Source organism: Streptomyces sp. HD, from assembly GCF_028369295.1.
Lineage (GTDB): Bacteria > Actinomycetota > Actinomycetes > Streptomycetales > Streptomycetaceae > Streptomyces.
Map to the genome: position 1 here is coordinate 57,517 of NZ_JAQMYP010000008.1, position 57,187 is coordinate 114,703.

The following is a 57,187-nucleotide window of genomic DNA, read 5'->3' on the forward strand; positions in this document are numbered from 1 at the left end:
TTCGGATAGACGCCCAGGAAGATCAGCAGTGCGACCAGCGGGGCGACGACCACGAGTTCACGCACCCTGAGGTCGGGCATCGCGGAGACCTCCGGCTTCACCGGGCCCGTCATCGTGCGCTGGTAGAGGACGAGGACGTAGAGCGCGGCGAGCACGATGCCGAAGGTGGCGATGATGCCGATCACCGGGTAGCGCGTGAACGTGCCGACCAGGACCAGGAACTCACTGACGAAGGGTGCCAGTCCCGGCAGCGACAGGGTCGCCAGACCGCCGATCAGAAAGGTGCCGGCGAGCACCGGAGCGACCTTCTGCACACCGCCGTAGTCGGCGATGAGCCGCGAGCCGCGCCGCGAGATCAGGAAACCGACCACCAGCATCAACGCGGCCGTCGAGATGCCGTGGTTGACCATGTACAGCGTCGCGCCGGACTGGCCCTGGCTGGTCATCGCGAAGATACCCATGATGATGAAGCCGAAGTGCGAGATCGACGCGTACGCGATCAGGCGCTTCATGTCCCGCTGGCCGACCGCGAGCAGCGCCCCGTAGACGATGCTGATCAACGCCAGGACGAGGATCGCGGGCGTCGCCCACTTGCTGGCCTCGGGGAACAGCTGGAGGCAGAAGCGGAGCATCGCGAAGGTGCCCACCTTGTCGACGACCGCGGTGATGAGGACGGCGACCGGTGCGGTGGCCTCCCCCATCGCGTTGGGCAGCCAGGTGTGCAGCGGCCACAGCGGCGCCTTCACCGCGAAGGCGAAGAAGAAGCCGAGGAACAGCCAGCGTTCGGTGTTGGTCGCCATGTCGAGCGAGCCGTTGGCGCGGGCCTCGGCGATCTCCTGGAGGCTGAAGTTCCCGGCGACCACATAGAGGCCGATCACCGCGGCCAGCATGATCAGACCGCCGACCAGGTTGTAGAGCAGGAACTTCACGGCGGCGTACGACCGTTGCGTGGACGCCGCCTTCTCGCCGTGCTCATGGGCACGGTCCCCGAAGCCGCCGATGAGGAAGTACATCGGGATGAGCATGGCTTCGAAGAAGATGTAGAAGAGGAAGACGTCGGTGGCCTCGAAGGAGATGATCACCATCGCCTCGACGGCCAGGATCAGGGCGAAGAAGCCCTGCGTCGGCCGCCAGCGCCTGCTTCCGGTCTCCAGCGGGTCGGCGTCGTTCCAGCCCGCGAGGACGATGAACGGGATCAGCAGCGCCGTCAGTGCGATCAGCGCGACCGCGATGCCGTCCACACCGAGTTCGTAGCGGACCCCGAAGTCCTTGATCCAGGAGTGGGATTCGGTGAGCTGGTAGCGGTCGCCGTCCGGGTCGAAGCGGACCAGGACGGTGATCGCGAGGGCGAGTGTGCCGAGCGAGAAGAGCAGCGCCAGCCATTTGGCGGCGGTGCGCTGCGCGGCCGGTACGGCGGCCGTGGCGATCGCCCCGATCGCCGGGAGCACCGCCGTGGCTGTCAGCAGAGGAAAGGACATCGGTATCAGACCGCCCTCATCAGCAGGGTCGCGGCGATGAGGATCGCCACACCGCCGAACATCGAGACCGCGTACGACCGCGCGAAGCCGTTCTGCAGCCTGCGCATCCGTCCGGACAGACCGCCCACCGAGGCCGCCGTACCGTTGACGACGCCGTCGACCAGGGTGTGGTCGACGTACACCAGGGAGCGCGTGAGGTGTTCGCCGCCGCGCACCAGGACGACGTGGTTGAAGTCGTCCTGGAGCAGATCGCGCCGGGCGGCCCGGGTGAGCAGCGACCCGCGCGGGGCGACGACCGGGACCGGGCGGCGGCCGTACTGGCCGTAGGCGATGGCGACACCGATGACCATGCAGGCGACGGTCGCGCCGGTGATCGCTCCCGCGCTGATGGGCGGGTGGCCGTGCGCGTGCCCGGTGATGGGCTCCAGCCAGTGGATGAAGCGGTCGCCGATGCTGAAGAACGCACCGGCGGCCACCGAGCCGACGGCCAGCACGATCATCGGGATCGTCATCACCTTGGGCGACTCGTGCGGGTGCGGCTCGTTGCCGTTCTCGTCGGGCTGCCAGCGCTTCTCGCCGAAGAACGTCATCAGCATCACGCGCGTCATGTAGAACGCCGTGATGGCCGCGCCCAGCAGCGCGCAGCCGCCGAGGATCCAGCCCTCGGTGCCGCCCTTGGCGAACGCCGCCTCGATGATCTTGTCCTTGGAGAAGAAGCCGGACAGACCGGGGAAGCCGATGATGGCGAGGTATCCGAGGCCGAACGTCACGAAGGTGACCGGCATGTACTTGCGCAGGCCGCCGTACTTGCGCATGTCGACCTCGTCGTTCATGCCGTGCATGACCGAACCGGCGCCGAGGAACAGCCCGGCCTTGAAGAAGCCGTGCGTCACCAGGTGCATGATCGCGAAGACGTAGCCGATGGGGCCGAGGCCGGCGGCGAGGACCATGTAGCCGATCTGCGACATGGTCGAGCCGGCCAGCGCCTTCTTGATGTCGTCCTTCGCGCAACCGACGATCGCACCGAAGAGGAGCGTGACGGCACCGACGATGGTGACGACCAGCTGGGCGTCGGGCGCCGCGTTGAAGATGGCGCCGGAGCGGACGATCAGGTAGACGCCCGCGGTCACCATCGTCGCGGCGTGGATGAGGGCCGAGACCGGGGTCGGGCCCTCCATCGCGTCCCCGAGCCAGGACTGCAGCGGCACCTGGGCGGACTTGCCGCAGGCGGCGAGCAGCAGCATCAGGCCGATCGCGGTGAGCTTGCCCTCGCTCGCGTCCCCGACCAGGCCGGGCTCCCCCTCGCCGCCGAGCAGCGGCCCGAAGGCGAAGGTGCCGAACCAGAAGAACATCAGCATGATCGCGATCGAGAGGCCCATGTCGCCGACGCGGTTGACCAGGAAGGCCTTCTTCGCGGCGGTGGCGGCGCTGGGCTTGTGCTGCCAGAAGCCGATGAGCAGGTACGACGCGAGACCGACGCCCTCCCAGCCGACGTACAGCAGCAGGTAGTTGTCGGCGAGGACGAGCAGCAGCATCGCCGCGAGGAACAGGTTCAGATAGCCGAAGAAGCGGCGGCGCCGCTCGTCGTGCTCCATGTACCCGACCGAGTACAGGTGGATCAGCGAGCCGACGCCGGTGATCAGCAGCACGAACGTCATCGACAGCTGGTCCAGGCGGAAGGCGACGTCCGCCTGGAAGCTCTCGACCTGGATCCAGCTGAACAGGTGCTGGGTGAGGGTCCGCTGTTCGGGGTCCTTGCCCAGCAGGTCGGCGAAGAGGACCACGCCGAAGGCGAAGGAGACGAACGACAGGAGCGTGCCGATCCACTGGCCGACGGCGTCCAGGCGCCGGCCGCCGCACAGCAGTAGGGCCGCTCCGAGCAATGGCGCCGCGATCAGCAGCGCAATCAGGTTCTCCACGATTCTTCCGACCCCTTAGAGCTTCATCAGGCTGGCGTCGTCGACCGAGGCCGAGTGGCGGGAACGGAACAGCGACACGATGATCGCCAGCCCGACGACGACCTCCGCGGCGGCGACGACCATCGTGAAGAAGGCGATGATCTGGCCGTCGAGATTGCCGTGCATCCGGGAGAAGGCGACGAGCGTCAGGTTGCAGGCGTTGAGCATGAGCTCGATGCACATGAACACGACGATCGCGTTACGCCTGATCAGCACGCCGGTGGCGCCGATCGTGAACAACAGGGCGGCGAGGTAGAGGTAGTTGACCGGGTTCACTTCGACGCCTCCTCGGGCCGCTTGAAGGTCGACGGCTCGATCTCGGTCCGCCCCAGCCGTTCCTCCGCGCGCTGCTCCAGGGCCCGCAGGTCGTTGAGCGCCTCGGTGGACACGTCACGGATCTGGCCGCGCTCGCGCAGCGTCTTGCTGACCGTGAGGTCGGACGGGGTGCCGTCGGGCAGCAGGCCCGCGATGTCCACGGCGTTGTGCCGGGCGTAGACGCCGGGGGCCGGCAGCGGCGGGACGTGCTTGCCTTCGCGGATGCGCTCCTCGGACAGCTCGCGCTGCGTCTTGGGGCGCTCGGTGCGCTCGCGGTGGGTGAGCACCATGGCGCCGACGGCGGCCGTGATCAGCAGGGCGCCGGTGATCTCGAAGGCGAAGACGTACTTGGTGAAGATGAGGGTGGCGAGGCCCTCCACATTGCCGTTCGCGTTCGCCTGGGTGAGGCCGTTGAACTCGGCCAGGGACGCGTTCCCGATGCCCCCGACGAGCAGGATGCCGAAGCCGAGCCCACACAGGAGGGCCAGCCATCGCTGGCCCTTGATGGTCTCCTTCAGGGAGTCGGCGGCCGTGACGCCGACGAGCATCACCACGAACAGGAACAGCATCATGATCGCGCCGGTGTAGACGACGATCTGCACGATCCCGAGGAAGTAGGCGCCGTTGGCGAGGTAGAAGATCGCCAGGATGATCATGGTCCCGGCGAGACAGAGCGCGCTGTGCACCGCCTTCTTCATGAATACGGTGCACAGGGCGCCGATCACCGCGACGGTGCCGAGGATCCAGAACTGGAAGGCCTCGCCCGTGGAGGTGGAGTAGGCGGCGAGCTGCGCGCTCATACGTCCGCCTCCTCTTCCTCGGCCGCGCCCGAAGGGCCTGCCAATTGATGCTGTTCGCCCTTGGACACGGCCACTTGGGGCTCGGTGCCCGGCGCGGCCTCCGTGACCAGCCCCCGGTAGTAGTCCTGCTCGTCGGTTCCCGGGTAGATGGCGTGGGGCGTGTCGACCATGCCGTCCTCAAGACCGGCGAGCAGCTGCTCCTTGGTGTAGATGAGGTTGGCGCGGCTGGAGTCGGCGAGCTCGAACTCGTTGGTCATCGTGAGCGCGCGCGTGGGGCACGCCTCGATGCACAGGCCGCACAGGATGCAGCGGGCGTAGTTGATCTGGTAGACGCGGCCGTAGCGCTCGCCCGGCGAGTAGCGCTCCTCGTCGGTGTTGTCGGCGCCCTCCACATAGATGGCGTCGGCGGGGCAGGCCCAGGCGCACAGCTCGCAGCCGACGCATTTCTCCAGGCCGTCCGGATGGCGGTTGAGCTGGTGCCGTCCGTGGAAGCGCGGAGCGGTGGTCTTCTGCTGCTCCGGGTACTGCTCGGTCAGCCGCTTCTTGAACATGGCCTTGAAGGTCACGCCGAAGCCGGCCACGGGGTTCAGGAAACCGGGCTTGGTCTCCTTGGGCTCCTCAGCCATCGGACGCCTCCTTTCCATCCAGAGATCCGTCACTCTGAGTATCGGACCCACCACTGACAATCAACTCCCGGTCGCGGCGCGGGCTGCGCCGCGGCACCGCCGGAAGCTCCTGTCCGGGCAGGGGCGGTACGGGGAATCCGCCCGCCATCGCGTCGAAGCCGGCGGGTTCCTCGGCGGGCCGCTCGGCCGCCTTCGACCGGTCGCGGAACATGTCCGCGACGAAGGAGAGGAGCAGCAGGGCGAGGACACCACCGCCGACGTAGAGGGCGATGTCGGCGAAGTCGTAGTTCTCGTTGCGAAGAGTCCGCACGGTCGCGACGAGCATCAGCCAGACGACGGAGACCGGGATCAGGACCTTCCAGCCGAGCTTCATCAGCTGGTCGTAGCGGACGCGGGGCAGCGTGCCGCGCAGCCAGATGAAGAAGAAGAGCAGCAGCTGAACCTTGATCACGAACCAGAGCAGCGGCCACCAGCCGTGGTTCGCGCCCTCCCAGAAGGCGCTGATCGGATACGGGGCCCGCCAGCCGCCCAGGAAGAGCGTCACCGACACGGCCGAGACCGTCACCATGTTCACGTACTCGGCGAGCATGAACATCGCGAACTTGATCGACGAGTACTCGGTGTTGAATCCGCCGACCAGGTCGCCCTCGGACTCCGGCATGTCGAAGGGGGCGCGGTTGGTCTCGCCGACCATCGTCACGATGTAGATCACGAACGAGACCGGCAGCAGCACGACGTACCAGCGGTCCTGCTGCGCCTCCACGATCGCCGAGGTCGACATCGAACCGGAGTAGAGGAACACCGAGGCGAAGGCGGCGCCCATCGCGATCTCGTACGAGATCATCTGCGCGCAGGAACGCAGGCCACCGAGCAGCGGGTAAGTGGATCCGGAACTCCAACCCGCGAGGACGATGCCGTAGATGCCGACCGAGGCGACCGCGAGGATGTAGAGCATCGCGATCGGCAGGTCGGTGAGCTGCATCGTGGTGCGCTGGCCGAAGATCGAGATCTCGTTGCCGGCCGGACCGAAGGGGATCACCGCGATCGCCATGAAGGCCGGGATGGCCGCGACGATCGGCGCGAGGACGTAGACCACCTTGTCCGCGCGTTTGACGATGACGTCTTCCTTCAGCATCAGCTTGATGCCGTCGGCGAGCGACTGGAGCATGCCCCAGGGACCGTGCCGGTTGGGGCCGATGCGCAGCTGCATCCAGGCGACGACCTTGCGCTCCCAGACGATGGAGAACAGCACGGTCACCATCAGGAAGGCGAAGCAGAACACCGCCTTGATGACGACCAGCCACCAGGGGTCGCGGCCGAACATCGAGAGGTCTTCAGCGGCGAGGTACGGGCTCATGCCTCCACCTCCTTGGGGGCCTCGCCGGCGGGCGTCGCCGGGCCGATGCGGACGAGTGAGCCGGGCAGCGCCCCGGTGTCGGAGGCGACGCCACCGCCGGTGGAGTTCAGCGGGAGCCACACCACCCGGTCGGGCATCTTCGTGACCTGCAGCGGGAGTTCGACGGTCCCGGAGGGGCCGGTCACGGCCAGGACGTCGCCGCCCTTGATGCCGGCCTCGGCAGCGGTGGCGGCCGACACGCGCGCGTAGGCGGCGTGCCGGGTGCCGGCGAGCGCCTCGTCGCCCTCCTGGAGGAGTCCCTGGTCGAGCAGCATCCGGTGCCCGGCCAGAACCGCCTGCCCGGCGGCCGGCCGAGGCAACGGGTCGGCGGTGGCCAGGGGTTCGGCGGCCCGCGGTCCGTCCCAGGGCCCGAGCCGGTCGATCTCCGCACGCGTGGTGCGCAGATCCGGCAGCCCCAGATGTACGTCCATGGCGTCGGCCAGCATCTGCAGCACGCGCGCGTCGGTCGGGGCGAGGCGGCGGGTCATCTGGTCGGGCTTGAGCGCGGCCTCGAAGAACCGCACCCGGCCCTCCCAGTTGAGGAAGGTGCCGGCCTTCTCGGCGACCGCGGCGACGGGCAGCACGACGTCGGCGAGCTCGGTCACTTCACCGGGGCGCAGCTCCAGCGACACCACGAAACCGACCTCGGCGAGCGCCTCACGCGCGCGTGCCGGGTCGGGCAGATCGGCGACCTCGACGCCCGCGACCAGCAGGGCCTGGAGTTCGCCCGTCGCTGCGGCCTCCACGATCTGGCCGGTGTCGCGGCCGTAACGGAGCGGGAGTTCGGCCAGCCCCCAGACGGCGGCGACCTCGTCACGCGCGCGTGGATCGGTCGCGGGACGCCCGCCCGGCAGCAGCGTCGGCAGCGCACCGGCCTCGACCGCGCCGCGCTCGCCCGCCCGGCGCGGAATCCACACCAGCTGGGCGCCGATCGCGGTCGCGGCCCGTACGGCGGCGGTGAGTCCGCCCGCCACGGCGGCCAGCCGCTCGCCGACGATGATCACCGAGCCCTCCGCGCGCAGCACTTCGGCGGCCTTCGCACCGGCCTCGTCCAGGCCGACCCCGCTCGCGAGCGCGTCCAGCCACTCGGTCTCGGTGCCGGGAGCGGCCGGAAGCAGCGTGCCGCCGGCCTTCTCCAGGCCGCGCGTCGCGTGCGTGGCGAGCGAGAAGACCCGCTGGCCGTGCTTGCGCCAGGCCTTGCGCAGCCGCAGGAAGATCCCGGGCGCCTCCTCCTCGGCCTCGAAGCCGGCCAGCAGAACGGCCGGTGCCTTCTCCAGGAGGTCGTACGTGACGCCCGTACCGTCGAGGTCACGGCCGTGACCGGCGACCCGGGCCGCCAGGAAGTCGGCCTCCTCGCCGCTGTGCACGCGCGCGCGGAAGTCGATGTCGTTGGTGTCGAGCGCCACGCGCGCGAACTTGCTGTACGCGTAGGCGTCCTCGACGGTGAGCCGGCCACCGGTCAGCACGCCGGTGCGGCCGCGTGAGGCGAGCAGTCCCTGGGCCGCGATCTGCAGCGCCTCCGGCCAGGAGGCCGGTTCCAGGTCGCCCTCGGCGTTGCGCACCAGCGGTGTCTGAAGCCGGTCGCGCTGGTGGGCGTACCGGAACCCGAAGCGTCCCTTGTCGCAGATCCACTCCTCGTTGACCTCGGGGTCGTTGGCCGCGAGACGCCGCATGACCTTGCCGCGCCGGTGGTCGGTGCGCGTGGCGCAGCCGCCGGAGCAGTGCTCGCACACCGACGGCGAGGAGACCAGGTCGAAGGGGCGGGAGCGGAACCGGTACGCCGCCGAGGTGAGCGCGCCGACCGGGCAGATCTGGATGGTGTTGCCGGAGAAGTACGACTCGAACGGGTCGCCCTCGCCGGTGCCGACCTGCTGGAGCGCGCCCCGCTCAAGCAGCTCGATCATCGGGTCGCCCGCGACCTGGTTGGAGAACCGGGTACAGCGGGCGCACAGCACGCACCGCTCACGGTCGAGCAGCACCTGCGTGGAGATCGGGACGGGCTTCTCGTACGTCCGCTTCCGTCCCTCGAAGCGGGACTCGGCGTGTCCGTGCGACATGGCCTGGTTCTGCAGCGGGCACTCGCCGCCCTTGTCGCAGACCGGGCAGTCCAGCGGGTGGTTGATGAGCAGGAGCTCCATCACACCCTTCTGGGCCTTCTCGGCGACCGGCGAGGTGAGGTGCGTCTTCACGACCATGCCGTCGGTGCAGGTGATCGTGCAGGACGCCATCGGCTTGCGCTGGCCCTCGACCTCGACGATGCACTGGCGGCAGGCGCCGGCCGGGTCGAGAAGGGGGTGGTCGCAGAAGCGGGGGATCTCGATGCCGAGCTGCTCGGCGGCCCGGATGACCAGGGTGCCCTTGGGCACGCTGATCTCGACGCCGTCGATCGTCAGCGAGACGAGATCTTCCGGCGGGACCGCCGCCCCTCCCCCTCCCGAGGGAGCATTGGTGGTCACGGTCATGCGTTCACCTCCGTGCGGTGATCGGCCCAGGCCGTCGACTTGGCCGGGTCGAAGGGGCAGCCGCGGCCCGTGATGTGCTGCTCGTACTCCTCGCGGAAGTACTTCAGCGAGGAGAAGATCGGCGAGGCGGCACCGTCGCCGAGGGCGCAGAAGGACTTGCCGTTGATGTTGTCGGCGATGTCGTTGAGCTTGTCGAGGTCACTCATCACGCCCTTGCCGGCCTCGATGTCACGCAGCAACTGCACGAGCCAGTACGTGCCTTCGCGGCAGGGCGTGCACTTGCCGCAGGACTCGTGGGCGTAGAACTCGGTCCAGCGGGTGACGGCGCGCACGACGCAGGTCGTCTCGTCGAAGCACTGCAGGGCCTTCGTGCCGAGCATGGAACCGGCGGCGCCCACCCCTTCGTAGTCAAGGGGGACGTCGAGGTGCTCGTCGGTGAACATCGGCGTCGAGGAACCGCCCGGCGTCCAGAACTTCAGGCGATGGCCGGGGCGCATGCCGCCGCTCATCTCCAGGAGCTGGCGGAGCGTGATGCCGAGCGGTGCCTCGTACTGGCCGGGGCTGGCGACATGGCCGCTGAGCGAGTAGAGCGTGAAGCCCGGGGACTTCTCGCTGCCCATCGAGCGGAACCAGTCCTTGCCCCGCTGGAGAATCGCGGGAACCGACGCGATCGACTCGACGTTGTTCACAACAGTCGGGCAGGCGTAGAGACCTGCCACCGCAGGGAAGGGGGGACGGAGCCGCGGTTGACCACGACGGCCTTCGAGCGAGTCGAGCAGTGCGGTCTCCTCACCACAGATGTACGCGCCCGCGCCCGCGTGCACGGTGAGTTCGAGGTCGAGGCCACTGCCGAGGATGTTCTCGCCGAGGTAGCCGGCCGCATAGGCCTCGCTCACGGCCGAGTGCAACCGCCGCAGCACAGGGACGACTTCACCACGCAGATAGATGAAGGCATGCGAAGACCTGATGGCATAACACGCGATGACAATGCCCTCGATGAGGCTATGCGGGTTCGCGAAGAGGAGCGGAATGTCCTTGCAGGTTCCGGGCTCCGATTCGTCGGCGTTGACAACTAGATAGTGCGGTTTTCCATCACCCTGGGGAATGAACTGCCATTTCATTCCCGTCGGGAATCCCGCGCCACCGCGTCCGCGCAGACCGGAGTCCTTGACGTACGCGATCAGGTCGTCCGGCGACATGGCGAGCGCCTTGCGGAGCCCCTCGTATCCTTCGTGCCTTCGGTAGACGTCCAGCGTCCAGGACCTGTCGTCGTCCCAGAAGGCCGACAGCACGGGTGCGAGCAGCTTCTCGGGGCTGGTGTCCTTCAGCTCGGGTGCCAACGTCATCACTCCCCCTCCTCGGCCGTAGGCCCTGCCGGGTGGGCGGGGTCGGATGCCGATGTGTCCTGCGGCGCGTCATGCGAACTGAGGTGTTCGGTCGGCGACGGCTCGTGCACCGCACTGTCCTGCGGCTCCTCGTGCGGGCCGCCCTCCCGCGGATGGACCACGCGCGCGGGTGCGGTCTCTCCCCTGGCCAGGCGGAGGCCCACCAGCGACGCCGGTCCCGCACTGCCGCCTGCCTCGACGGCCCCGGGCCGCTCGTCGGGGAAGCCGGCCAGAATCCGCGCGGTCTCCTTGAAGGTGCACATCCGGGCCCCGCGCGTCGGATCGACGGGCCGCCCCGCACGCAGGTCGTCGACGAGACGCTTGGCGCTCGCCGGGGTCTGGTTGTCGAAGAACTCCCAGTTGACCATCACGACCGGCGCGTAGTCGCAGGCGGCGTTGCACTCGATGTGCTCCAGGGTGACCTTGCCGTCGTCGGTGGTCTCGCCGTTGCCGACGCCCAGGTGGTCCTGGAGCTCCTCGAAGATCGCGTCACCGCCCATCACCGCGCACAGGGTGTTGGTGCAGACGCCCACCTGGTAGTCACCGCTCGGCTTGCGCCGGTACATGGTGTAGAAGGTGGCGACCGCGGTGACCTCGGCCGTGGTCAGGTCGAGCATGTCCGCGCAGAACCGCATCCCGGTGCGCGTGACATGGCCCTCCTCCGACTGCACGAGATGCAGCAACGGCAGGAGGGCGGACCGTGAGTCCGGGTAGCGGGCGATGACGTCGCGCGCGTCCCTCTCAAGCCGCTCACGAACGTCGTCCGGGTAGCCGGGCGCGGGCAGTTCGGGCATGCCCAGGCTGACGCCCCGCTCGGAAGAAGAGGTGGTCACCGGTCGACGCCTCCCATCACGGGGTCGATGGACGCGACGGCGACGATGACGTCGGCGACCTGGCCGCCCTCGCACATCGCCGCCATGGCCTGCAGGTTGGTGAAGGACGGGTCGCGGAAGTGGACCCGGAAGGGGCGGGTGCCGCCGTCGGACACGGCGTGCACCCCGAGCTCGCCCTTGGGCGACTCGACGGCCGCGTACGCCTGTCCCGGCGGGACGCGGAAGCCCTCGGTGACCAGCTTGAAGTGGTGGATCAGGGCCTCCATGGAGGTGCCCATGATCTTCTTGATGTGGTCGAGGGAGTTGCCGAGCCCGTCGGGTCCCAGGGCGAGCTGGGCGGGCCAGGCGATCTTCTTGTCGGCGACCATGACCGGGCCGGGCTGGAGCCGGTCCAGGCACTGCTCGACGATCCCGAGCGACTGGCGCATCTCCTCCAGGCGGATCAGGAAGCGCCCGTAGGAGTCGCAGGTGTCGGCGGTCGGGATCTCGAAGTCGTACGTCTCGTAGTCGCAGTACGGCTGCGCCTTGCGCAGATCGTGCGGCAGGCCGGTGGAGCGCAGGATCGGGCCGGTGGCGCCGAGGGCCATGCAGCCGGACAGGTCGAGGTAGCCGACGTCCTGCATACGGGCCTTGAAGATCGGGTTCCCGGTGGCGAGCTTGTCGTACTCCGGGAGGTTCTTCTTCATCTTCTTCACGAACTCGCGGATCTGGTCCACCGCGCCGGGCGGCAGGTCCTGGGCGAGTCCGCCGGGCCGGATGTACGCGTGGTTCATGCGCAGGCCCGTGACCAGCTCGTAGATGTCGAGAATCATTTCACGATCACGGAATCCGTAGATCATGATCGTGGTGGCGCCGAGTTCCATGCCGCCGGTGGCGATGCACACCAGGTGGGAGGAGAGCCGGTTCAGCTCCATCAGGAGCACCCGGATGATCTTGGCGCGCTCGGTGATCTGGTCCTCGATACCGAGGAGTTTCTCGACGGCGAGACAGTAGGCGGTCTCGTTGAAGAAGGACGTCAGGTAGTCCATGCGCGTCACGAACGTGGTGCCCTGCGTCCACGTCCGGTATTCGAGGTTCTTCTCGATGCCGGTGTGGAGATAGCCGATGCCGCAGCGGGCCTCGGTGACTGTCTCGCCGTCGATCTCCAGGATCAGGCGGAGCACTCCGTGGGTGGAGGGGTGCTGGGGGCCCATGTTGAGGACGATGCGCTCGTCGTCGGCGCGGGCCGCGGCCTGGACGACCTCGTCCCAGTCGCCACCGGTGACCGTATATACGGTGCCCTCGGTGGTCTCACGGGCGGATGCTGACTGCGTGCTCACGAGTACGACCTCCGCTGGTCCGGAGCCGGGATCTGGGCGCCCTTGTACTCGACGGGGATGCCGCCGAGGGGGTAGTCCTTGCGCTGCGGGTGGCCCTGCCAGTCGTCCGGCATCATGATCCGCGTCAGGGCGGGGTGACCGTCGAAGACGATTCCGAAGAAGTCGTACGTCTCGCGCTCGTGCCAGTCGTTGGTCGGATACACGGAGACGAGCGACGGGATGTGCGGGTCGCTGTCGGGGGCGCTGACTTCGAGGCGGATCAGCCGGTTGTGGGTGATCGAGCGCAGGTGGTAGACGGCGTGCAGCTCGCGGCCCTTGTCGCTGAGGTAGTGGACGCCGCTGACGCCGGTGCACAGTTCGAAGCGCAGGGCCGGGTCGTCGCGCAGGGTGCGGGCGACGCGGAGCAGGTGCTCGCGTTCGATGTGGAAGGTGAGTTCGTCGCGGTCGACGACCGTCTTCTCGATGGCGTTCTCGGGGAGGAGGCCCTGTTCCTCCAGCGCGCCCTCAAGTTCGTCGGCGACCTCGTCGAACCAGCCTCCGTAGGGGCGGCTCGCCGGGCCCGGGAGCCGGACCGAGCGGACCAGGCCGCCGTAGCCGGAGGTGTCGCCGCCGTTGGTGGCGCCGAACATGCCGCGCTGGACGCGGATCTCCTCGCCACCCTGGCCGCGCTGGCCGGGGAGGTTGGAGGCGGAGAGGTCCTTCTCGGGGTTGACCCCGTTCGACCCGTTCGCCCCGTTGGTGCCGTTCGCGTCGCTCACCGCAGCAGCCCCTTCATCTCGATCGTGGGCAGGGCCTTGAGCGCCGCTTCCTCCGCCTCGCGGGCCGCTTCCTCGGCGTTCACGCCGAGCTTGGAGGTCTGGATCTTCTGGTGCAGCTTGAGGATGGCGTCCAACAGCATCTCGGGCCGTGGCGGGCAGCCCGGGAGATAGATGTCGACCGGGACGATGTGGTCGACGCCCTGGACGATCGCGTAGTTGTTGAACATGCCGCCCGAGGAGGCGCAGACCCCCATGGAGATCACCCACTTGGGGTTCGGCATCTGGTCGTAGACCTGCCTGAGCACCGGCGCCATCTTCTGGCTCACCCGGCCGGCGACGATCATCAGGTCGGCCTGGCGCGGGGATCCGCGGAAGACCTCCATGCCGAAGCGCGCCAGGTCGTAGCGGCCGGCGCCGGTGGTCATCATCTCGATGGCGCAGCAGGCGAGGCCGAAGGTGGCCGGGAAGACAGACGCCTTGCGCACCCAGCCCGCGGCCTGCTCGACGGTGGTCAGCAGGAATCCGCTCGGCAGCTTTTCTTCGAGTCCCATGTCGTTAAAAGCCCCTCAGTCCCATTCCAGGCCGCCGCGCCGCCATACGTACGCGTACGCGACGAAGACGGTGAGCACGAAGAGCAGCATCTCCACGAGCCCGAAAATCCCCAGGGCGTCGAAGGTGACGGCCCAGGGATAGAGGAAGACGATCTCGATGTCGAAGACGATGAAGAGCATCGCCGTCAGGTAGTACTTGATGGGGAAGCGCCCGCCGCCGGCCGGCGTGGGGGTCGGCTCGATACCGCACTCGTAGGCTTCGAGCTTGGCCCGGTTGTATCGCTTCGGACCGATCAGCGTGGCCATGACCACGGAGAAGATCGCAAAGCCTGCCCCGAGGGCTCCCAGTACGAGGATGGGCGCATACGCGTTCACCGCTCCTCGCTCCTCTCAGTCGGCACTGACTGCTGGCGGTTGCACTGAGCCCACAACCGCCTCACCAGTTCCACGAGCCCCGCTCGTCCCGGCGAAGATCGAGAACATGTGAAGCAGGTCACAAGCCCAACTGCCTCGCATCTTATGCCCGCCGCTCTGTGATCTGCGACACGGGGTATTGCACAAGCTTTGTGATCTCCACCACCTGACGAAGGATCATGAAGCCGGATGAGCGGCGATCTTCATACGAGAAGCGTCCGAGTGATCACCAGAGGTGACATTTCCGCTCGCCGCCGCAGCTCAGAGGGGGCGTCTCAATATCAAGAGAGTTCTCTTGCATGCAAATTGGTGCTGGACGGGTCAGCTTGATAGAGGAGCGCGTTCACACATCAGGGGGAGCCCCGAAGCGGGATGTGGACGCGTGCATGCGTTCACGAGCGGCGCGGGGCGGGATTCAGGCACAGGACGCGCACGGCGCCGTAATCGTTGCGTGACCTCCGCCACACCGATGAGAGATCCATGAGAACCGGGCTTGGCCACCTGTCCCAACAAGTGGTAGGCGGCGGGCAATCCGGACTTAATGATGAAAGGCCGTGATCACGGGCGGGATGGGCAGCGTCCGCAATGTCCGTTACGGCGTCAATAAAGGGTGGTGTGCAGGGGAATTGGGGCAGCGATTGAACAACTGTGGCGCAGCACACGTTTCTTGAAGGTATGGAGGAGCCCCTGATACCGGTTGTTCTCATGTCCCACACCGCTCACATACGCAGCCACCGGAAGCCCCGCCGCAGCGCGTCCACGTCGATCGCGATGCGTGCCGGAGTTGCCGGTGGCGTCCTCAGCATGGCAGGCGCGGGTGCTGCCGCCACGGCGAACGCCGCCGAGCCGGTGACGCAGACCATCGAACTGCCCACCCTCACGGGTGACCTGGCCGACCAGCTCTCCCAGTCCGCGGACGCCACTCAGCTGGCGGCGGCGAACTACGAGCTCGACGCCGAGCGTGACGCGGCGGCCGCCGCAGCGGCCAAGGAGGCCAAGAAGGACCTCGCCGAGGCCAAGAAGAAGGCCGAAGCGAAGAAGAAGGCCGAGGAGGCCCGCAGGGCCGCTGCCGAGGAAGCCGTCTCGCGCAGCGCCGAGCGCACCACTCTGTCCGCCTCGGCGAGCACCGACGTGTCCGCTCCGGCCAGCGGCAGCGTCGGGACCGTCATCTCCTTCCTCAAGGCGCAGCTGGGCGACGCGTACGTCATGGGTGCCACCGGCCCCAGCGCGTGGGACTGCTCCAGCCTGGTCCAGGCCGCGTTCAAGCAGGTCGGCGTCGACCTGCCGCGGGTCTCGCAGGACCAGTCCATGCAGGGCACCGACATCCCGCTCTCGCAGATCCAGGAAGGCGACATCCTGTACTGGGGCGGCAAGGGCTCCGCGTACCACGTGGGTGTCTACATCGGTAACGGCCAGTACCTGGACGCGGCCAACCCGTCCAAGGGCGTCGTCATCCAGGACCTCTCCGGGTACCCGGCTTCCGGCGCGGTGCGCGTCCTCTGAGTCGCAGGGATCACCGTAAGGGCCGCAGCCGCTCGGGGGCAGCGGCCCTTACGTCTCGGCCCAGTAGCCTCAGCCGAGGTCGAAGGTGTTGGGCAGGCCCAGCCGGTAGCGCACCTCGTCGATCCGCTTGAGGGGCTCCATCTCCGGAGGCCGGTAGAGCTCCTGGATCTCACATCGCTCGGCGCCCGAATTGTCCGCGTCCAGGAGTGCGTTGACCGCGAGGCGGGCCGACTCGTTGGCGCCCTCCATCGTCGCCAGGTCCACGTCGGTGCGGACATAGTCGCCCGCGAGGTAGAGGTTCGGGACCCTTGTGCGGGCCGTGGGGCGGTTGTAGAGGGTGCCCGTGGGGTGGATGAGGAGTTGCTCGCGGTTGCGCGGGGCGGGGCCGCCGAGGCCCGTCACCGCCGGGTCCATGAACCAGCCGAGGCGGTCCTCGTCCCGGAGCGTGGTCTTGCCGGCGTCGTTCAGGCCGTCCTTCAGCTGGGCCCAGAGTTCGGCGACGACCTCCTCCTTGGTGCACGCCTTGGCCGTCTTGCCGTACAGGATGCCCGGCTTGTCCCACTCCGAGATGATGGCGGAGAGGCAGTCGTGGGCGCGGCCGTCGCCGTAGTCGCGGGAGAAGTCCCGTCCGGCCCAGAACTGGGCCTGGCCGACGGCGGTCACCGACCAGGGTGAGTCGAGGCAGTTGATGTGGCCGTGCACGACCGGGGTGGGCGTGCGCAGGTAGAACATCACGCCGGTCATCCAGTCGGTCCGCAGGGCGTCGCAGCGCGCGAGCTGCGGATCTGCCGCGCGCAGTCCCGGGCCCCACGTCAGCCGCGCGTGCTCGACCGGGAGCGCGGAGATGTAGTGGTCGGCGGTGACGGTACGTTCGTCGCCGCCGTCGCGGGCCGAGACGCGGACCCCGGTAACGCGGCCGGCGTCGTGGAGGACCTCGTGGACCTGGGTGCCGAGGGCGAACTCGACCCCGAGGGAGCGCAGGTGGGTCTCCCAGGGGTCGATCCAGGCCTCGCTGGTGGGGGCGTTGAGGACGCGGTCGACGTCGGCGTCGCCGTCCATGCCGCGGCCGAGCAGGCCCCACAGGAGCAGGGCCTCGATGATGACGCGGCCGACGGTCCTGGTCGACGCCACCTCCGCGCGCGTGGCGACCAGATTGCGGGTCTGGCCGATGCCGAGGAGGGTCTGGTACTCCGCGCTCATCTCCTCGGCGCGTATGAAGTCCCACCAGGCGACCTTCTCCCAGTGCTCCTCGCGGCGGGCGTCGCAGCTGGTGAGGTGGACCAGGAGGCGGTCGGCGAAGTAGGCGGCCTCGTGGGCGGGGAGGCGGGTGCCGAGGTCCAGGGCCGAGAGGATCTGGTCGCGGATCCAGCCGGGGGTGAGGTCGCCGGGGCGCGGCGGGGTGGTGGCGCGGCGGAGCGGGAAGTGCAGGTCGGGGCGGCCGCCGGCGCGGGCGAACAGGGCCTCGGTGCCGCTGACGAGGTTGTCGTGGACGCCGTTCGCGTTGCCGGGGACGGGTATGCGGCGCATGGTGTCCGGCAGGTTCCGGTAGAAGCCGGGGAAGAAGCGGAAGCCGTGCTCGGCGGGGAGGTCGGCGCGGCCGTCGGCGGCGGTTCCGGGGACGGGCATCGAGCGGGCCTTGCCGCCGAGAGTGTCGTAGTACTCGTAGACGGTGACGGCGTAGCCGCGTTCGGCGAGTTCATGGGCGGCGCTCAGGCCGGAGACTCCTCCCCCGAGGACGGCGACGCGTTTGCCTGCGGCGGCCTTCGCCGTGCCGGCGGGCCATAAGGCAACGGCACCTGCGACTCCCCCGGCACCGGCCAGAAAGCGTCTGCGGGTGTGGCCGGTTTGCGCGTGACCAGCGGTCTCCTGGGGCTCGTGCGTGTGTTCTGTTGTCATGAGTCCCGGAGGGTAGGGAGGGGCCGCACGGGCCGGAAGTCTGTTTCGCGTCCGGCCACAGCATCCTCACAACCCGAGGCAGGAGGTGCCCAACAGCTGGGGCCGCCCCGGGATTTCCGTCAGGATCCTCCGCTCTTCATGAGCGCGATGAAGGCGATGAGCAGGCCGACGATCGCGGCCAGTTCGGCGGCCACGGTGAGCATTGGCCGCCGTGACCCGGCGGGCTCGGGGCGGGACGGCCGGCCCGCCCTCGGCGGGGCGGCGCCCGTCCGACCGGTGCCCAGCGCCCTGAAGGAACGGACCAGGGCCCAGATCGCCACTCCGATCAGAAGGGCGAAACGGGCAGCGCCACCCCTACGTCCATCGGTCCCCCTGAGTACCACGCGCTCCCGCGCACTCACCCTTCGTGAGCGCGTGAATCGACTATGGCACCGGGGGGAGATCGTTCGTCACGCCTTGGGCGCCACCTTGCTCAGGCCGTTGATGATGCGGTCCATCGCGTCGCCGCCCGTCGGGTCGGTGAGGTTCGCGAGGAGCTTGAGGGTGAACTTCATCAGGAGCGGGTGGGTCAGGCCGCGCTGGGCCGCGATCTTCATGACCTTCGGGTTGCCGATGAGCTTCACGAAGGCGCGGCCCAGCGTGTAGTAGCCGCCGTAGGTGTCCTTCAGGACACGCGGGTAGCGCTGGAGGGCCAGTTCGCGCCCCGCGGGGGTCGAGCGGGCGTGGGCCTGGACGATGACGTCGGCGGCGATCTGCCCGGACTCCATGGCGTAGGCGATGCCCTCGCCGTTGAAGGGGTTCACCAGGCCGCCGGCGTCGCCGACCAGGAGCAGGCCCTTGGTGTAGTGCGGTTGGCGGTTGAAGGCCATCGGCAGGGCGGCGCCGCGGATCGGGCCCGTCATGTTGTCCGGCGTGTAGCCCCAGTCCTCCGGCATCGACGCGCACCAGGCCTTCAGGACCTCGCGCCAGTCCAGTTCCTTGAAGGAGTCGGAGGTGTTGAGGACACCCAGGCCGACGTTCGAGGTGCCGTCGCCCATGCCGAAGATCCAGCCGTAGCCGGGGAGCAGGCGGTCCTCGCCCGGCCCGCGGCGGTCCCACAGCTCCAGCCAGGACTCCAGGTAGTCGTCCTCGTGGCGGGGCGAGGTGAAGTACGTCCGTACGGCCACGCCCATCGGGCGGTCCTCGCGGCGGTGCAGGCCCATCGCCAGGGAGAGGCGGGTCGAGTTGCCGTCTGCGGCGACGACCAGCGGCGCGTGGAAGGTGACTTCGCGCTTCTCCTCGCCGAGCTTGGCGTGGACGCCGGTGATCCGGCCGGTGCGGTCGTCGATGATCGGGGCACCGACGTTGCAGCGCTCGTAGAGGCGGGCGCCGGCCTTCTGGGCCTGGCGGGCGAGTTGCTCGTCGAAGTCGTCGCGCTTGCGGACGAGGCCGTAGTCGGGGAAGGAGGCGAGATCCGGCCAGTCCAGCTGGAGGCGTACGCCGCCGCCGATGATCCTGAGGCCCTTGTTGCGCAGCCAGCCGGCTTCCTCGGAGATGTCGATGCCCATCGCGACCAGCTGTTTGACCGCGCGCGGAGTCAGACCGTCACCGCAGACCTTCTCCCTCGGGAACTCGGTCTTCTCCAGCAGGAGTACGCCGAGGCCGGACTTGGCCAGGTGGTACGCCGTCGTGGAGCCGGCCGGCCCCGCGCCCACGACGATCACATCGGCGGTGTTCTCCGAGAGGGGCGAGGAGAGAGGTGAGGAGAGTGGCTCGGTCACGTCGGTCACGGCGGGATCTCCCCAAGTTCGAAATCTGTGTGCCGACCGGCACTGGACATGGGCAGTCTATTCAGCAGCATTGATCAACCGTCTGAAGGGCTGCCTCCGTGAACCGAGCTCTCCCTGTCGTACAGCTCCGTGTCCCCACCGACGAGGACGCTGTCGCGTGGCACCGGGTCTTCGCCCACCCGGACGTCATGGAGTTCCAGGGCGGCAAGGCCGCCGAGCTGTCCGTCTACGACGAGCTCACCGCCCGCCAGCGCCGGCACGACGCCGAGCGGGGGTTCTGCCTGTGGACCATGCTCGACGAGGACGGGCAGGTCATCGGCTTCACCGGTGCCCAGCCCTGGGAGCGGGACTGGGGTCCCAGGGGCGAGATCGAGATCGGCTGGCGGCTCGGACGGGAATACTGGGGCAAGGGGTACGTTACGGCGGCCGCGCAGCTGACGCTGGAGCGGGTGCGGGCGGCCGGGGTGCCGAGTGTGGTGGCGATGGTCGACGCCCGTAACGCCCGCTCGATCGCGGTGACGCGACGGCTGGGGATGCGACTCGCCGAGGTGTTCACGTCACCGGGCGCACGGCGGGAGGGGCACTGCTACCGGCTCGATCTGTGACGCCGAGTCCGCGGCCCCCATCCGTGCCTCCGAATCATCCATTCCGGTTACATCACTCCGAGTAACCGACTGCTACAGAAAGGTACTTGCTGCTTCCGGACGGTACCCCCGGGCGGTTACCCTGCCAGTACCGCTGGGGGTGACATCTGTGCGCATAACACCCAAAACGCCCGAGGTGCGAGTACCCAAACTTGTCGGACTGATGGCCATGGACGCGCGCGAGGCAGCGAAGTCGCACGGCCTGCTCCTCAACGCACCGGACCGACCGGACTTCCATCTCACCGTCGTCGACTACGTCGTACGCCAATATCCCCAGCCCGGTGCCGAGGTGCCGCGGGACTCGATGGTCTACGTCTGGTTCGACTTCGATGAGGGCGAGGGCGGCGGAGGCGTACGCGAGCCGCGCATCCCGCGGCCGCCGTCGGGCGGACTGGAACGGGAGCTGGACGAGCCCGGGGACCCGTACCCCGCCGTCAGCTCTGCCTGAACCCGGCGCTCAGCTCTGCCTGAACCCGGCGCTCAGCTCTGCTTGAACCCGCGGTGCAGGGCCACGACCCCGCCCGTCAGGTTCCGCCAGGCCACCTTCGACCAGCCCGCCCCGCGCAGGCGCTCCGCCAGGGCCGGCTGGTCGGGCCAGGCACGGATGGACTCGGCGAGATAGACGTACGCGTCGGGGTTGGAGGACACCGCGCGGGCGACCGGGGGCAGGGCGCGCATCAGGTACTCGGTGTAGACCGTGCGGAAGGGCGCCCAGGTCGGGTGCGAGAACTCGCAGATCACGACCCGGCCGCCGGGCCGCGTCACCCGGTACATCTCGCGCAGCGCGGCGTCGAAGTCCTGGACGTTGCGCAGCCCGAAGGAGATGGTGACCGCGTCGAAGGTGTCGTCCCGGAACGGCAGCTTCGTCGCGTCGCCCGCCGTGAGCGGCAGCCACGGGTGCTTCGCCTTGCCGACCTGGAGCATGCCGAGCGAGAAGTCGCAGGGGACGACGTACGCGCCGGTCTGCGCGAAGGGCAGGGACGAGGTGGCCGTGCCGGCCGCCAGGTCGAGGACCTTCTGCGCGGGGCGGGCGTCGACCGCCTTCGCCACCTCCTTGCGCCACACACGGTCCTGCCCGAGCGACAGCACGTCGTTGGTCAGGTCGTACCGTTCCGCCACGTCGTCGAACATCGAGGCGACTTCGTGCGGCTGCTTGTTCAGGGAAGCGCGGGTCACGTGCTCATTCTTGCAGCACGCCGTCACGGAACGAGCTTGGGCTTCTTCTTCGCGGCCACGTCCTCCACCCACCCGCACAGCAGCACGAACACCGCGATCAGGATCCAGCCGATGCCGAACATGAACCACTGACTCTCCAGCGGCAGGTACTTCTCGAACGCGGGCACGTTCCAGAACTGGTCGATCAGCGGGACGGCGAGGATCAGGGCGATCTCGTGCCAGAGGTAGATCGTCACCGCGCGGGCGTTGAAGATCGTGACGAGGCGGTCGGTGCGGCGGAAGCGGGTCAGCCAGGCGAAGTCGATCCGGAAGTACTCCTTCGCGTACATCAGCAGCGTCACGAAGCCCGCCGACCAGAACGCCTGGGCGAGCGGGATGTCGTCCAGGTCGTACGAGCCGGTCTCGGCCTGGTGCGTGAAGGCGTACCAGCCGCCGAAGGCGATCGCCGCGAGCGAGAGGACCGTGACGGCGAGCGGCTTGAGCCGGCTCAGGACGCCCTCGCGGTGCGCGAAGCCGAGCATCCAGCAGAACAGGAACGTGGCGAGGTCGGTGAGCGCGGTGCCCAAGCGGTTGTCCGGGGGCTCCCACGCGAAGTGGAAGGCCAGGATCGGGGACAGGGACAGCAGCAGCACGGGGATCGGGGCCGGCCGGAACACCCTCAGTAGCAGCGGGGAGAGCAGGACGAACCACAGGTAGGTGCGCAGGTACCAGAGGATCTCGCAGGCCTGCTCGCCCCATGCGTTGCCGGGCGGGTCGCCCAGCGGCACGACCCAGTAGACGATCTGCCGGCCCGGCATCCAGTCGTGGATCAGCATCGCCACGACCACGAAGAAGCCCCAGAACCAGAAGGGGGGAAGCAGACGTCGCAGTCGGCCGCGGATCACCTTCAGCGGGGGTCGCTCCAGGGACTTCGCCATCAGCGTGCCGGCCAGCGCGAACATGATCCCCATCGAGGGGAAGACCATGCCCGCCCACGCCCAGCCGAAGGTGTGGTGGGTGACGACGCGGATGAGGGCGACCGCCCGAAGGGTGTCGAAACAGCGGTCGCGGCCGGGCGGCCGTACCTGCGGAAGCGGTGCGGTGTCCGCCGCCGGGCCCGGCAGCACACTCCCCTTGCTCGGCGGCACTGCCCCGTTGCCCGGCCGCACGGCCCCCTTGCTGTGCGCCCCCATCAGCTCGCCCCCGCCGGTGTCCCGACCTCGCCGGTCCGCTTCAGCTTCTGCCAGCGCAGACGGCCGCCCGTCAGCGCCGTGATGCAGGAGTGGATGAGGACGAGGTACATCATCTGGCGGTAGGCGAGCTGCTGGAGCGGCATCATCAGCAGGTAGCGGTACTGCTCGCGGTCCAGCCGGAAGGCGTACGCCGCGCAGAACAGCTGCACCGCGAGCACCGCCAGCCACGCAAGCAGCGCCGCCTTGAAGTCGATGAAGATCATCGAGTAGACGGTGAACACGTCGATGAGCGGGGCGAAGACCGGCGTGACGATGTGGAAGATGACGACCAGCGGCATTCCGACGCGGCCGAAGCGGCCCGAAGGGCCCTTGTCCGTCAGGGACTTGCGGTGCTTCCACAGCGCCCGCATGGTGCCGTACGACCACCGGCACCGCTGCGACCACAGCTGCTTGAGCGAGCCCGGCGCCTCGGTCCACGCGCGTGCGTGCTCCTGGTAGACGACCCGCCGGCCCGCGCGGTGCATGGCGATGGTGATGTCGGTGTCCTCGGCGAGGGTGTCCTCGCTCATGCCGCCGACCTGCAGCACCGCCTCACGGCGGAACGCGCCGATCGACCAACTGCAGCGGGGTCACGCAGGAAGACGGGGCGTTTGCAGAGGCGTTTTCGGGTTGAGCTCGATCGCTTCTGTTGTACGCGGGCTGCGGGTCGTTGGTGGTCGCTCGCGCAGTTCCCCGCGCCCCTCAGGCGCTCAACTCACCTTCGGCGGTAGACCAACCGGCCGTCGGCCACCGTCGCCACGCACGTCCCCGCACCGCGCTCGGCCAGTTCCGTCTCGTCCCGTACGTCGAACACCGCGAACCGGGCTGCGGAGTGACGCTCCCTCGGCTCCGCGAACATCACCGGCCACTCGGCATCGTACGGATCGAGCGAAGGGGTGCCGCCGGGGCGGCCGAGTCGGCCCATGACCGCCAGGCCGGAGCGGTGCACGGCGTCGCGCACCGCGCGGTTGGTCAGTGACCCGCAGGCCGCCCGGACCGTGCCGTGTGCCAGCATCCGCTGTACCGCCCGCCGTGCGCTCGCGCCCCAGCGGGCGTCGTCCATGGCGAGCGCGGCCAGCGCATCACCGACCAGCGGCTCGGTGCCCAGCTCGTCGGCCTCGCGTGGATCGGGGTGGTACGCCTCCTCCAGCAGCTCGTTGCCATGGATGTTGATCAGGCCGGGCGTCAGGATGCCCGGCCACTTCCGCACCCGCGCCCGCGGATGCGCGGCGACCAGGTCCGTCAACTGCCCCGCGTCCGCGATCCACGCACCCTTGACGACGAGCGCGTTGCCCCTGGAGTCGGCGTGAATCGTCAGCATGGGATCAGCGCGGGCGGATCAGTTGGAGGCGAGGATCTTCAGCTCGGGGTGCGCCGTGCCGCCCTCGATCGCCGTGGACGAGATGTGGGACATGACCCGCTCGTCGACGGGGTCGTTCGCCGGGTCGTCGTGCACCACCAGGTGCTCGTAGGTCGTCGCCCGCTGCGCCGGAACCCGGCCCGCCTTGCGGATCAGGTCGATGATCTCCATGCGGTTGGAGCGGTGCTTGGCACCGGCCGAGGAGACGACGTTCTCCTCCAGCATGATCGAGCCCAGGTCGTCGGCGCCGTAGTGCAGCGACAGCTGGCCGATCTCCTTGCCGGTGGTCAGCCAGGAGCCCTGGATGTGGGCGATGTTGTCCATGAACAGCCGCCCGATGGCGATCATCCGCAGGTACTCGAAGATCGTGGCCTGCGTACGGCCCTTCAGGTGGTTGTTCTCGGGCTGGTAGGTGTACGGGATGAAGGCCCGGAAGCCGCCCGTGCGGTCCTGGACGTCACGGATCATCCGCAGGTGCTCGATGCGCTCGGCGTTGGTCTCGCCCGTGCCCATCAGCATGGTCGACGTCGACTCCACGCCCAGCCGGTGCGCGATCTCCATGATCTCCAGCCAGCGCTCACCGCTCTCCTTCAGCGGGGCGATGGCCTTGCGCGGCCGCGCCGGCAGCAGCTCGGCGCCGGCGCCCGCGAAGGAGTCCAGCCCGGCCTCGTGGATCCGGGTGATGGCCTCCTCGACCGACACCCCGGAGATCCGCGCCATGTGCTCGACCTCGCTCGCCCCCAGGCTGTGGATGACGAGCTGCGGGAACTCCTTCTTGATGGCCGCGAAGTGCTTCTCGTAGTACTCGACGCCGAAGTCCGGGTGGTGTCCGCCCTGGAACATGATCTGGGTGCCGCCCAGCTCCACGGTCTCGGCGCAGCGCCGCAGGATGTCGTCCAGGTCACGGGTCCAGCCCTTGGCCGTGTCCTTGGGGGCGGCGTAGAAGGCGCAGAACTTGCACGCCGTGACGCACACGTTCGTGTAGTTGATGTTGCGCTCGATGATGTACGTCGCGATGTGCTCGGTGCCCGCGTACCTGCGGCGGCGTACGGCGTCGGCGGCGGCGCCCAGCGCGTGCAGCGGGGCGTCGCGGTAGAGGTCGAGCGCTTCCTCTGGGGTGATGCGTCCGCCCGCTGCGGCACGGTCGAGGACGGACTGAAGGTCGGCCTTCTCGGTCACCGGAGCGTCCCTTTCGTCAAGGAAATCAAAGGGTGTGCGCGAAGCGCTCAGAACAAGGGTGGTGGTGGGAGACGGGTGGGCGGACTGATCCAGCCTACGCCAGGCGTTTCACACGACGGACGTCAGGCCAGGGCGGCGCCCCGTGAGTTCTCCTGGACCGGTGTCAGGCCGCGTACGCCCCGATCAGCAGTCCCACGAACGCCCCGCCGAGCAGGAACGGCCCGAACGGGATCGCCGAATTGCGCCCGGCCCGCCGTGCGAGGACGAGCCCCCAGCCGTACAGCGCCCCGAACAGGAACCCGGCGAAGGTGCCGAGCATCACCGTCGCCCAGCCGTACCAGCCCAGCACCGCCCCCGCCCCGAGGGCCAGCTTCACATCGCCGAAGCCCATGCCGCCGGGGTTGATGAGCCAGAGCACGAGGTAACCGGCGCCGAGCGCGAGCGCGGCCCACAGGGCGGTCGGCCAGTCACCGGCGTGCTCGGGGACGAGCGAGACCAGGCCGAGCAGCGCGAGCGCGGCGCCGGCGAGCGGGAGGGTGAGCGGGTCGGGCAGCCGCCGCACCCGGAGGTCGACCGCCGCGAGCAGCACACCGACCGGCGCCAGCAGCAGCCAGACGCCCACCTCGGGCCGGGTTCCGGTGGCCGCGGCGAGGGCGGCGCAGACGACGGCGGTGACGATGACGATCATCGGGGCGCCGGAGCCATACGGCGGCGTACCGGCTTCACACTGCCGGCACCGGCCCCGCCCGAGCCACGCCCCGAACCGTCCGGCGATCGCATGCCCGCCCGGGCACCGCTCCCGCCACCCCTCGTCCTGCGGAACGGAGAACCGATAGGCGGCCTTCGGCAGCAACGCTCCCGCCGCCGCACCCCAGAGCGCGGCGGTGAGGGCCAACAGGGCGGTGCTCATCCCGCCGTACCACTCGCTGTGCTCATGATCGTGGCACCGTATCAGCTGCATATATTGGGTCGGCCTCGCTCAGTAGAGTGCCGGGGTACGGCAGTTCGGCGTGACACGGGGGAACGCAGCAGTGCACACAGGCAAGACGTCCGGCATACGCGGAATCCGACGCGTCCGTCTCCTACTCGGCACCCTGTTCTGCACCGTGACCGCCCTGACCGCCCTGCTCGCGGCCGCCGCCACCCCGGCCCGAGCGGCCACCGGCACCGACAGCTCCGCCCAGGTCACCTACCTCGCCGAGCGCCTGCGCGCGAACCCGGTCTACGTCACCGACCAACTCCCGCGCGAGGTACCGCAGTCCACGGCCCCCGCCTTCGCCGAGGTGGCGAAGCGCACCGGCGTTCCGACGTACGTCATCGTCCTCCCGAGCCAGAGCGCCGCGGACCCGAGCCTGCTCACCAAGGTCCACAAGCGGCTCGGGCGGGACGGACTGTACGTGCTCATGGACGAGTCGTTCGTGGCGGAGGCCGAGGCGCACGGAGTCGGCGCCCCGGCGGAGGACGCCTGGACGATCGCCCTCTACGAGGTCCCTTACGACGCCGGCCCGTTGCGTCGCTTCGAGCGCTTCGCCGAGGTCGTCGCGCAGGGCGGGGAGAAGGCCGCTGCGCGGGCGAAGGCGGCCCGTGCCAAGTACGGCGACGGCGACGAGGAGCCCGCCCCCCTGTACATCGGGCCGTCCGACCGCAGCGACCAGTCGTTCCTCACCGGGACCCTGCTCACCGGCGTACCGCTGCTGATTCTGCTGCTGGTTCCGTACGTACGACGCTGGTGGCTCCGCCGCCCGAGGGCCGCCGGGGCCGGCGGGGCGACCGGGGCGGCCTGGCGCAAGGAGGTCAAGGCGAGCCGTGCCCTGCGCCGGACCCTTCCGGTGCTGGCCCTCGCCTGCGCCGTCGCGGTCGCGGTGACCGCCCCCGTCGTCTTCGACCAGACCAGGTCGAGCTGGTCTCCCAGGCCCAGGGCGATCGACCTCAACGCCCGCCTCGACCGGGTCGCGGAGGGCCTGGCGCAGGACCCGGTGTACGCGGACCCGGAGAGCCCGCGGGTCCTGGACTCCGCGCAGTCGGCCCGCCTGCACGAGCGCATCCGAGCGTTCTCGCGCTCGGCGGGCGGCGGCCCGGTCTTCGTCTCGCTCGTCCCGCAGCTGACGGAGGACGAGTCCGGCGGTGACGAGGAGGCGTTCGCCGCGGCCGTCCACGACAAGCTGGGCGAGGACGGGGTGTACATCGTCGCCGATCCGGCGAGCGGCTACATCGACGCCTTCAACCACGGCCTGCGGCTGGACGGTTACAGCCTCCTGTTCGACCTGCCGGAATCCATCACCTACGGCGACGACAAGGCGGACGAGGCAGGCGACCACTTCCTCGGCGAACGCCTGGGCGCCCTGATGACGATCCTCGACAAGACCCCGCGCACGGACGAACCCAACTCCCCCGGCGACCCGTACCCGGTGACCGACCCGGTCACCGAGGACGACCTGCCCCCGCTCTTCGGCAGCGACTTCTGGCCGGCCCTGTTCATGGGCGTGCTGGCGGCCGGGCTGGTCTTCGGGCTGGTGGCGGGCCTGCTAGGGATCGCCCGCAGGGTGCTCCGCCGCCGGCGTCCGGAGCCGCTGGAGGCATAGGCGTCACGACTCGACCTTGGACAACCGCGCCTCGGGACTGCCCTCCGCGCTGCTCTCCGAGCGGTACAGGAGGCCGTCGCCGGCCGGGGTGATCCGGACGGGGTGCGGGGTCGGGTTGCAGCCCTTGTGGTTGGTCTTCCGGCCCACGGACGTCACGACGAGCTCCTTCGCCGTCGCCTTCTTCAGGGTCAGTACGTCGTTGCAGACACCGCCGAGCAGGTCGGTCTGCCGGAGCGTGCCCACCTCGTCGCCCACCTGGGCCTTGCGCACGGTGAGCCGGAAGGTGCCGGCCGGCAGCGCGCCGTCCAGCACGCTGGCCTTGCCCTCCCAGGTACCGAGGTAACGGGCGGGCACGGCGTCGGCGGGCTGCTGCTGGTCCGGCGCCTTGGACGCGGCGGACCCGGAATCCCCACCGGCGGCGTCCCGGTCCCCGCCCGGCAGCACGTCGAACAGGAACACCGACCCCACCGTCACCGCGGCCAACGCCCCCGCCACCGCGAGCGCCACCGTGCAGCTCAACCGCCGCCCACGTCCCCCCTCCCCAGGCCCGGACGCCGCCGCGACGGAGAGCGAGAGCTTCCCGGGACGCTCCCCGGACGCCGGCGCGGTGTCCTGCGGAGGCACGGCATCACGGGGTTCGGGCACGACGACGGGGACCTCGGAGGCAGGAGCAGCCGCGGCCCCGGACTGGGAAGCGCCCCCCGGCCGAGAAGGGGTCCAAGGCCGGGAATCGGCCCCGGTCGCCGCCCCCGGCATCACCGGCGGCGGTCCGAACTCCCCCGCGGTCGCCTGTCGACTGAAGGGCAACGGTCCCGACGGGGCGTCGTCCCCAGCCTCCAGGTTCAACAGCTGCACGGCACCGCGGCTGACCTGCTCGACCAGTGCCCCCGGCAGCCACCCGCCCGCCACCGACCGGGCCGCGCCGTCCGGAGCCAGTCGCCGCGCCACCTCCCCCGGTGTGGGCCGCGCACCCGGCTCCTTGGCCAGGCAGTCCGCCACGAGTTCGCGCAACTCGCCTTCAAGCGGGCCGAGTTCGGGCTCCTCGTGCACGACCTTGTACAGCAGCGCCGCCGACGTGTCCCCGGAGAACGGCGGCTCCCCGTTCGCCGCGTACGCCAGCACCGCGCCCAGCGAGAAGACGTCGGCCGCCCCGGTGATCCCCTTGCCCAGGATCTGTTCCGGCGACATGTAGCCGGGCGAGCCGATCGAGACGCCGGTCGACGTCAGGGACGCCGTGCCGTCCATGGCGCGGGCGATGCCGAAGTCGATGAGCAGGGGGCCGTCCAGGGTGAGCAGCACGTTCGACGGCTTCACGTCCCGGTGCACAAGGCCCAGCTCGTGGACCGCCGCCAGCGCCTCGGCCAGCCCCGCCCCCAGCACTCGTACGGTATGGGCCGGCAGCGGACCGTCCGAGTCGGCGACCGCCGCCGTCAGTGACGGACCCGCCGCGTACGCCGTGGCCACCCAGGGCACCGGGGCCTCCGGATCCGCGTCCAGCACGGGCGCGGTCCAGGCGCCGCCCACCCGCCGTGCCGCCTCCACCTCCCGGCGGAAGCGGGCGCGGAACTCCTCGTCCAGCGCGAAGTGCGGGTGCACGATCTTGACGGCGACGGTACGACCGCCCGTGCTGCGCCCCAGGTACACCCGCCCCATCCCGCCGGAGCCGAGCCGCCCGAGCAGCCGGTACGGCCCGACGGCGGTCGGCTCGTCAACTCCGAGCGGCTGCATCGGCGTCCACCCTCCCCCGTAGGACTCTCCGGTCCTCCCCGTAATCCCCGTAGGGCTCCCAGCAGGTTAGGGCCTGCAGCACCCGCCCTTCACGGCTGGAGCAGATCCACCTTCACATCCGCCGGAAATCCCGTCGTCGGCCCCACGCGCCGCGCGAACTCCGCGACCGCCGCCAGCTGCGGGCCGCCGAAGCGGAAGTCGAGGGTGGTGAAGTACCGCTCCAGGATCCGCTCGTCGAAGGCCTCCCAGCGGGCCGCCTGCTCGGCGACCTTGCCGACCTCCTCCAGGGAGAGGTTGCGGGAGGCGAGGAAGGCCTCGTGGACCTTGCGGGTGATGACCGGCTCGCGCTCCAGGTAGTCACGACGCGCCGCCCACACCGCGAACACGAAGGGCAGGCCGGTCCACTGCTTCCAGAGCGAGCCGAGGTCGTGCACCTCAAGGCCGTAGCGCGGTCCGTCGAGGAGGTTCGCCCGCAGCGCCGCGTCCCCGATGAGTACGGCCGCCTCCGCCTCCTGCATCATCAGGCTGAGGTCGGGCGGGCAGGTGTAGTAGTCGGGGCGTACGCCGTAGCGCTCGGCCAGCAGCAGCTGGGCCAGGCGGACGGACGTACGGGATGTCGAGCCGAGGGCGACCCGGGCGCCGTCAAGCCGGTCCAGCGGGGCCTGCGAGACGATCACGCAGGACATCACCGGGCCGTCGCAGCCGACCGCGATGTCGGGGAAGGCGACCAGGTCGTCGGCATTGCGCAGGAACTCGACAAGGGTGATCGGCCCGATGTCGAGGTCACCCTGCACCAGCTGCTCGCTGAGCTTCTCGGGGGTGTCCTTGGTCAGCTCGAAATCGAGGAGCGTGCCCGTTCTGGCAAGCCCCCAGTACAGGGGCAGGCAGTTCAGGAACTGGATGTGGCCTACGCGCGGCCGGTTGCGAGGATTGTCCACATCGCGAGGCTAGACCCTATGAGGTAGCGTGCAGCCTTCAGGGTGGCGACTCTCCGGTTACACCCAGGTCACCACCGCAACGTCAATCCCGACACGGGACATCAAACGTCCGAGTGACGTGATCTTGACCTCTATTGCTTTCGGCTGCCCGCGTGCTAGGCTCGCCGCAAGTTGCAGTTTGGTTTCCCTTGCAGTACAGAGCCTGCGGAGCATGTAACCGCGGGCTCTAGTCGTTTTCAGACGTATGCAGTAGTGCGGGACTTGTTTTCACACTTGCAGGGTTCTGGAGCAGGGCAACCCTTTGGGCCCAAGGAGGGCTTATGGCTACCGGAACCGTGAAGTGGTTCAACGCCGAAAAGGGCTTTGGCTTCATCGCCCAAGAAGGCGGCGGCCCCGACGTCTTCGTTCACTACTCCGCGATCAACGCGAGCGGCTTCCGCTCGCTGGAGGAGAACCAGCAGGTCTCCTTCGACGTGACCCAGGGCCCGAAGGGCCCGCAGGCGGAGAACGTCACCCCCGTCTGATCATTCGGTCTCGGAGCCTGGTGCTTTGATCCGGAACAGATAGCAGTACCCAAGGAGCCCCACGCCGAAAGGCGACGGGGCTCCTGCCTTTTTGCCCGGCGGACCGAATGCCGGGCTAGATGTGCTGCATGACCAGTACGAACGTCGTCCCGGGCGCCAGCGCCTCGTACGAGTGCGGCACATCCCCGCGATACGACATGTAGTCGCCCGGCCCCAGTTCGACCTCCTCGCCCCGGGGTCCCGCCTTGACCCGCCCCGTGCTGACGATCAGATGCTCCACGCTCCCCGGAATGTGCGGCTCCGACTCCCGGGCCGGGCCGGGTTCCGCGCGCAGGTGGTAGAGGTCGCGGCGGGCGCCGGGCGGGCTGGCGGAGAGCAGGGTCGCCGCGTAGTCCGCCCGCTCGGAGGCGACGGCGGGCCCCTCGCCCGCCCGGATCACCTGCACGGCCGGCGTCGGCGGCTCCACCAGCACGCTGAACGGCACACCGAGGGCGACCCCCAGCGCCCACAGCGTCTCCACGCTGGGATTCCCGCCGCCCGCCTCCAGCTGGGACAGCGTGGACTTGGCGATCCCGGCCCGTTTGGCCAGCTCGGACAGGGACAGTCCGGCCCGGGTGCGCTCGCGCCGCAGCGCGGCGGCGATCCAGGTGAGGGGCTCGCTCATGGGTCCACTTCCTGCCGTTCGCTCTACGAGTACGTTCGTTCGCCTTGACGAACGCACCCTCGGCTGTTCATTCTGGAAAACATGCGTTCGCTTCTCCGAACACCGATGATGGCACCTCTGGTGCGCGACAGTGCACTCGTCTGGCTGGCGAGCGGTGTCGTCGGCGTCTCCTTCGGCGCGATCGCCGTGGCCGGCGGGCTGCCGGTGTGGGTGCCGGTGGTGATGTCACTGGTGGTGTACGCGGGCTCGGCCCAATTCAGCGCGGTCGGGGTGCTGCTGGCCGGGGGCGGGCCGTTCGCGGCGGCGACCACCGGGCTGCTGCTCAACACACGCACGGCGGCGTTCAGCCTGGCCGTGGCGGACGTCATCGGCCGGGGCCGCCTCACTCGTCTCCTCGGCGCCCACCTCGTCACCGACGAGACGGTGGCCTTCGCTCTCGCCCAGCCGGACCCGGCACGACGCCGAGCCGCCTTCTGGATCTCCGGCCTCGGTCTGTTCGCCGTGTGGAATCTCGGCGTCCTCGCCGGGGCGCTGGCCGGCGACGCGCTCGGCGACACCGCCGCCTACGGCCTGGACACCGCCTTCCCCGCCGTCCTCGTCGCCCTGGTACTGCCCGCCCTGCGCGAAGACCCTGCCGTACGGCGGTCCGCGCTGCTCGGCGCCGTTCTGGCACTGGCGGTGACACCGGGCGTCCCGGCGGGGGTCCCGGTGCTGGTGGCGCTGACGGGGCTCACCGTGTACGGACGCGGTGCCGAGAGGCCTACGGCATGAGCGCGACGGTGGCCATGATGCTGGCGCTGGCGGTCGGGACGTACGCCTTCCGGCTGGTCGGGCCGGTGCTCCACGGGCGCGTGGAACTCCCGCCCCGGGTCCAGGAGCTCCTGTCCGCGGGCGCGATCGTCCTGCTGGCGGCCCTGCTGGCCACGGGCGCGCTGACCGAGGACGCAGGCTTCGCGGGGTGGGCACGGCCGGCCGGGGTGCTGGCGGCGGGCGTACTGGCGTGGCGCAGGCTGCCGTTCCCGGTGGTGGTGCTGGGGGCGGCGGGGGTCACCGCGGTGCTGCGGGCGGTGGGGGTGGCTTGAGGCAGGCACCTGGGAGAATCGCCGGATGACCAGCAGCGATGAGAAGAGCCACGGGGAAGACGGCGGGACTGCTGCCGACAACAAAATGGCGATGAGCCTGGCTTTGGGGATGGGCCTGGGCACGATCATCGGCGTCGCGCTCGGGCTGACCGTCTTCGACAACATCGGGATCGGGGTGGCCATGGGCATAGGGATAGGCAGCTCCCTCGGCGTCACACTCGGCCTTCACGGAAAGCAGCCGGCAGGACAGGAAACCGGCAGCGAGTAGTCACGGGCGTCGCTAAGGTCTCCGACCATGACCGAAGCCGACTTCCTCGCCACCACCCGCACCTTCTACGACGCCATCGCCGAGGACTACGCGGACCTCTTCAAGGAGGAGCTGGCGAACAGACCCCTGGAGCGGGCGGTGCTGGGGGTGTTCGCCGAGCTGGTCGAGGGGGACGGACCGGTGGCCGACCTGGGCTGCGGGCCCGGTCGGACGACCGCGCGGCTCGCCGCGCTGGGGCTGCCCGTGTTCGGGGTCGATCTGTCGGAGTCGATGCTCGCGATCGCCCGCCGCGAGAACCCGGGGCTGCGTTTCGAGCAGGGCTCGATGCTGGAGCTGGATCTTCCGGACGGCGCGCTGGCGGGCGCCCTGTCCTTCTACTCCTCCATCCACACTCCCGTGGATCAACTCCCGTCCCTCTTCGCCGAGTTCCACCGTGTGCTGGCCCCCGGCGCGCCCCTGCTGGTGGCCTTCCAGGCCGGCGAGGAACACCGGCACCACGACCGCCCCTTCGGCCACCCCGTCTCGCTCACCTTCCAGCGCCGCCGCCCGGAGGACATGGCCGACCTGCTGACGGCGGCCGGCTTCGCCCTGGTCTCCCGGACCGTCCGCGAACCGGACCCGGCGCTGGACGAGACGTCCCAGCAGGCGTTCCTGATCGCCAGGAAGCCCGGGTGACCGGCTACGGAAGGTTCCCGGCGATGTCCCGCGCCGCGATGTAGCCGAACGTCATCGCCGGGCCGATCGTCGAGCCCGCCCCCGCGTAGCTGTGCCCCATCACGGCGGCGCTCGCGTTCCCGGCGGCGTACAGACCGGGGATCACCGAGCTGTCCTCGCGCAGCACCCGCGCCCGCGCGTCCGTGAGCAGGCCGCCCTTGGTGCCGAGGTCGCCCGGGACGATCCGGAAGGCGTGGTACGGGGGCAGCCAGAGCGGGGCCAGGCAGGAGTCGGGCAGGACGGACGGGTCCGTGTAGTAGTGGTCGTAGGCGCTGTCACCCCGGTGGAAGTCGGGGTCGTCCCCCTTCAGGGCCTGGGAGTTGAAGCGGTCCACGGTCGTGCGGAGGGCTGCTGCCGGGACGCCGATGGAGGTGGCGAGGGCGTCCAGGGTCCAGGCCTTGTGCGCGACGCCCGAGTCGTACCAGGCGGCGGGGAACGGCAGGGTCGGCAGGACGTCCTTGAAGAGGTAGCGGTTCCGGTAGTGCTGGTCGACGATCAGCCAGGACGGGATGGCCGGGTCGGTGGCGTTCACGTCGTACATAGTGTGGACGACGTCGCTGTAGGGGGCGGCCTCGTTGACGAAGCGGGCTCCGGCGCCGTTGATCAGCAGGCCGCCGGGGAGGGTGCGTTCGGCGAGGCAGAAGTACGGCCGGCCGGGGAGCGGGATCGCCGGGCCCCACCAGGCGTCGTCCATGAGACCGAGGGCGGCGCCGATCCGGTGCCCGGCCTGGATGCCGTCGCCGGTGTTCTCCTTCGCGCCGACCGTCCAGTCCGTGCCGATCGGTTGACGCTGGTAGCGCTCGCGCATCGCCGCGTTGTGCTCGAAGCCGCCCGAGCCGACGATCACGCCCCGGCGGGCGCGGACCAGGCCGGGGCCGCCGTCCCGGGTGACGACCGCTCCGGTCACGGCGCCGCCCTCGACGTACAGGTCGGTGAGCGGTGTGCCGAGCCACACGGGAACCCCGGCTGACCGCAGCCCCGCCCGCAGGCCGGCGGCCAGCGACTGCCCCATGGTCAGCGGCTTCTCGCCCCGCAGGGCGGCCGCCGTACCGCGCGCGAGGCACTCCGCGGCGACCGCGGCCCCCTTGGCGTTCACCGCGGCCAGGGCCAGCCACTTGTAGTCGGCGCTGAAGACGACCATGCCGGCCGGCACGTCCATGTACGGCGGGTTCAACCGGGCCAGTTCGGGGCCGAGGAGGTTGCCGTCGAGCTGGGCGGGCTCTACTGAGCGGCCGTTCGGGAGACCGCCGGGCAGCTCGGGGTAGTAGTCGCTGTAGCCCTCCATCCAGCGGAACCGGAGCGGGCTGTTGGCCATGACGAAGGAGAGCATCGCCGGGCCGTGGGCGAGGAAGGCCCGCTGCCGGTCGGCGGGAACGTCCGGGCCGACGACGGCGGCGAGATAGGCGGCGGCCTTCGCGGGCGTGTCCGGAACGCCGGCCGCGAGGATCACCGAGTTGTTGGGGATCCAGATCCCGGCACCGGACCGGGCGGCGGATCCGCCGAAGGTGGCCGCCTTCTCCAGCACGACACAGCTCAGGCCCTGCTTGGCCGCGGTCAGGGCGGCGGTCATGCCGGCGGCTCCGGAGCCGATGACGACGACGTCGTAGGTGCCGAGGAGGGGCAGGTCGGCGGCCAGGGCGGTCTGCCGGGCCGTTCCGACGAGTCCGAGTGCGGCGGTGGCCGAGCCCGCGGCACCGGCGGCGAGGACGTGTCTTCGGGACGGGCTCGCGCTGGTGGAGCCGGAGTTGGTGGGCATGAAGGCCGCTCCCTACGGACGACGACGCCGCGCTCCTGAGGGTGTGTCAGAAACGTGAATGTGACGCGGCCACCTCGTGAAGTCAAGGCCTGTGCGGGGTCGTTGGAGTCGAGATCATGTCATCACGTCAGTGATCCCTGTTCACCGGCCTGCACCGTCAAGGGCCAGACAGTCCGCCCAGGCCGCCCCGCTGAGCAGCGGCCGGAAACGGGTGAACAGGGCGAACAGGTCGGGGCCGTAGCGTTCGCGGAACGCGGGATCGTGGTCGGCGAGATCGAGTTCGTTGGCGGCGGTCAGCTCGGCGAAGTCGCGACGACGGGGCGTGTCCGGGGTGTGCGACCGGCCGGTGAAGCGGTCGCGGAAGGGTGCACCAGGGTCCGCGAGGGCCGGATACCCGGCCGCGCGGTCGCAGGAGCCGTAGAAGTACACGATCGCCTCCGCCTCCGCGCCGATCACCTCCACCAGTTCGCCGCGGCGGGCGAGGGGCAGCAGAGCCGTCGGGAAGCCGTCGGTGCCGTAGAACGCATGGCAGAGACCGGCGAGTTGGAGAGCAGGACGGGCGTTCCAGACGGCGAGCCGGGCCCGTACGCGGCGCAGATGGACGAGAAGGGTGCCGCCGGGGTGCGGGACGGTCTCGGCGCCCAGGTCCTTGAGCAGGGACTCTGCCCGATCGATGGGGCTCGACATGTGCCGTCCTTCCTGTCGCTCGTCCACTGTTTGGGTCGGCACCCGCTCCCTCCCCCCGCACCGTCCGGACTCGTCGGGGGGTGTGGAGCGGGTTGCCGCCCGGGCCCGTTCAGGATCGTCGTACAGCGGGCAAGGGCCAGTCAATCCTTGGGATTTGTCGCTATACCCAAGGGATGGCTTGGAGCTTAACTTGGAGCTCATGACCCTTGATGATCTACGTGTGTTCGTGGCCGTGTGCCGCGCCGGGAGTCTGAGTTCGGTGGCCCGGGAGCTGGGGTGCACGCAGTCGGCGGTGAGTCAGCATGTGAAGCGGCTGGAGCGGGAGACCGGGGTCGCGCTGCTGGAGCGACAGCCGCGGGGCGTCGTACCGACCCAGGCCGGACGAGTGCTGGAGGCGGCCGCCGCCGAGGGGATCTCCGGGCTGGATCTGGCGATACGGCAGCTGCGGGATCTGGTCGACGGCGAGAGCGGGTACGTCCGCGTGGCCACCGGCGCGACGACCGTACGGCACTTCATGTCGGAGGCCGTCGTCGCGTACCGGCGTCGGCATCCCCGGGTCAACCTGGAGTTCCGCACGGTGAGTTCGGGCCGGGGCAGCTTCGACGCGCTGGCCGACGGCACCCTCGACCTGGCCTGGATCACCCTCGGCCCACCGGTACGCGGCATCGAGCAGCGCCCGGTCGTGGAGCTGCCCTGGGTGCTGGCGGTACGGTCCGACGATCCCCTGGCCGAGCGGCCGTACGTCGAGGCCGACGCCGACCTGCGTGACGTACGGCTGATCCGGTTGCCGCCGAACTCCGCCTCGGCCGCGCATCTGGACGCCGCCTGCGCCGAGTCGGGCGTCCGGTTCGCGCACGACACGAGCGTGGCCGACTGGGACACGGCACTGCTGCTGGCCGAGCTGGGGGTGGGCCGGGCGGTGGTGCCGGCGCTTCCGGGACTGCGGGTCCCCGGCGACGGCACCCTGCGCCTGATCCCCGTACCCGCCCTGCGGCCCCTCCCGGTGGGCTGGGCGGTCCGCCGCTGGGACGCACTCAGCCCGCCGGCGAGGGCCTTCGCGGACCTGGTGGAGGGGTACCGCCGACAGCGGGGCTCCTCTGCTACTTGAGTCCGATCGCCGCGCAGGCCGCCGCGTACTCGGCGGTGCAGATGTCCTTGACGGTGTAGACGCCGTCCCGGACCACCGTGCTCTTGACGTTGTTCTTGGTGACGGGCACCACCGACACCAGCTGCGCCGGAATGTTCTTCTCCGACCCGCTGTCGACCGAGTCCTGCGTCAGCGCGTCGAACTCGATGTCCCGCCCCTGGACCTTGTACACGGCCATCTTCGCGGCGTCGGTCGCCTCCAGTGCGAACGGCTTGTACACCGTCATGAACTGCTCGCCCGCGACGATCCGCTGCACCGCGTCCAGGTTGGCGTCCTGCCCGGTCACCGGCGGCATCTTGCTGACACCGGCGTCCTTGAGCGCCTCGATGACGGCGCCCGCCATGCCGTCGTTGGCCGAGTAGACGGCGGCGATGTTGTTCACGCCGATGGAGGCGATCGCCGTCTGCATGTTCTTCTTGGCGACCTCGGGCGACCATTTGTCGGTGTCGTACCGCTTGACGATGTCGACCGCGCCCTCCAGTTCGCCGACCGCGCCCTTCTTGAACCGGCCCGTGTTCGGGTCGGCCGGGTCGCCGTTCATCATGACGACCTTGCTGGACGCCGCCTTCGAGCCGAGTTCCTCGACGAGCGAGCGTGCCTGGACCTCGCCGACGAGCTCGTTGTCGTGGGAGACGTACGCCGTGACCGGCCCCTCCGCGAGCCGGTCGTAGGCGATGACCGGAATGCCCGCGTCCTTGGCCTTCTGCACGTCCGACGCGATCGCCTTGGCGTCCAGCGCGTCGACCAGGATGACGTCCACCTGGTCGTCGATCATCTGCTGGAACTGCTGACTCTGCTTCTTCGGGCTCGCCTCGGCGTTGGCGTAGACGACCTTGCCCTTGTCGTTGGTGAGGGCGCCGACTTCCTTCTTGATGAGGGGATAGTCGAACTTCTCGAAGCGCGCCGTGTCCTTGTCGGGCAGGAGCAGCCCCACCGTGATGTCGTCACCCTTCTCCGGCGCCTGAGAGCTGTCACCGCCCCCGATACCGTCGACGACCCCGCACGCCGTGAGCGTGAGGGCCGCGGCGGAAGCGGCGAGGGCTATGCCTGTACGGCGTACGGCGGAGGTGTGGGGGGTACGAGCATTCACGAGTGGTGCCTTCTGACTGGAGGAGCGGCGTTGCGACCCGGGTTGGCGGTAGCCAACGCGCACTGGGCATGTCACGTCAAGGTGTTGTCGTAACGAGAAGGCAACCGTTTACTACTCACGAGTACCGCTCCTTCAGGCGGAGTTCCGCCCAGACGGTCTTCCCGACGCCCCGCTCCGAAACTCCCCAGGTCAGAGCGAGGAGCTGAACAAGGATCAGCCCTCGGCCGCCCTCACCACCCGATTCCGCTTCCGTGACGAACCGCAGTTGCCGGTCGCCGCGCGCGTCGCTCACCTCGATGCGCAGGGTGCCCTCCGGGAGGAGAGTGAGCCGCAGTTCGAAGTCGCGCCCGGGAACGCGACCGTGGGTGACGGCGTTCGCGGCGAGCTCGGCGACGAGTTGCTGGGCGGTGTGGTTCGCGTCGCTGTCGTACGGGTGCCCCCAGGCGGCGAGTTGATGCGCGGCGAGACGTCTGGCCAGGCGGGCGCCTCGGGGGGTGGGGCTGAGGCGTTGGGCGAAGGTGACGGTGGGGGTGGGGGTGCTCGTGGGAGTGGCGATTTCTGCGTTCACGTCACTGAGCGTGGTCGGTTGTATCTAGTCTGACCAGGGGCGATTGCGCGACTCTGGGTAGCAGTACGGCTGCGGGGTGTGCCGGTGTCGGGCGGTCGGCCGTGACCACGACGACGTGAGGGCGGTGACGCACGTGACGGACGAGCGGGAGCGGAGGCCGGAGACCCCGGCCGAGGCCGACGGAACCATCGAACTGTTCAGCACGCTGGGCAAGATGCTGCGGCGACTGCGTGAGCGAACGGGGATGACGCAGAAGGAACTCGGGCAGCAGGTCGGGTACGGGCCCGATCAGATCTCGGCGATGGAACGGGGAGTACGGGTGCCCCGGCCCGAGTTCCTGGAAAAGGCGGACGAACTGCTCAACGCCGGTGGGTTGTTGACGGACGCCATGGAGGACGTCGAGCAGGCGATGTCGAAGCGACGGACTCGGCATCCGGAGTGGTATCGGAGTTATGCGGCGTTGGAGGCGGAGGCGGTTGAGCTGCACTTCTATGCCATCCACGGCATGCCGGGGCTGCTACAGACCCCGGACTACGCGCACGCCGTGTTCGTCAAACGGCGCCCGCTCCTCAGCGAGGAGGCCATCGAGAAGCGGGTGTCGGACCGGCTGTCCCGGCAGCAGGTCTTCGACCGCGCCCCGTTGCCGGTCATCAGCTACGTGCTCGAAGAGGTCATCCTGGACCGGCCGATCGGCGGGAAAGCGGTCTTCGCGGAGCAGTTGGAGCGCCTGCTGCGGATCAGCCGCCTGCGGGCCGTCGAGCTCCAGATCATGCCGACCAACGTCGAGGAACACCCCAACCTGGACAGCGCGTTCAACCTTCTGACGCCCCAGAAGCATGCTCAAGTGGGCTACACAGAAGCGCAGGGCTATCCGAGGCTTATCACCGACGCGGAGGAAGTACGGAAGCTCGCCGAGCGCTATGGGATCATGCGGGCGCTGGCCCTCAATCCCTTGGAGTCCCGCGCCTTGATCGAGAAGAAGTTGGGGGAGCTGTGAACACCGACAGACTCGACTGGTTCAAGTCCAGCTACAGCAGCGGCGAGGGCGGTGAATGCCTCGAAGTCGCCTACAGCTGGCGCAAGTCGACGTACAGCGGCGGCGAGGGCGGCGAATGCGTAGAGGTCGCCACCTGCCCCCACACCATCCACATCCGCGACTCCAAGAACCCCACCGGCCCTCGGCTCACCCTCTCCCCTGCCACCTGGTCGGCGTTCCTGTCAGGGGAGTTGGTCGGCGAGCGGGGCTAGCGCCTCGGCCGCTGCGATCGTGTCGGCGTCGGCGTGCTCGCGCAGGAACGGCAGGGTTGCCGGGTGCGCGGGCCAGCCGTAGGCGAGGGATTGCAGTGCGGCAGTCCGGTCCTCTGAATAGGGGCTGCCGACAGCGTGGCCCCGCAGGAACTCGACTGCGCTCTCGTCCGGCGCGCAGACGGCGTACCAGCGCACGGCGTCGGCGCGGACCGAGGGAGCGGCATTGGAAGTGGCCAAGTCCTTGATCAGCGCATGGGTCAACGCGTCGTCACCCCGGCCCATGGCCAGCAGCGCCAGTGCCTGAAGCCTGATCGCGAAGGCGCTGCCGGTGTTCACACAGCCGCGGATCGTCTCCCACTTGACCGTCTCATCGCCCTGGTAGTGCCTCAGGGACAGCAGTGTCTGCCACTGAACCTGGGTTCCCGGATCGTTCTTCAGCCGGTCGAAGACCAACGCCCATGTGGAGGCGTCATCGCCTCTACGCCCGCACAAGTACGCCACAGCGTCGGCGCGCAGCTCCTGTTCGGGGTCGCCGACAGCCAACGCGCGCACCAGTTCCCAGGTTTCGGCCTCGTTCCCCCTTAGCCGTACGAGTCCGTAGAGAGCGGCCCGCCGGGCGCTCGCGCTGGACTCCGCGGCAACTCGGTCACGGAGGAACTCCCAGGTGTCGGTCTGGTCTCCCACCAGCTTCCACAGCATGGAGCAGGCTGCGGCACGGACCTGCTTGCTCGGGTCCTCAACGGCTCGGAGACGCGCCAGATGCCAGGTTTCGGGGTCGTCGCTGCGCAGGTCTCCCAGACTGAACAGGGCTTGCGATCGGACAAACCCGTCCTCGTCCTCGACGGCAAGTCTGCGTGCAATTTCCCAGTCCCCGCAGCACTGGGTGAGGTAATTGAGGGCCATGTGCCGCGCCGTGGGGTGTGGGTCCTCAATCGCCCGGCTGCGCATCAGTGCCGCCACGCGCTCGTCGTCGAGTACGTCGCCCAGACCGCGCAGTGCCTCCGCACGCACCTGCCCCTCGGGGGCCTCGACAGCTTGGCGGGCCAGCAACGCCCTGACTTCGCGACTCTTGCTCCGGTACAGAGCCAGCGCGGACAACGCCGCTACGCGGCGGGACTCACTGTCCGCGGATACGGTGAGGTCGGCCAGGGGCGCCCACAGATCATGGGGTTCGGTGTCGCCGCGAAGGGCCAGCGCCAGGGCACGGACTTGCAGCGAGGGATCCGTCATCGAGCGATCCGCCATCAGATCCTTGATGCCGGATTCAAGCGCTCCGAGTTCAGGCAGAAGGGCCAAAGCCGTTCCACGGACGCTCGGGTCACCATCTGCGACCGCACTGATCCGGATCAGCTCACGGACATCTCGCTCGGTTCCCCAACGCTCCGCCAGCTCCTTGAGCAAAGCCGCCCGAGCATGGCGGTTCGGGGAATGGACGGCCATGACCTGCTGGATCGCCGGCCTTTGGTAGAGCCTGGCCGCGCACTCTCCCGTCGTGGCGGTGCCCACAAACTGGCCGCGCAGGTGAAACCAGCGCAGATACCGGGAACGCCCGCTCCAGTGAGGCGGAAACATCGCCAGCGCCTGCTCGATGCCCTCAGTCTGAATCGCGATGTGATGCAGGTGCGTCTCCTCCGCGAGCGCAATCATCGCGTCCACGACCGCTCTGCTCTGCGCAGCCAGCGCACCGATTCGGCGGACCTCGGCCAGCGCCCGCAGAGCCAACACCAGCAAAGGTGCTTCCCAACTCCGGTCGACACGTCGCCGATGCATCTCCAACAACCGATCGACAGCCGCCCCCGCCTCCCGCTCCCCGATCTGCCCGACCACCAGCAGCAACACCTCATGCCACGCCGGATCCTCCGCCCGCCGAGCGAAGACCTCCTCGATGAACTCCTCCGGCGTCCACTCCCGCTCTCGGGTGTACCGCCGGTCGATGTCCACGGCAGCCAGGTACTCCAGGAAGGCCCGGTGAGCGAAGCCGTACACCCCGCCCCCGTAATGGCTGAGGATGAAGTTCCGCTCCCGGAACTGCCGCACCATCGTCCGCGCCGCCGAGACCGCCTGCGAGACCGGCAGTTCGTACTGCTCCCGCAGGTACTCCTTGAACGTGTCCAGCAGTTCGTCCTGGTGGATGTGGTTCCCGGCGATCCCCCCGTCCCCGTCCTGCATCCGCCGAGCGACGAGGCGCAGCAGCTCATGCCGGTCCTCGTCGCCCAGGTACGACAGGGCTTCGACGTCGGTGGGAGCGCGCAGGTTCTTGGCGTGCTCGTCCCAGTGGGCGACGAGGACCGCGACCGCGTGGCGGTAGACGCCCTGCCGGTCCCGAGGCAGTTCCCGACGTCGGCCGATGATCGCCAGGATCGTCAACAGCAGTGGATTCCCGGCGAGTTCACCCACCGGCCGCGAATACCCCACCGCCTCCGTAAGCCGTCGGCACAGACGGTCGGCGCGCTCCGTGTCGTTCGGATATGCGGTGCCGTACCACTGCCCGGCGAACCGCCGGATCTGCTCCTTGCTCAGGTCCTGGATCATGTAGTGCGCGAACCCGGCGCTGTCCAGCACCCCCCGCCGATACCCGATGACCCGCGATGTCACCACGACACGCACCCCGGCATCCCCGTACCGCCCGGCGAAGTCCGCGATCCGATGGCCGACCTGTTCCCGCGCGGCAGGGTCGAAGAGTTCGTCCAGCCCGTCGAAGACGACGACAGCACGCCCCTCGGCCAGCAGTCGCTCGACCACCGGCACCGGCGGCGCCATCCCCTTCGTGCCGTGCAGATGCCTGAGGAATTCCTCGAAGGTCCGCTCCCGCCACTCCCCCGCCGCGTACTCCCGCAGCTCCACGACGAGCGGCATCCGGCCGGCCAACGGCTCCAGCGGGGCGCCCGCCGGCATCTCCTGCGTCAGCGCGAGCGCCAGATGCCGGGCCAGCGTCGACTTTCCGGCCCCCGGGTCGCCGAGCAGCACGATGCGGTGCTCGCCCGGATCGGCCAGCACCTCCAGAACGTCCCGCGCCGGTCGGTCCGCATACGCCCGCCGAGCCCGCTCCAGCGCCTCCCGCTCCAGCCCGGGCGGCAGGCTCGACGGCCACTCCCCGGCGTCGACCAACCGCTGCCGGATGTCGCGCGGCAACTCCACCGGCGGCGGATCCGCCCGCACCGTCGGCGCCACGAACACCTCGTCCAGGCCGACGGGAGGGTGCTCGCCCTCCTCGGTGGGGATGAGGACGTCCAGGTCCAGGCGACCGTAGGTCTCGCGGATACGGATGGAGTAGCGACGTAGCGCCTCGTCCTTCTTCTCCGGCGACAGCTCGGCCGCTTCCCGGACCGGCGGCTGTAAATACTGGTTCTCGATGTGCGTGTACGTCGCGCTGCTGTTGTCGCCGGTCGCCGCGGCCTTGACGTCACCCGCCGCCCCGACCGACCGCTCCCCGGCCGCCGTCCCGACCCGCTTCGGCTTCCACACCATGGCAGGACGCTAGCCGCCAACCCCCCGTTCCAGCAGCAATCCCCGCTATTCCAGCAGCCGTTGCCGGATCAGCTCCATCACTTCCGCGCGGCTGCGTTTGCCGTTGTCGGCGGCGTTGAGGTGGTTGCCGATGCGCACGGAGACGGCGAGCAGGCAGCGGACCTCGACCTCGTCCTCGTCGGGGCAGAAGGAGGAGAACAGGGAACGCAGGTAGTCCATACGGCGGTTGTCGACGCGGCGCAGACGTTCGGCGACGGCCGGGTCGCGGCGGGCCCAGTCGCGGATCGCCATGTCGGCGGTGACGCCGCGCACCGGACCGTCGGTGGCGGCGGCGACCAGGGTGAACAGCCGCTCCAGCCTGGTCCGGGCGTCTCCGCCGCCGCTCTCCACCTGTTCGATCACGCTCTCGGTGACCTCGTGCTCCCAGGTGTCGAGCATCTCGGTGAGCAGTGCTCCACGGTTGCGGAAGTACCCGTAGAAGCCGCCCTTGCTGACACCCAGGGACTGCGCCAGCACCTCGATCCGGACGGCCTCGGGGCCGCCCGCGACGAGTGCCCGCAGGCCTTCCTCGATCCACTTGCCCCGTGGCGTGCGGGTCGCGCCCATGGTGTGTGCCTCCTCACGTCCGCACCCGCCGAGTATACGGTGGCGTATAGATGGGTCTACGCTCGATCTATACGCCACCGTATAGATCGCCGTATAGATCGCCGTAGGGATATAGGGATAGGGGCCTCTCATGCGACTTCCCCGGACCGCCCACACAGACCGCCCCTGGCGGATCCATGAGATCGCCGGCGACTTCACGGTCGAGGACGTGTGGGCCCTGCCCACCCCCGGCGGCCCCGACGACCTGGTGTGGCTCGTGCGCCAGTTCGCCGACGGAATGGGCGGCGGGGTGAAGGGGGACGGCCTCGTCTCCCGAGCGCTCTTCACGGTCCGCTGGAAGCTCGGCGCACTGCTCGGCTGGGACAAGCCCGGCAGCGGCGTCGGAACCCGCCTGCCCTCCCTCCGCGACCGGCTGCCGGCGGACCTTCGCGACGGCCCCCGGGGTCCCGACCTCGGCTCGTCCCCGTTCACCTCCCTCTACCAGCGGGACGACGAATGGGCCGCCGAGATGGGCAACAAGACCGTGCACGCGGTGATGCACATCGGCTGGGTCCCGGACGCGTCCGGCGGCCACCGAGGCCAGATGGCCGTACTGGTGAAGCCGAACGGCCTGTTCGGGGCGCTCTACATGGCCGCCATCAAGCCCTTCCGGTACATCGGGGTGTACCCGGCCCTCATGCGCTCCATCGGCCGCGAGTGGGAGGCGAACGCCGCCCGGCGGAGGGCCCCGATGTAGCATCAACTCCCTGTCGGAAGCGACGAGTTCGCACCCCGGGGACGGTGTCCGTGAAGGTTTTGCTGGTGGCCGCGAATCCGCTGGACACCGGACGGCTGGCCCTCGACGAGGAGATGCGGCTGATCCAGGAGCGGACGGCGCAGAGCCCCTACGCCGCCGAGATCGAGTTCGTGCCGGTCTGGGCCGCGCGTGCCGACGATCTGCTGCGGGAGATCAACCGGCACGCCCCGACCGTGCTGCACTTCTCCGGACACAGTTCGCTGAACGCCATCGACCTGGTCGGCAACGACAGGCGGGCGAAGCCGGTGTCACGGGAGGCCGTTCTGCGGCTGCTCGGGCTCGATGCCGCGCGCTCGGTCAGGGTCGTGCTGCTGAACTCCTGCTACTCGGCCGAGATGGCCAAGGACATCGCACGCCGCGGACGGTGCGCCGTCGGCACGATCGAACGCTGGGGGGACGAGCAGGCCGCCCTGTTCTCAGCCTCCTTCTACCGGGCGCTCGGGTTCGGCGCGACCCTGAAGGAGGCCGTTGAGCAGGGATGCACTTCCGTCCTGCTGGAGGGCTACACCGGCGCGGACGACATACGGCTGCATGGCGACGAGGCGGACGACCCAGGCGGCTCTGGCGATGACGTCTCGGCCATGCGGTTGGCCGGTCCGCTGGCCCGTGCGCGGCACAGTACTCATGACGGCGCTGCCCATGACGATCGAACGGCAGAGCCGATCCCCCTCTTCAACGAGAGCGAGTGCGCCGACTTCGTGACGAGATTCCTGGCGGGCGCGCGGTCGGCGGCGTTGACCTACCTGGACGTCGACGGGCTGCTGGGCATCAACGACGTCTACGGCGAGCACGTCGGCGACCTGGTGATTCGCCGGTGCAGTGAAATGGTCGCCGCACACAGCGCCGAGTCCGCCGCCCTGTGCCGCCTCAGAGGTGATCAGTACGTCGTCGTGGAGCGGGACGTCGACGCCCCGTCGGCCGAGAAACGGGCCGGGAAGCTGGTCGCGAGGATACGGCGGCACAAGTGGTCGCACCTCTCCAGGGATCTCCACGTGAGCGCCACCGGCTCCATCGCGCACTGGCACGGCGTGGCGGAGGACGCCCCAAGCCTGATCCTGCGTGCCGTGCTGGGCGTCAAGGAGGCCAAGGTCCGGCACCGCGCCTCGCTCGCGGCGGCGCCCCTCGCACTGCCCGAGCTCGGCGGCGACTTCGAGCGGGAGAGGGACAAGCTCCTGCACCTCTCCTCGTATCTGTCGTCCGACGAGAGGCGAAGCATGAGACGGGACACAGAAGCCCAGCTGGAGCAGAGACGGGCGCGGCCCCGCTTCTGACGACCGCGCCCTCTTCCGCGCCGTCCACGACCAGTACCACACGGCCGTGTGGGTCGCGGGCCCGTTCGGCCTGGGCCGCACGCGTCAGCACTGTCTCGAATCCCTCAGGGGTGCAGCGCCGTTCCGGGAGCAAGTTATTGGGGGCCAGGTCCCACAGTTCGTAGTGTTTGATCAACTGTGCGGCCAGATTCTGCAGTCCGACCCGGACGGTTTCCCCCGGGAGTAGCGGACGAAATGATGGAACCAGCCGCGCTCGCGTACCAGAAACGCGGCGAGCGCGGACTTGCCCATACCCGCTTCTGCCTCGATCCACAGATATCCGGAATTCCGTGCGCGGAGGAATTCCTCGATCTGCCTGATCATCCATTCGGGACCGCGGCCACACCTCCCACGTACTGCTTCTCGATGTACGTGGCATGGCTGCCATCCCCGAGAGCGGCCGCCTTCACGTCTCCCCCGGCCGCCGGCGAGCGTTCCCCGCTCGCCTCCACTCACTTCTCGTCTCGCCCCAGGCCAGGACGGTAACTGCACCTCTGGTGCAGGAGTACTACTTCCCGTACATCTCCTCGACCTCCCCCGCGAAGTCCCGCAACACCGCATCCCGGCGCAGTTTCATCGACGGTGTCAGGTGGCCGTCCATCTCCGTGAAGTCGGTCGGGAGGATCGCGAAGCGGCGGATGGATTCCGGGCGGGAGACGAGTTTGTTGGCCTCGTCCACGGCGCGTTGCAGGATGGCTCGCAACTCGTCGTCGGTGACGAGGAGTTCGGCGGGGACCGAGTGTTTGCCGTTCATGCGGCGCCAGTGGGAGACGCCGTCCATGTCCAGGGTGATCAGCGCGGAGACGTAAGGGCGGCGGTCGCCCAGGACGATGCACTGGGAGATGAGGGGGTGCGAGCGGAGCCAGTTCTCCAGAGGCGCGGGGGCCACGCTCTTGCCGCCGGCCGTGATCAGCATCTCCTTCTTGCGGCCGGTGATCGTCAGGTAGCCCTCGTCGTCGAGTTCGCCGATGTCGCCGGTCGGCAGCCAGCCGTCCGCCGCCGCGGGGACGACGCCGCCCGCCGCCGGGTCCCAGTAGCCGCGCAGCACCTGCTCGCCGCCGATCAGGATCTCGCCGTCCGCGGCGATCCGGATCCTGGTGCCGGGCAGCGGCCAGCCGACGGTGCCCAGGCGGGGCTTGAGCGGGGGCGTCACGGTCGCCGCGCCCGTCGTCTCCGTGAGGCCGTAGCCCTCGTAGATCTCGATGCCCGCACCGGCGTAGAACGCGGCCAGGCGACGGCCAAGCGGTGAGCCGCCGCAGATCGCGTACTTCACCCTGCCGCCCATGGCGTTGCGGATACGGCGGTAGACGAGCGGGTCGTAGAAGGCGCGGGCCGTCTTCAGTGCCGTGCCGGGGCCGCCACCCGCCCCCGCCGTCCGGGCCTCCAGTGCCTCGCCGTAGCGCTCGGCGACCGATGCCGCACGGTCGAAGGACGTCACCCGGCCGCCCGTCTCGGCCTTGGCGCGGGCGGAGTTGAAGACCTTCTCCAGCATGTAGGGGATGGTGAGGAGGCAGGTGGGACGGAAGGCCGCCAGATCGGGGAGCAGGTCCTCCGCCTTGAGGCTCGGCGCGTGGCCCAGGCGGACCCGGGCCCGGATACAGGCCACCGCCACCATGCGGCCGAAGACGTGCGACATGGGGAGGAAGAGCAGCACCGACGCCTCTTCACTCGTTCGCGTCTTGAAGATCGGGTAGAGCAGCTCGATGGCGTTGTCCACCTCGGCGAAGAAATTGCCGTGCGTCAGCGCGCAGCCCTTGGGGCGGCCCGTCGTGCCGGAGGTGTAGATGAGCGTCGCCAGCGTGTCCGGCGCCAGCATTCCGCGCCGTACGCCCACCTCCCCCTCCGGCTGCTGGGCGCCGAACTCCGCCAGCCGCTCCACATGGCCCTTCTCCATCACCCACATGTGGCGCAGATCGGGCACCCGGTGCAGTTCGGGGCCGAGGGCGGCCGCCTGGGCCGCGGTCTCCGTGACCAGGGCGACCGCGCCCGAGTCCTGGAGGATCCAGCGGGTCTGGAAGACGGACGAGGTGGGGTAGACGGGCACCGTGACGAGGCCGGCCGCCCACGCCCCGAAGTCGAGGAGCGTCCACTCGTAGCGCGTGCGGGCCATGACGGCGATCCGGTCCCCCGGCATCAGCCCCTCGGCGATCAGCCCCTTCGCCACCGCCTGCACCTGATCGGCGAACTGAGTCGCCGTCACGTCCGACCACTGCCCGTCCTCGCCCTTACGGCTGAGCACCACCGCACCCGGAACCGCGCTCGCGTTGTCGAACGGCAGGTCCGCGAGCGACCCATGGGTCACCGGGGGCGCGAACGGCGGTACGAACGCCTCCCGTACCGCCCCGTCCAGCCGTCGCGTCTCGGGCTGGACCAGGGTCGGCCCGGGAGCGTCGTCGAAGGCGGCCGAGGGGGCGAAGGAAGGAAGCGGGGTGGACACGGGCGGCTCCTGCGGCGGGCGTGCAGCGAAGAAACTGCTTGCTGCATGACGTACGTGCCTCGCGCACCGTGGCGTTCATCTGCGGAGGCCTGCGGAACAGTGTTACCGCTGGTTAGGCAGGTGATCGTACGGCTCCGGCGTGTGGGCCTTGTGCGCGTTCGGCGGTGGTCCGGGGCCGGGTATGTGCAACGTCGGGGGTTATGTGAGGGCCACTCAGCTTCGCCTCACCATCCCCTTACCTTCGCTCCGGACAGCCGTCACGTCCACCCCACGACGACCGTCAGGTCCGTTCCAGGACAGCTCTCCCATCCGTCCCAGGACAGCCGTCCCATCCACTCCAGCACAGCCGTCACGCCCGCTCCAGCACAGCCGTCACGCCCTGCCCTCCCGCCGCACAGACCGAGATCAGCCCGCGGCCCGAACCGCCCTTCTCCGCCAGCAGCTTGGCCAGCGTCGCCACGATCCGTGCCCCCGTCGCCGCGAAGGGATGACCGGTGGCCAGGGACGATCCGGCCACGTTCAGCCGGGCGCGGTCCACGGGCGCGAGCCCCCGCTTCTCCCACGCCGCCAGCGTGGCCAGCACCTGGGACGCGAAGGCCTCGTGGATCTCGACGAAGTCGAAGTCGGAGAGGGCGAGTTCGGACCGCTCCAGCATGCGCGGGACGGCATACGCCGGCGCCATCAGCAGCCCGTCCTCACCGTCCGCCACATCACCGCGCACGAAGTCCACGGCCGCCGTCTCGTAGGCGGTGAGGTAGGCGAGCGGCTCCAGCCCTCTGCTCGCCGCCCACTCCTCGCTCGCCAGCAGCACGACCGCCGCCCCGTCCGTCAGCGGCGTCGAGTTGCCCGCCGTCATGGTGGGGCCCGGCCGGTCGAGGCCGAACACCGGCTTCAGCGCGGCCAGTTTCTCCGGCGTCGAACCGGGGCGGAGATTCTGGTCGCGCTCCAGGCCGCGGAAGGGCACGACCAGATCCTGGAGGAAGCCGCGCTCGTACGCCGCCGCCAGCCGCTGGTGACTCGTCGCCGCCAGCTCGTCCTGGGCCTCTCGGGTGATGCCCCAGGCGTGGGCGGTGACGGCGGCGTGCTCACCCATGGAGAGCTTGGTGCGGGGCTCGGCGTTGCGGGGGATGTCGGGGACGAGGTGGCCGGGCCGGACGCGGGCCAGCGCCTTGACCCGGCCGCCCAGGGACTTCGCCCGCCGTGCCTCCAGCAGGATCCGGCGCAGCTCGTCGTTGACGCCGAGGGGTGCGTCGCTCGCCGTGTCCGCGCCGCCCGCGATCGCCGACTCGGTCTGGCCCAGTGCGATCTTGTTGGCGGCGGCGATGACGGCCTGGAGACCGGTGCCGCAGGCCTGCTGGATGTCGTACGCGGGCGTGCGCGCGTCCAGCTTCGAGCCGAGGACCGTCTCGCGGGCGAGATTGAAGTCCCGGCTGTGCTTGAGCACGGCCCCGGCGACCAGTTCCCCGACCGCGCCCGCATCGCCGAGCCCGTACCGCTCGACCAGGCCGTCGACCACCGCGGTGAGCATGTCCTGGTTGGACGCGGTGGCGTACGGACCGTCGGAGCGGGCGAACGGGATACGCGTGCCGCCGATGATCGCGACGCGCCGTACCGCCGGGGCCAACAGCGTGCTCATCTCCACCCACTCCTCACGTCACGATGCCCTTACCTCCGGTAACCTTACTCCGGAGTCAGTTCTGCAGCGCACTGGGAGTCGCACATGGCCGACCGCTATCTGAGCTTCACCGGCACCACACCCGGCCGCTTCCTCACCCGCCGTCTCGGATTGCCCCAGCCCTCGCCACTGAAACGCTGGTCGGCCGAGCGACCCTCGCTGCCGGGCGACCGGCTGCTGCTCACGGCCGGCAAGTCGGACCTGGACCTGACGTCGGCGAACCTCGACCTGACGGCGTCCTCCGAGAAGCCCGCCGCCGTCGTCCTGGACGCCACCGGAGTCCGGGACGTCGACACGCTCGCCGAAGTCCACGCCGCCCTCCGCCCCGTCGTACGGTCCGTCGCCGAGAGCGGCCGGATCGTCGTGCTCGGCGCGCCCCTCGACCCCGCCGACCATCACCAGGCTGCCGTCCAGCAGGCCCTGGAGGGCTTCACCCGCTCCCTCGGCAAGGAGGTCGGCCGGGGCAGGACCGTGAATCTCGTCCGGCTGACGGACGCACACGCCGCCGAGTCGACCCTCCGCTTCCTCCTCTCCCCCAAGTCGGCTTACGTCAGTGGGCAGGTCATCGAGGTGGGTGCGGCCGAGGTGGGCGGCTCGGCCGAGGTGGGTCCGGTCGAGACGGGCTCGGCCGAGGTGGGTCCGGTCGAGACGGGCTCGGCCGAGGGGGAGGCCTCCGAGACGGGCTCGGCTCAGTCCGCAGACGCCGCGTCCGGCGCCCCCGCTCGCTCCCTGACCAGCCCCGGCCCCTCCCCCTACGACCCCGATCGCCCCCTGGCCGGCCGCACGGCCCTGGTCACCGGCGCCGCGCGCGGCATCGGGGAGGCCGTCGCCGAGACGCTGGCCAGGGACGGGGCCCGGGTCGTCGTACTCGACGTGCCGCAGGCCGAGCAGGACGCCCGGCGCGTGGCCGACCGGCTCGGCGGCACCGCCCTCGCGCTCGACATCACCGCACCCGACGCCGGTGAACGCATCGCGGCCGCGCTGCCCGACGGGATCGACGTCCTGGTCCACAACGCCGGGATCACCCGCGACCGACGGCTGGTCAACATGCCCGCCGAGCGCTGGAGTTCGGTGCTGGACGTCAACCTCGCGAGCGTGCTGCGCACGACGGACACGCTGCTGGCGCGCGGGACGCTGCGGCGCGGCGGCCGGATCGTGGCGACGGCGTCGATCGCGGGGCTGGCCGGGAACGCCGGGCAGACCAACTACGGTGCGAGCAAGGCGGGCGTCGCCGGCCTGGTCCGCTCCCTCGCGCCGCGCGCGCTCGCCGAGCACGGGGTGACGGTCAACGCGGTCGCGCCGGGCTTCATCGAGACCAGGATGACCGCCGCGGTTCCGCTGTTCATCCGGGAGGCGGGGCGCCGGATGAACTCCCTCGCGCAGGGCGGAGTGCCGGTCGATGTCGCCGAGACGATCGCGTGGTTGGCGGATCCGGGCTCCGGTGCCGTCAACGGGCAGGTCGTACGGGTATGCGGCCAGAGCCTGCTGGGGGCCTGATGTCTCTCGTCCTCACGACTCCTCCTTCCCTTCCGCCCCTGCTCGCCCGGGGCGCCCTGCTCTCACTCTTCAAACGTCCCGCACCGGACGCGGAGTTCCCGCGTACCCGACTCGTGCTGGGCAATCTGCGCGTCGACCTCGCGCGCCTCGCCGCGTACGAGAGGGTGTGCGGGTTCCCCACCGGGGAGGACGCCCTGCCGGTGACGTATCCGCATGTGCTCGGCTTCCCGCTGGCGATGCGGCTGATGAGCGGCCGGGACTTCCCACTCCCCCTGCTCGGCCTCGTCCACACGTCGATCACGATCACCCAGCACCGGGCGGTCACCGCCACCGGAGAGTACGAACTCTCCGTGCACATCGACGGGTTGGCGCCGCATCGGCGCGGTACCGAGGCGGCCGTGATCACCGAGATGCGGGTCGATGACGAGGTCGTGTGGGCGTCGCGCAGCACATATCTGGCGCGGCACCGCACCCGGCAGCAGGCCACCGAGCCTGCCAGGAGTGCCGGGAGTGCCGAGCCTGCCGAGGCCGTGGCGGGAGCGAAGGAGGTCGCCGAGAAGGCACCCACGCCGCTGCCCGAGGTCGCCGAATGGCGTATCGCCGGGGATGTCGGCCGTCGCTACGGTGCCGCTTCCGGCGACCGCAACCCCATCCATCTCCACCCCCTCACCGCCCGCCTCTTCGGCTTCCCGCGTGCCATCGCGCACGGCATGTGGACGGTGGCCCGCTGCCTCGCCGCGCACGGGGTGCCCGCGCGGGCCCGGGTGGAGGCGCAGTTCAGGGCGCCGGTGCTGTTGCCGGGGACGGTGACGTACGCGGCCGACGGCGGGCGGTTCGAGCTGCGGGGCGGGTCGGCGCAGCGCCTGCACATGGCCGGGCGCGTTCATCCGCTCGTCTGAGCCGCGGCCTCCGGCGGTGTCCATGGCCGGCCGGCCATGAGGTTGCCCAGGCCCGACCACGCAAAGTTCATCAGGGTGGCCGCCGCCTCGGTCTCCGTCACGCCCGGCGTGGCGTTGGCCCAGGCGGCGAGCGACTCGGCGGCGCCGACCAGCGCCTCGGCGAGACCGGCGATCTCGCGCTCGGGCAGGTCGGGGTCGCGATGGGCCTCCCGGGCCGCCGCGAGGATCAGCTCGGTCACGAACGCCACGATCTCCGCGCGCATCACCGCGACCTCGGAGGCGAAGGGCTCCCCGTGGGTGCGGGCCTGCAGATGCAGGACGGACCAGCCGTCCGGGTTCTGCGCGGTGTGCGTGAAGAACGACCGCAGCCCGTCCCAGAGTTGCCGGTCCGCGGGCAGCTCGGGGTGGACGCCCGCCCGCACGGCCGCGGTGAGCGCGGCTGCCTCGCGGCGGATGCAGGCCGTGAACAGGTCTTCCTTCGAATTCAGGTACAGGTACACCAACGGCTTGGACACGCCCGCCAGTTCGGCGATCTCGTCCATCGACGCGGCCATGTACCCCCGCTGACCGAAGGTCCGCACGGCGGCGTCCAGCATCTGCTGCTCACGGACGGCACGCGGCATCCGCTTGGTCTTCACAGCACCCATGCCGATTAGCGTACGGGCCGGGAGGGGTGTTCCCACCCGGCCCGCTGCAACCTGCTCCTCTACTCCTCGCCGCTCACGTCGTCCACGAGCCGCGCGAGCCGCTCCGTCCGGTCCACCCACGGCTGCCCGTCGCCGGACGGCAGGGCCGTCAGCCGGGGCAGCAGCTGGGCGGTGAGCAGGGTGGACAGGGCGGAGGTGTCGGCGCCCGTGCCGTCGGTCCGGACGACCACCGGCTGCGGGGCCCTCCCGGCGAGCTTCGCGCCCACCTCCAGGCGGCGCCTGGCCAGTTCGTACTGCAGCACGGCGCGGTTGTCGCGGTAGGCCTTGGCGAGGGCGCGCTGGGCGCGGGCCTCGTTCTCGGCGGCGATCAGACCGCTGCGGCCCCGCGTCTCGATCTCGAACCGGACGCGCTGGGCGTTGGTCTCCTGCTGCTCAAGCAGCTGGGCGACCTCCTCGCGGGCCCGGTTCAGCGCGGCCTTGACCTCGACGATCCGGGCGTCCCGCACCTTCTTGGCACGCTCGATGTCCATGCCCAGCTGGTCGATCCGGCGCTTGCGGATCAGCCCCCACTCCTGGTCGTACGCGGTGCGCTCCTTGGCGATGCGCTCCCGGGTGGCCAGGTGCTGCTGGTACTGCGCCGGCAGCTGCACATCCGGGATGTTGCAGCCGGTGATGCGCACGCCGTAGCCGGAGAGCTGGCGGTTGAGGAGCTCCTGCATGTCGGCCACGTCCGAGCCGCGCAGGTCGTACGCCCGCTCGGTGCGCATCAGACGCGCCCGCTGCCGGATCGCGTCCTGTACGGCGCTGGAGAGCACCAGGTCGAAGTTGCCCGCGCCGATGGTGCGGACGAACAGCACGGCATCGGTGATGCGGAACTTCAGGAAGAACTCGATCGAGCGCAGCGGGACGTTCTCCTGCGTGGGGCAGGCCATCACCGGGGCCGAGTAGGGGATCTCGGTGGCGGTGTCGACGACGAAGTCGACGCGGGACCACGGGTGCCACAGGTAGTGGCGGCCGGCGTCCAGGGTGCGGGTGACGGCGCCGTAGCGGGTCAGCACGCCGTTGGTGCCCTGCTCGATCTCGACGATCGAGGAGCGCCACCACCACAGCGCGCCGATCAGCAGCAGGACGACACCGCCGACGTAGCAGAGGGTGGCGAGGGCGCCGTAGGCGAGGTCTCCGGCGGTCGACTCGGCGTCCGCCCCGTGCAGGGACAGCATCACGCCCATGAGCAGGGCGTACACGCCGAGCCACAGCGGCAGCATCCACCACAGACGGCGCCGGTGGCGGGGGATGATCACCGGGATCAGGGTGTCGGCCTCGCCGCCGCGCAGCAGCCGCGCGATCTCGCTCCAGGGAGCGACGGCCTCGGAGACGACCGACCTGCGGTGGGAACGGGCGGTGCTCACTGGGCGGCCTCCTCGGCGGGCTCGGTCAGGTCGGTCGGTTCGGCGCCGTCGGGTGCCTCGGCCGGGCCGGGCATCTCCGGCACGGTGGGCCGGTCGGCGGCCAGCAGCGCGCCGATCTCCGTCTCACGCGCGGCGATCCGCTCGGACACCTCGGTGAGCCGCGACCGCACGGCGGCCATGTCCTCGTCGCTGAACAGCTCCGTGCCGCGCTCGCCGACCAGTTCGCGGGCCAGCTCCAGGAAGTCGATCCCGGCGGCACCGCCGCCGTCCGATGCGCCGCCGATGCGCACCAGGCGCGGCAGATGGTCGGCGACCTGCTCCAGGGTGTCCAGCACCTGCTGCTGGTAGCGGTACTCCAGGATCTCCGGCGCCTCCGCGGCCGTCACCGCGCGGATGTCGAGGGCCTGTGCCTCCAGGAGGGCCGCGTTGGCCTTCGCCTCCGACTCGGCCTGGACGTAGCGCTGGCGGGCGAGGGCCTCGGCGCGGTTGGTCTCGCGCTCCACGGCCGTGTCCATCTGGGCCTGGTACTGGGCGATGTCGGCCTGGATCGCGGAGAGCGTCTCCAGGCTGGAGGCCAGTTCCCGGGTGAGGTCGCCCTCGTCCTGCTCCTTGCGGAGCTGGAGCGCGTACTCGTGTGTGTACGCCTCCTTGGCCACCCGCACCATCTCGGGGGCCGCCAGGTCCATGCGGTAGCGCTGGTCGGAGGGCTCGGCGTGGGTGATGTTGGCGTTGGTCAGCTCGACGGCCGGGCGGAACTGCTGGTTGAGCTGCTCCAGCAGCCGGCCGCTGTCCTCGCCGACCATGTCGTAGATACCGGCGGCCTCCTGCTCGTAGATGAGGCTGCGGATCGTCTCGCTCACGGCGTTGCTCAGCTTCTCCTCGAAGCCGCGCACCGCGCCCAGTGTGTAGACGAACTCGGTGGGGTCGCTGATCCGGAACTGGATGAACAGGTCGATCGACGCCTTCACGCCGCCCTTGGTCGGCGCCTCGCGCACCGGCGCGTTGAACGGGTACTCGATCGTGGTGTTGACGATGTACGACACCCGCTTCCACGGGCTCAGCAGCACGATCCGGCCCGGGCCGACCACCTTCTCCAGCTTGCCGAAGCGGGTGATCAGCGCCTGGCAGCCGTCCGGCACCATGACCATGCCCTGCCGCCACCAGACGAAGGCGACGGCGAGGAGGGCGATGACCCAGTAGTGCACGCCGAACAGCGGGTTGGTCAGGACGTCGTCACCCGCGGCCCCGACCAGCGCCGCGCCCACCGCGCCCAGCACGAGCAGGGTCAGCACGGGCAGCATGGAGATGATCGAGCGGCCCTTGGGGATCACCATCGGGCAGATGGCGTGCACCACCTCGCCGTTCTCGCGCACCTGCTCGCTGCGGCCGAGCGCCTCCCCCGCCTCGTCCAGCGGCACCGTCTTCTGCCGCATGACGGTGGAGGTGGTGCCGCCCTGTTCCCGGGCGGCCAGGAAGTCGGCCGGGTCGATGGCCCAGCCCTCCGCGTCGTACTCCTCGCCGGCTCCCCGGCTCCCGCGTCCGCCGGCCTGCCGTTGCAGTTCTTCCTGCGCGGCCTTCCGCGGATCGGTGCCGGAGGCGACGGCCTCGGCGACGCGTCGTGCGCCCTGCTTGGCGCGCGCTCGTGCCACGGTTCCCCCTTGTGTTCCGATGCCCGTTCGCTGCGGGTCCCACTGGTGATACACCGGTCGGCCCGATGTGGTTCCAGTCATCCCACAGCATGATCCGGACAAGGGTAGGGGGTCGCCCCGCGCAGTTATCTATCGGTATCACCGCCGGAGCCGGAAGAGCGGGCGGCGCGGGAGAGACGGCAGCGCGGGAGAGACGGTGGCGCGGCGGCCCTGCTAGGCCTGGGAAGAAGCCTGGCCCTGCGCCTTGGCGGCCTCGTCGACCGCGTCGTCCTCCTGGCTGCGGTTCGCCTCCAGGTTGGCCTTCACCCGGTCGACCTTCTGCACGATCCGCACCGAGGCGCGGTCGCGTTCCTTACGCAGGACGACGAAGCTGATCGGGGCCGAGATCAGCAGGGCGAGCAGGATGATCCACATGCCGTTGGAGGCGCCGAGGCCGCGCGGGGCGAGACCGGCGTAGACGAGGCCCCAGACGACCACGAGGCAGCCCACGAAGATTCCGAGGCGCATCAGCGTGTACCGGAGCATCTCAATCCACTCTTCCGATTCCAAAAAGGGCCACTGTCCAGTGAAGCACGGAGCGCCACCGATCTTGCAGGGGGGTTGGCGCAGCCTCAGTCGAGCGGCAGCAGCATGATCACGTCGTCGCGGTCGTCGCCCGGTGCGAGGCGGATGGCGCTGGGGATGCGGCCGACCTCCTTGTAGCCGCAGGAGCCGTAGAAGCGCTCCAGGCCGAGGCCGCCGCGGCAGGTGAGCCGTACCGCCTCG

General features: G+C 69.9%; 53 protein-coding genes and 1 pseudogene (2 of these 54 running past the window's edge). 16 read left to right on the forward strand and 38 right to left on the reverse strand.

Going from position 1 to position 57,187, the window contains the following annotated elements; translation table 11 throughout:
• The 13 genes in view from POF73_RS10365 to POF73_RS10425 are tightly spaced (at most 15 nt apart) and all read right to left on the reverse strand, a layout consistent with a single transcriptional unit that may run on beyond the window.
• Positions 1–1,478, reverse strand: the 5' portion of a protein-coding gene (locus POF73_RS10365) for an NADH-quinone oxidoreductase subunit M (protein ID WP_272114272.1). 94 nt of this gene lie to the left of the window's left edge; the window shows 1,478 of its 1,572 coding nt (coding positions 1–1,478); its start codon is at positions 1,476–1,478; its stop codon lies off the left edge, out of view.
• 5 nt (positions 1,479–1,483) lie between these two features.
• Positions 1,484–3,397, reverse strand: coding sequence for an NADH-quinone oxidoreductase subunit L (gene nuoL / locus POF73_RS10370; RefSeq protein WP_272114273.1), 1,914 nt, complete (start codon positions 3,395–3,397; stop codon positions 1,484–1,486).
• A 15-nt stretch (positions 3,398–3,412) separates the two neighbouring features.
• On the reverse strand, positions 3,413–3,712 hold the full coding sequence (nuoK, locus tag POF73_RS10375) for an NADH-quinone oxidoreductase subunit NuoK (RefSeq protein ID WP_003998919.1): 300 nt from the start codon (positions 3,710–3,712) through the stop codon (positions 3,413–3,415).
• Positions 3,709–4,551, reverse strand: coding sequence for an NADH-quinone oxidoreductase subunit J (locus POF73_RS10380; RefSeq protein WP_272114274.1), 843 nt, complete (start codon positions 4,549–4,551; stop codon positions 3,709–3,711). The genes nuoK and POF73_RS10380 overlap by 4 nt, the downstream gene beginning before the upstream one ends.
• The gene (nuoI, locus tag POF73_RS10385) at positions 4,548–5,177 is read right to left on the reverse strand and encodes an NADH-quinone oxidoreductase subunit NuoI (protein WP_272114275.1); all 630 of its coding nucleotides are present in this window, start codon (positions 5,175–5,177) and stop codon (positions 4,548–4,550) included. Before nuoI ends, POF73_RS10380 begins: the two co-directional genes overlap by 4 nt.
• Positions 5,170–6,534 carry an NADH-quinone oxidoreductase subunit NuoH gene (nuoH, locus tag POF73_RS10390; RefSeq protein ID WP_272114276.1) on the reverse strand — a complete coding sequence of 455 codons (1,365 nt, stop codon included), beginning with the start codon at positions 6,532–6,534 and terminating at the stop codon, positions 5,170–5,172. The genes nuoI and nuoH overlap by 8 nt, the downstream gene beginning before the upstream one ends.
• Entirely contained in the window at positions 6,531–9,035 is a 2,505-nt protein-coding gene (locus tag POF73_RS10395) for an NADH-quinone oxidoreductase subunit G (RefSeq protein WP_272114277.1), read from the reverse strand. Before POF73_RS10395 ends, nuoH begins: the two co-directional genes overlap by 4 nt.
• Complete coding sequence (nuoF, locus tag POF73_RS10400; protein ID WP_443049474.1) at positions 9,032–10,381, reverse strand: NADH-quinone oxidoreductase subunit NuoF; 1,350 nt, start codon at positions 10,379–10,381, stop codon at positions 9,032–9,034. Before nuoF ends, POF73_RS10395 begins: the two co-directional genes overlap by 4 nt.
• Entirely contained in the window at positions 10,381–11,253 is an 873-nt protein-coding gene (gene nuoE / locus POF73_RS10405) for an NADH-quinone oxidoreductase subunit NuoE (protein WP_272114279.1), read from the reverse strand. Before nuoE ends, nuoF begins: the two co-directional genes overlap by 1 nt.
• The gene (locus POF73_RS10410; protein WP_272114280.1) at positions 11,250–12,572 is read right to left on the reverse strand and encodes an NADH-quinone oxidoreductase subunit D; all 1,323 of its coding nucleotides are present in this window, start codon (positions 12,570–12,572) and stop codon (positions 11,250–11,252) included. Before POF73_RS10410 ends, nuoE begins: the two co-directional genes overlap by 4 nt.
• Positions 12,569–13,330, reverse strand: coding sequence for an NADH-quinone oxidoreductase subunit C (locus POF73_RS10415; RefSeq protein WP_272114281.1), 762 nt, complete (start codon positions 13,328–13,330; stop codon positions 12,569–12,571). Before POF73_RS10415 ends, POF73_RS10410 begins: the two co-directional genes overlap by 4 nt.
• Positions 13,327–13,881, reverse strand: a complete 555-nt coding sequence (locus POF73_RS10420; protein ID WP_056552623.1) for a NuoB/complex I 20 kDa subunit family protein — start codon at positions 13,879–13,881, stop codon at positions 13,327–13,329. Before POF73_RS10420 ends, POF73_RS10415 begins: the two co-directional genes overlap by 4 nt.
• 15 nt (positions 13,882–13,896) lie before the next feature.
• Positions 13,897–14,256 carry an NADH-quinone oxidoreductase subunit A gene (locus tag POF73_RS10425; protein WP_003992243.1) on the reverse strand — a complete coding sequence of 120 codons (360 nt, stop codon included), beginning with the start codon at positions 14,254–14,256 and terminating at the stop codon, positions 13,897–13,899.
• Between the two features lie 714 nt (positions 14,257–14,970).
• On the opposite strand from POF73_RS10425, the gene POF73_RS10430 reads away from it, so the two are divergent.
• Positions 14,971–15,798, forward strand: coding sequence for a C40 family peptidase (locus POF73_RS10430; protein WP_272114282.1), 828 nt, complete (start codon positions 14,971–14,973; stop codon positions 15,796–15,798).
• 69 nt (positions 15,799–15,867) lie between these two features.
• On the opposite strand, the gene POF73_RS10435 is transcribed toward POF73_RS10430, so the two are convergent.
• The 3 genes from POF73_RS10435 to POF73_RS10445 form a co-directional block, all read right to left on the reverse strand.
• The gene (locus tag POF73_RS10435) at positions 15,868–17,694 is read right to left on the reverse strand and encodes a hydroxysqualene dehydroxylase (protein ID WP_272114283.1); all 1,827 of its coding nucleotides are present in this window, start codon (positions 17,692–17,694) and stop codon (positions 15,868–15,870) included.
• Between the two features lie 119 nt (positions 17,695–17,813).
• The gene (locus POF73_RS10440) at positions 17,814–18,014 is read right to left on the reverse strand and encodes a hypothetical protein (protein ID WP_272114284.1); all 201 of its coding nucleotides are present in this window, start codon (positions 18,012–18,014) and stop codon (positions 17,814–17,816) included.
• 129 nt (positions 18,015–18,143) lie between these two features.
• Complete coding sequence (locus POF73_RS10445) at positions 18,144–19,463, reverse strand: geranylgeranyl reductase family protein (protein ID WP_272114285.1); 1,320 nt, start codon at positions 19,461–19,463, stop codon at positions 18,144–18,146.
• A 98-nt stretch (positions 19,464–19,561) separates the two neighbouring features.
• Between POF73_RS10445 and POF73_RS10450 the strand changes: the two genes are divergently transcribed.
• Together POF73_RS10450 and POF73_RS10455 are read left to right on the forward strand one after the other, a co-directional pair.
• Positions 19,562–20,068, forward strand: coding sequence for a GNAT family N-acetyltransferase (locus POF73_RS10450; RefSeq protein WP_272114286.1), 507 nt, complete (start codon positions 19,562–19,564; stop codon positions 20,066–20,068).
• Positions 20,069–20,243: 175 nt separating this feature from the next.
• On the forward strand, positions 20,244–20,555 hold the full coding sequence (locus POF73_RS10455; RefSeq protein WP_272114287.1) for a PASTA domain-containing protein: 312 nt from the start codon (positions 20,244–20,246) through the stop codon (positions 20,553–20,555).
• Between the two features lie 32 nt (positions 20,556–20,587).
• On the opposite strand, the gene POF73_RS10460 is transcribed toward POF73_RS10455, so the two are convergent.
• From POF73_RS10460 to POF73_RS10485, 6 genes and pseudogenes are all read right to left on the reverse strand, one after another.
• A complete protein-coding gene (locus POF73_RS10460) occupies positions 20,588–21,283 on the reverse strand; it encodes a demethylmenaquinone methyltransferase (RefSeq protein ID WP_272114288.1) in 696 nt (231 codons plus the stop codon).
• 23 nt (positions 21,284–21,306) lie between these two features.
• The gene (locus POF73_RS10465; protein ID WP_272114289.1) at positions 21,307–22,455 is read right to left on the reverse strand and encodes an acyltransferase family protein; all 1,149 of its coding nucleotides are present in this window, start codon (positions 22,453–22,455) and stop codon (positions 21,307–21,309) included.
• Positions 22,455–23,069: pseudogene (locus POF73_RS10470) on the reverse strand (glycosyltransferase); the annotation flags it as partial. The gene POF73_RS10465 and the pseudogene POF73_RS10470, both read right to left, overlap by 1 nt.
• 140 nt (positions 23,070–23,209) lie before the next feature.
• Positions 23,210–23,815 carry a hypothetical protein gene (locus POF73_RS10475; RefSeq protein ID WP_272114290.1) on the reverse strand — a complete coding sequence of 202 codons (606 nt, stop codon included), beginning with the start codon at positions 23,813–23,815 and terminating at the stop codon, positions 23,210–23,212.
• Between the two features lie 18 nt (positions 23,816–23,833).
• Positions 23,834–25,033: a cyclic dehypoxanthinyl futalosine synthase gene (gene mqnC / locus POF73_RS10480; RefSeq protein WP_272114291.1), complete on the reverse strand. Its 1,200-nt coding sequence runs from the start codon at positions 25,031–25,033 to the stop codon at positions 23,834–23,836.
• A gap of 163 nt (positions 25,034–25,196) precedes the next feature.
• A complete protein-coding gene (locus tag POF73_RS10485) occupies positions 25,197–25,943 on the reverse strand; it encodes a prepilin peptidase (RefSeq protein WP_272114292.1) in 747 nt (248 codons plus the stop codon).
• A 196-nt stretch (positions 25,944–26,139) separates the two neighbouring features.
• On the opposite strand from POF73_RS10485, the gene POF73_RS10490 reads away from it, so the two are divergent.
• On the forward strand, positions 26,140–27,615 hold the full coding sequence (locus tag POF73_RS10490; protein WP_272114293.1) for a hypothetical protein: 1,476 nt from the start codon (positions 26,140–26,142) through the stop codon (positions 27,613–27,615).
• Between the two features lie 3 nt (positions 27,616–27,618).
• Here POF73_RS10490 and POF73_RS10495 read toward each other — a convergent pair whose 3' ends face one another.
• Both POF73_RS10495 and POF73_RS10500 read right to left on the reverse strand, forming a co-directional pair.
• Positions 27,619–29,343, reverse strand: a complete 1,725-nt coding sequence (locus POF73_RS10495) for a serine/threonine-protein kinase (RefSeq protein ID WP_272114294.1) — start codon at positions 29,341–29,343, stop codon at positions 27,619–27,621.
• 89 nt (positions 29,344–29,432) lie between these two features.
• On the reverse strand, positions 29,433–30,281 hold the full coding sequence (locus POF73_RS10500; RefSeq protein ID WP_272114295.1) for a menaquinone biosynthetic enzyme MqnA/MqnD family protein: 849 nt from the start codon (positions 30,279–30,281) through the stop codon (positions 29,433–29,435).
• Between the two features lie 320 nt (positions 30,282–30,601).
• On the opposite strand from POF73_RS10500, the gene POF73_RS10505 reads away from it, so the two are divergent.
• Positions 30,602–30,805, forward strand: coding sequence for a cold-shock protein (locus tag POF73_RS10505; RefSeq protein WP_003992177.1), 204 nt, complete (start codon positions 30,602–30,604; stop codon positions 30,803–30,805).
• Between the two features lie 115 nt (positions 30,806–30,920).
• Here POF73_RS10505 and POF73_RS10510 read toward each other — a convergent pair whose 3' ends face one another.
• Positions 30,921–31,469, reverse strand: coding sequence for a helix-turn-helix domain-containing protein (locus POF73_RS10510; protein ID WP_272114299.1), 549 nt, complete (start codon positions 31,467–31,469; stop codon positions 30,921–30,923).
• Between the two features lie 81 nt (positions 31,470–31,550).
• On the opposite strand from POF73_RS10510, the gene POF73_RS10515 reads away from it, so the two are divergent.
• Genes POF73_RS10515 through POF73_RS10530 form a run of 4 tightly spaced genes read left to right on the forward strand, consistent with a single transcriptional unit; the run spans position 31,551 to position 33,494 of the window.
• Positions 31,551–32,240, forward strand: a complete 690-nt coding sequence (locus POF73_RS10515; RefSeq protein ID WP_272114300.1) for an AzlC family ABC transporter permease — start codon at positions 31,551–31,553, stop codon at positions 32,238–32,240.
• A complete protein-coding gene (locus tag POF73_RS10520) occupies positions 32,237–32,551 on the forward strand; it encodes an AzlD domain-containing protein (RefSeq protein WP_272114302.1) in 315 nt (104 codons plus the stop codon). The genes POF73_RS10515 and POF73_RS10520 overlap by 4 nt, the downstream gene beginning before the upstream one ends.
• A gap of 25 nt (positions 32,552–32,576) precedes the next feature.
• Complete coding sequence (locus tag POF73_RS10525; protein WP_272114303.1) at positions 32,577–32,819, forward strand: hypothetical protein; 243 nt, start codon at positions 32,577–32,579, stop codon at positions 32,817–32,819.
• A gap of 27 nt (positions 32,820–32,846) precedes the next feature.
• Positions 32,847–33,494, forward strand: a complete 648-nt coding sequence (locus POF73_RS10530) for a class I SAM-dependent DNA methyltransferase (RefSeq protein WP_272114304.1) — start codon at positions 32,847–32,849, stop codon at positions 33,492–33,494.
• A gap of 4 nt (positions 33,495–33,498) precedes the next feature.
• On the opposite strand, the gene kstD is transcribed toward POF73_RS10530, so the two are convergent.
• Positions 33,499–35,289, reverse strand: a complete 1,791-nt coding sequence (gene kstD / locus POF73_RS10535; RefSeq protein ID WP_272114305.1) for a 3-oxosteroid 1-dehydrogenase — start codon at positions 35,287–35,289, stop codon at positions 33,499–33,501.
• A 141-nt stretch (positions 35,290–35,430) separates the two neighbouring features.
• The gene (locus POF73_RS10540) at positions 35,431–35,976 is read right to left on the reverse strand and encodes a DUF6817 domain-containing protein (protein ID WP_272114306.1); all 546 of its coding nucleotides are present in this window, start codon (positions 35,974–35,976) and stop codon (positions 35,431–35,433) included.
• Between the two features lie 199 nt (positions 35,977–36,175).
• On the opposite strand from POF73_RS10540, the gene POF73_RS10545 reads away from it, so the two are divergent.
• Positions 36,176–37,084: a LysR family transcriptional regulator gene (locus tag POF73_RS10545; RefSeq protein ID WP_272114307.1), complete on the forward strand. Its 909-nt coding sequence runs from the start codon at positions 36,176–36,178 to the stop codon at positions 37,082–37,084.
• Here the strand turns inward: POF73_RS10545 and POF73_RS10550 are convergent.
• Positions 37,077–38,213, reverse strand: a complete 1,137-nt coding sequence (locus POF73_RS10550; protein ID WP_272114308.1) for a sugar ABC transporter substrate-binding protein — start codon at positions 38,211–38,213, stop codon at positions 37,077–37,079. The two genes, POF73_RS10545 and POF73_RS10550, sit on opposite strands and share 8 nt — an antisense overlap.
• 115 nt (positions 38,214–38,328) lie before the next feature.
• A complete protein-coding gene (locus POF73_RS10555; RefSeq protein ID WP_272114309.1) occupies positions 38,329–38,781 on the reverse strand; it encodes an ATP-binding protein in 453 nt (150 codons plus the stop codon).
• A 124-nt stretch (positions 38,782–38,905) separates the two neighbouring features.
• Here POF73_RS10555 and POF73_RS10560 point away from each other — a divergent pair, with 124 nt between their 5' ends.
• A complete protein-coding gene (locus POF73_RS10560; protein ID WP_443049475.1) occupies positions 38,906–39,778 on the forward strand; it encodes a helix-turn-helix domain-containing protein in 873 nt (290 codons plus the stop codon).
• On the forward strand, positions 39,775–40,029 hold the full coding sequence (locus tag POF73_RS10565; protein WP_272114310.1) for a DUF397 domain-containing protein: 255 nt from the start codon (positions 39,775–39,777) through the stop codon (positions 40,027–40,029). Before POF73_RS10560 ends, POF73_RS10565 begins: the two co-directional genes overlap by 4 nt.
• Here POF73_RS10565 and POF73_RS10570 read toward each other — a convergent pair.
• Together POF73_RS10570 and POF73_RS10575 are read right to left on the reverse strand one after the other, a co-directional pair.
• Positions 40,000–43,497 (reverse strand): NACHT domain-containing protein, encoded by a 3,498-nt coding sequence (locus POF73_RS10570; protein ID WP_272114311.1) that lies wholly within the window; start codon positions 43,495–43,497, stop codon positions 40,000–40,002. The two genes, POF73_RS10565 and POF73_RS10570, sit on opposite strands and share 30 nt — an antisense overlap.
• A 45-nt stretch (positions 43,498–43,542) precedes the next feature.
• Positions 43,543–44,103: a TetR/AcrR family transcriptional regulator gene (locus tag POF73_RS10575; protein ID WP_272114312.1), complete on the reverse strand. Its 561-nt coding sequence runs from the start codon at positions 44,101–44,103 to the stop codon at positions 43,543–43,545.
• Positions 44,104–44,233: 130 nt separating this feature from the next.
• On the opposite strand from POF73_RS10575, the gene POF73_RS10580 reads away from it, so the two are divergent.
• Together POF73_RS10580 and POF73_RS10585 are read left to right on the forward strand one after the other, a co-directional pair.
• Positions 44,234–44,839 (forward strand): DUF2867 domain-containing protein, encoded by a 606-nt coding sequence (locus tag POF73_RS10580; RefSeq protein ID WP_272114315.1) that lies wholly within the window; start codon positions 44,234–44,236, stop codon positions 44,837–44,839.
• Positions 44,840–44,883: 44 nt separating this feature from the next.
• Complete coding sequence (locus POF73_RS10585; protein ID WP_272114316.1) at positions 44,884–46,170, forward strand: diguanylate cyclase domain-containing protein; 1,287 nt, start codon at positions 44,884–44,886, stop codon at positions 46,168–46,170.
• Positions 46,171–46,717: 547 nt separating this feature from the next.
• Here POF73_RS10585 and POF73_RS10590 read toward each other — a convergent pair.
• Together POF73_RS10590 and POF73_RS10595 are read right to left on the reverse strand one after the other, a co-directional pair.
• A complete protein-coding gene (locus tag POF73_RS10590) occupies positions 46,718–48,646 on the reverse strand; it encodes an AMP-dependent synthetase/ligase (RefSeq protein WP_272114317.1) in 1,929 nt (642 codons plus the stop codon).
• A 349-nt stretch (positions 48,647–48,995) separates the two neighbouring features.
• The gene (locus tag POF73_RS10595; protein WP_272114318.1) at positions 48,996–50,282 is read right to left on the reverse strand and encodes an acetyl-CoA C-acetyltransferase; all 1,287 of its coding nucleotides are present in this window, start codon (positions 50,280–50,282) and stop codon (positions 48,996–48,998) included.
• 84 nt (positions 50,283–50,366) lie between these two features.
• Here POF73_RS10595 and POF73_RS10600 point away from each other — a divergent pair, with 84 nt between their 5' ends.
• Both POF73_RS10600 and POF73_RS10605 read left to right on the forward strand, forming a co-directional pair.
• On the forward strand, positions 50,367–51,818 hold the full coding sequence (locus POF73_RS10600; RefSeq protein WP_272114320.1) for a 3-oxoacyl-ACP reductase: 1,452 nt from the start codon (positions 50,367–50,369) through the stop codon (positions 51,816–51,818).
• On the forward strand, positions 51,818–52,717 hold the full coding sequence (locus POF73_RS10605; RefSeq protein ID WP_272114321.1) for a MaoC/PaaZ C-terminal domain-containing protein: 900 nt from the start codon (positions 51,818–51,820) through the stop codon (positions 52,715–52,717). Before POF73_RS10600 ends, POF73_RS10605 begins: the two co-directional genes overlap by 1 nt.
• Here the strand turns inward: POF73_RS10605 and POF73_RS10610 are convergent.
• From POF73_RS10610 to POF73_RS10630, 5 genes are all read right to left on the reverse strand, one after another.
• Positions 52,702–53,364 (reverse strand): TetR/AcrR family transcriptional regulator, encoded by a 663-nt coding sequence (locus POF73_RS10610; protein WP_272114322.1) that lies wholly within the window; start codon positions 53,362–53,364, stop codon positions 52,702–52,704. The genes POF73_RS10605 and POF73_RS10610 overlap by 16 nt on opposite strands.
• A gap of 59 nt (positions 53,365–53,423) precedes the next feature.
• Positions 53,424–54,773 (reverse strand): SPFH domain-containing protein, encoded by a 1,350-nt coding sequence (locus tag POF73_RS10615; protein WP_272114323.1) that lies wholly within the window; start codon positions 54,771–54,773, stop codon positions 53,424–53,426.
• Positions 54,770–56,422, reverse strand: coding sequence for an SPFH domain-containing protein (locus POF73_RS10620; protein WP_272114325.1), 1,653 nt, complete (start codon positions 56,420–56,422; stop codon positions 54,770–54,772). Before POF73_RS10620 ends, POF73_RS10615 begins: the two co-directional genes overlap by 4 nt.
• 213 nt (positions 56,423–56,635) lie before the next feature.
• Positions 56,636–56,947: a DUF4229 domain-containing protein gene (locus POF73_RS10625; protein ID WP_272114326.1), complete on the reverse strand. Its 312-nt coding sequence runs from the start codon at positions 56,945–56,947 to the stop codon at positions 56,636–56,638.
• A gap of 86 nt (positions 56,948–57,033) precedes the next feature.
• Positions 57,034–57,187 carry the end of a GNAT family N-acetyltransferase gene (locus tag POF73_RS10630; protein ID WP_272114327.1) on the reverse strand. The gene runs 371 nt beyond the window's last position, so only the last 154 of its 525 coding nucleotides appear in the window; its start codon lies off the right edge, out of view — the gene reads right to left on this strand; the stop codon is at positions 57,034–57,036.

Coding starts and splice junctions, on each gene's coding strand:
- POF73_RS10380 (WP_272114274.1), bottom strand. CDS start 4,551: ATGAGCGCGCAGCTCGCCGCCTACTCCACCTCCACGGGCGAGGCCTTC.
- nuoI (WP_272114275.1), bottom strand. CDS start 5,177: ATGGCTGAGGAGCCCAAGGAGACCAAGCCCGGTTTCCTGAACCCCGTG.
- nuoH (WP_272114276.1), bottom strand. CDS start 6,534: ATGAGCCCGTACCTCGCCGCTGAAGACCTCTCGATGTTCGGCCGCGAC.
- POF73_RS10395 (WP_272114277.1), bottom strand. CDS start 9,035: ATGACCGTGACCACCAATGCTCCCTCGGGAGGGGGAGGGGCGGCGGTC.
- nuoF (WP_443049474.1), bottom strand. CDS start 10,381: ATGACGTTGGCACCCGAGCTGAAGGACACCAGCCCCGAGAAGCTGCTC.
- POF73_RS10420 (WP_056552623.1), bottom strand. CDS start 13,881: ATGGGACTCGAAGAAAAGCTGCCGAGCGGATTCCTGCTGACCACCGTC.
- POF73_RS10430 (WP_272114282.1), top strand. CDS start 14,971: ATGGAGGAGCCCCTGATACCGGTTGTTCTCATGTCCCACACCGCTCAC.
- POF73_RS10435 (WP_272114283.1), bottom strand. CDS start 17,694: ATGACAACAGAACACACGCACGAGCCCCAGGAGACCGCTGGTCACGCG.
- POF73_RS10465 (WP_272114289.1), bottom strand. CDS start 22,455: ATGGGGGCGCACAGCAAGGGGGCCGTGCGGCCGGGCAACGGGGCAGTG.
- POF73_RS10475 (WP_272114290.1), bottom strand. CDS start 23,815: ATGCTGACGATTCACGCCGACTCCAGGGGCAACGCGCTCGTCGTCAAG.
- POF73_RS10485 (WP_272114292.1), bottom strand. CDS start 25,943: ATGAGCACCGCCCTGTTGGCCCTCACCGCCGCGCTCTGGGGTGCGGCG.
- POF73_RS10495 (WP_272114294.1), bottom strand. CDS start 29,343: ATGCAGCCGCTCGGAGTTGACGAGCCGACCGCCGTCGGGCCGTACCGG.
- POF73_RS10505 (WP_003992177.1), top strand. CDS start 30,602: ATGGCTACCGGAACCGTGAAGTGGTTCAACGCCGAAAAGGGCTTTGGC.
- POF73_RS10510 (WP_272114299.1), bottom strand. CDS start 31,469: ATGAGCGAGCCCCTCACCTGGATCGCCGCCGCGCTGCGGCGCGAGCGC.
- POF73_RS10515 (WP_272114300.1), top strand. CDS start 31,551: ATGCGTTCGCTTCTCCGAACACCGATGATGGCACCTCTGGTGCGCGAC.
- POF73_RS10520 (WP_272114302.1), top strand. CDS start 32,237: ATGAGCGCGACGGTGGCCATGATGCTGGCGCTGGCGGTCGGGACGTAC.
- POF73_RS10525 (WP_272114303.1), top strand. CDS start 32,577: ATGACCAGCAGCGATGAGAAGAGCCACGGGGAAGACGGCGGGACTGCT.
- POF73_RS10530 (WP_272114304.1), top strand. CDS start 32,847: ATGACCGAAGCCGACTTCCTCGCCACCACCCGCACCTTCTACGACGCC.
- kstD (WP_272114305.1), bottom strand. CDS start 35,289: ATGCCCACCAACTCCGGCTCCACCAGCGCGAGCCCGTCCCGAAGACAC.
- POF73_RS10540 (WP_272114306.1), bottom strand. CDS start 35,976: ATGTCGAGCCCCATCGATCGGGCAGAGTCCCTGCTCAAGGACCTGGGC.
- POF73_RS10545 (WP_272114307.1), top strand. CDS start 36,176: ATGACCCTTGATGATCTACGTGTGTTCGTGGCCGTGTGCCGCGCCGGG.
- POF73_RS10570 (WP_272114311.1), bottom strand. CDS start 43,497: ATGGTGTGGAAGCCGAAGCGGGTCGGGACGGCGGCCGGGGAGCGGTCG.
- POF73_RS10575 (WP_272114312.1), bottom strand. CDS start 44,103: ATGGGCGCGACCCGCACGCCACGGGGCAAGTGGATCGAGGAAGGCCTG.
- POF73_RS10580 (WP_272114315.1), top strand. CDS start 44,234: ATGCGACTTCCCCGGACCGCCCACACAGACCGCCCCTGGCGGATCCAT.
- POF73_RS10595 (WP_272114318.1), bottom strand. CDS start 50,282: ATGAGCACGCTGTTGGCCCCGGCGGTACGGCGCGTCGCGATCATCGGC.
- POF73_RS10600 (WP_272114320.1), top strand. CDS start 50,367: ATGGCCGACCGCTATCTGAGCTTCACCGGCACCACACCCGGCCGCTTC.
- POF73_RS10605 (WP_272114321.1), top strand. CDS start 51,818: ATGTCTCTCGTCCTCACGACTCCTCCTTCCCTTCCGCCCCTGCTCGCC.
- POF73_RS10610 (WP_272114322.1), bottom strand. CDS start 53,364: ATGGGTGCTGTGAAGACCAAGCGGATGCCGCGTGCCGTCCGTGAGCAG.
- POF73_RS10625 (WP_272114326.1), bottom strand. CDS start 56,947: ATGCTCCGGTACACGCTGATGCGCCTCGGAATCTTCGTGGGCTGCCTC.